Source organism: Rhabdothermincola sediminis (genome assembly GCF_014805525.1).
Taxonomy (GTDB): Bacteria; Actinomycetota; Acidimicrobiia; order Acidimicrobiales; family Acidimicrobilacustridaceae; genus Rhabdothermincola; species Rhabdothermincola sediminis.
This window is the reverse complement of the sequence record NZ_JACFSZ010000023.1, coordinates 1-40,995: the sequence shown is the minus strand read 5'-3', so window position 1 is coordinate 40,995 and position 40,995 is coordinate 1. Positions and strand designations below refer to the sequence as shown.

Annotated in this window: 40 protein-coding genes; 36 read left to right on the top strand and 4 right to left on the bottom strand. The window is 71.6% G+C overall.

The window, feature by feature from the left end; genetic code table 11:
* The first annotated feature begins 183 nt into the window (after window positions 1–183).
* Genes infB through HZF19_RS15300 form a run of 5 tightly spaced genes read left to right on the top strand, consistent with a single transcriptional unit; the run spans window position 184 to window position 4,649 of the window.
* Window positions 184–2,016 carry a translation initiation factor IF-2 gene (gene infB / locus HZF19_RS15320; RefSeq protein ID WP_235980252.1) on the top strand — a complete coding sequence of 611 codons (1,833 nt, stop codon included), beginning with the start codon at window positions 184–186 and terminating at the stop codon, window positions 2,014–2,016.
* 16 nt (window positions 2,017–2,032) lie between these two features.
* Complete coding sequence (locus HZF19_RS15315) at window positions 2,033–2,332, top strand: DUF503 domain-containing protein (RefSeq protein ID WP_208029674.1); 300 nt, start codon at window positions 2,033–2,035, stop codon at window positions 2,330–2,332.
* Window positions 2,329–2,742 carry a 30S ribosome-binding factor RbfA gene (rbfA, locus tag HZF19_RS15310; protein ID WP_208029673.1) on the top strand — a complete coding sequence of 138 codons (414 nt, stop codon included), beginning with the start codon at window positions 2,329–2,331 and terminating at the stop codon, window positions 2,740–2,742. Before HZF19_RS15315 ends, rbfA begins: the two co-directional genes overlap by 4 nt.
* 10 nt (window positions 2,743–2,752) lie before the next feature.
* Window positions 2,753–3,676: a tRNA pseudouridine(55) synthase TruB gene (gene truB / locus HZF19_RS15305; protein WP_208029672.1), complete on the top strand. Its 924-nt coding sequence runs from the start codon at window positions 2,753–2,755 to the stop codon at window positions 3,674–3,676.
* Between the two features lie 10 nt (window positions 3,677–3,686).
* Window positions 3,687–4,649 (top strand): bifunctional riboflavin kinase/FAD synthetase, encoded by a 963-nt coding sequence (locus tag HZF19_RS15300; RefSeq protein WP_208029671.1) that lies wholly within the window; start codon window positions 3,687–3,689, stop codon window positions 4,647–4,649.
* Window positions 4,650–4,686: 37 nt separating this feature from the next.
* Here HZF19_RS15300 and HZF19_RS15295 read toward each other — a convergent pair whose 3' ends face one another.
* Window positions 4,687–5,985, bottom strand: coding sequence for a sulfotransferase family protein (locus HZF19_RS15295; RefSeq protein ID WP_208029670.1), 1,299 nt, complete (start codon window positions 5,983–5,985; stop codon window positions 4,687–4,689).
* Between the two features lie 137 nt (window positions 5,986–6,122).
* Between HZF19_RS15295 and HZF19_RS15290 the strand changes: the two genes are divergently transcribed.
* From HZF19_RS15290 to dapB, 5 genes are all read left to right on the top strand, one after another.
* Window positions 6,123–7,208 carry an alpha/beta fold hydrolase gene (locus HZF19_RS15290; protein WP_208029669.1) on the top strand — a complete coding sequence of 362 codons (1,086 nt, stop codon included), beginning with the start codon at window positions 6,123–6,125 and terminating at the stop codon, window positions 7,206–7,208.
* Window positions 7,209–7,379: 171 nt separating this feature from the next.
* Window positions 7,380–7,658 carry a 30S ribosomal protein S15 gene (gene rpsO, locus HZF19_RS15285; protein ID WP_208029668.1) on the top strand — a complete coding sequence of 93 codons (279 nt, stop codon included), beginning with the start codon at window positions 7,380–7,382 and terminating at the stop codon, window positions 7,656–7,658.
* Window positions 7,659–7,874: 216 nt separating this feature from the next.
* The gene (locus tag HZF19_RS15280) at window positions 7,875–10,262 is read left to right on the top strand and encodes a polyribonucleotide nucleotidyltransferase (RefSeq protein WP_208029667.1); all 2,388 of its coding nucleotides are present in this window, start codon (window positions 7,875–7,877) and stop codon (window positions 10,260–10,262) included.
* Between the two features lie 80 nt (window positions 10,263–10,342).
* Window positions 10,343–11,560 carry a M16 family metallopeptidase gene (locus tag HZF19_RS15275; RefSeq protein ID WP_208029666.1) on the top strand — a complete coding sequence of 406 codons (1,218 nt, stop codon included), beginning with the start codon at window positions 10,343–10,345 and terminating at the stop codon, window positions 11,558–11,560.
* Window positions 11,561–11,619: 59 nt separating this feature from the next.
* Window positions 11,620–12,408, top strand: coding sequence for a 4-hydroxy-tetrahydrodipicolinate reductase (dapB, locus tag HZF19_RS15270; RefSeq protein WP_208029665.1), 789 nt, complete (start codon window positions 11,620–11,622; stop codon window positions 12,406–12,408).
* 8 nt (window positions 12,409–12,416) lie between these two features.
* Here the strand turns inward: dapB and HZF19_RS15265 are convergent, their stop codons facing one another.
* Both HZF19_RS15265 and HZF19_RS15260 read right to left on the bottom strand, forming a co-directional pair.
* Window positions 12,417–13,169 (bottom strand): SDR family NAD(P)-dependent oxidoreductase, encoded by a 753-nt coding sequence (locus HZF19_RS15265; protein WP_208029664.1) that lies wholly within the window; start codon window positions 13,167–13,169, stop codon window positions 12,417–12,419.
* Entirely contained in the window at window positions 13,166–13,996 is an 831-nt protein-coding gene (locus tag HZF19_RS15260) for a DedA family protein (protein ID WP_208029663.1), read from the bottom strand. The genes HZF19_RS15265 and HZF19_RS15260 overlap by 4 nt, the downstream gene beginning before the upstream one ends.
* A gap of 72 nt (window positions 13,997–14,068) precedes the next feature.
* On the opposite strand from HZF19_RS15260, the gene HZF19_RS15255 reads away from it, so the two are divergent.
* The 19 genes from HZF19_RS15255 to thpR all read left to right on the top strand — a co-directional run bounded on the left by HZF19_RS15255 (window position 14,069) and on the right by thpR (window position 32,756).
* Window positions 14,069–15,133: a 3-oxoacyl-[acyl-carrier-protein] synthase III C-terminal domain-containing protein gene (locus HZF19_RS15255; RefSeq protein ID WP_208029662.1), complete on the top strand. Its 1,065-nt coding sequence runs from the start codon at window positions 14,069–14,071 to the stop codon at window positions 15,131–15,133.
* A gap of 68 nt (window positions 15,134–15,201) precedes the next feature.
* On the top strand, window positions 15,202–16,002 hold the full coding sequence (locus tag HZF19_RS15250) for an SURF1 family cytochrome oxidase biogenesis protein (protein WP_208029661.1): 801 nt from the start codon (window positions 15,202–15,204) through the stop codon (window positions 16,000–16,002).
* Window positions 15,999–16,586, top strand: a complete 588-nt coding sequence (locus HZF19_RS15245; protein WP_208029660.1) for a TetR/AcrR family transcriptional regulator — start codon at window positions 15,999–16,001, stop codon at window positions 16,584–16,586. The genes HZF19_RS15250 and HZF19_RS15245 overlap by 4 nt, the downstream gene beginning before the upstream one ends.
* A 142-nt stretch (window positions 16,587–16,728) precedes the next feature.
* Window positions 16,729–17,427 (top strand): TetR/AcrR family transcriptional regulator, encoded by a 699-nt coding sequence (locus tag HZF19_RS15240; protein ID WP_235980248.1) that lies wholly within the window; start codon window positions 16,729–16,731, stop codon window positions 17,425–17,427.
* Complete coding sequence (locus HZF19_RS15235) at window positions 17,414–18,526, top strand: ferritin-like domain-containing protein (RefSeq protein ID WP_208029658.1); 1,113 nt, start codon at window positions 17,414–17,416, stop codon at window positions 18,524–18,526. Before HZF19_RS15240 ends, HZF19_RS15235 begins: the two co-directional genes overlap by 14 nt.
* A 90-nt stretch (window positions 18,527–18,616) precedes the next feature.
* The gene (locus HZF19_RS17305; protein ID WP_208029657.1) at window positions 18,617–19,495 is read left to right on the top strand and encodes an ATP-grasp domain-containing protein; all 879 of its coding nucleotides are present in this window, start codon (window positions 18,617–18,619) and stop codon (window positions 19,493–19,495) included.
* 52 nt (window positions 19,496–19,547) lie between these two features.
* On the top strand, window positions 19,548–20,183 hold the full coding sequence (locus HZF19_RS15225; RefSeq protein WP_208029656.1) for a helix-turn-helix domain-containing protein: 636 nt from the start codon (window positions 19,548–19,550) through the stop codon (window positions 20,181–20,183).
* Complete coding sequence (dapA, locus tag HZF19_RS15220) at window positions 20,180–21,079, top strand: 4-hydroxy-tetrahydrodipicolinate synthase (protein WP_307781251.1); 900 nt, start codon at window positions 20,180–20,182, stop codon at window positions 21,077–21,079. The genes HZF19_RS15225 and dapA overlap by 4 nt, the downstream gene beginning before the upstream one ends.
* A complete protein-coding gene (locus HZF19_RS15215) occupies window positions 21,072–22,736 on the top strand; it encodes a ribonuclease J (RefSeq protein WP_208029655.1) in 1,665 nt (554 codons plus the stop codon). Before dapA ends, HZF19_RS15215 begins: the two co-directional genes overlap by 8 nt.
* Window positions 22,737–22,757: 21 nt before the next feature.
* On the top strand, window positions 22,758–23,759 hold the full coding sequence (gene bioB, locus HZF19_RS15210) for a biotin synthase BioB (RefSeq protein ID WP_208029654.1): 1,002 nt from the start codon (window positions 22,758–22,760) through the stop codon (window positions 23,757–23,759).
* Between the two features lie 5 nt (window positions 23,760–23,764).
* The gene (bsaP, locus tag HZF19_RS15205) at window positions 23,765–23,944 is read left to right on the top strand and encodes a biotin synthase auxiliary protein BsaP (protein ID WP_208029653.1); all 180 of its coding nucleotides are present in this window, start codon (window positions 23,765–23,767) and stop codon (window positions 23,942–23,944) included.
* A 92-nt stretch (window positions 23,945–24,036) separates the two neighbouring features.
* Entirely contained in the window at window positions 24,037–26,511 is a 2,475-nt protein-coding gene (locus HZF19_RS15200) for an FtsK/SpoIIIE family DNA translocase (protein WP_208029652.1), read from the top strand.
* Between the two features lie 6 nt (window positions 26,512–26,517).
* The gene (locus HZF19_RS15195) at window positions 26,518–27,483 is read left to right on the top strand and encodes a calcium/sodium antiporter (RefSeq protein ID WP_208029651.1); all 966 of its coding nucleotides are present in this window, start codon (window positions 26,518–26,520) and stop codon (window positions 27,481–27,483) included.
* A 59-nt stretch (window positions 27,484–27,542) separates the two neighbouring features.
* Window positions 27,543–28,457, top strand: a complete 915-nt coding sequence (locus HZF19_RS15190; protein ID WP_208029650.1) for an SMP-30/gluconolactonase/LRE family protein — start codon at window positions 27,543–27,545, stop codon at window positions 28,455–28,457.
* Window positions 28,458–28,470: 13 nt separating this feature from the next.
* Window positions 28,471–29,007 carry an NUDIX hydrolase gene (locus tag HZF19_RS15185; protein ID WP_208029649.1) on the top strand — a complete coding sequence of 179 codons (537 nt, stop codon included), beginning with the start codon at window positions 28,471–28,473 and terminating at the stop codon, window positions 29,005–29,007.
* A 45-nt stretch (window positions 29,008–29,052) separates the two neighbouring features.
* Window positions 29,053–30,336 carry a 30S ribosomal protein S12 methylthiotransferase RimO gene (gene rimO, locus HZF19_RS15180; protein ID WP_208029648.1) on the top strand — a complete coding sequence of 428 codons (1,284 nt, stop codon included), beginning with the start codon at window positions 29,053–29,055 and terminating at the stop codon, window positions 30,334–30,336.
* Window positions 30,333–30,974, top strand: a complete 642-nt coding sequence (pgsA, locus tag HZF19_RS15175; RefSeq protein WP_208029647.1) for a CDP-diacylglycerol--glycerol-3-phosphate 3-phosphatidyltransferase — start codon at window positions 30,333–30,335, stop codon at window positions 30,972–30,974. Before rimO ends, pgsA begins: the two co-directional genes overlap by 4 nt.
* Window positions 30,975–30,993: 19 nt before the next feature.
* Window positions 30,994–32,229, top strand: coding sequence for a competence/damage-inducible protein A (locus HZF19_RS15170; protein ID WP_208029646.1), 1,236 nt, complete (start codon window positions 30,994–30,996; stop codon window positions 32,227–32,229).
* 26 nt (window positions 32,230–32,255) lie between these two features.
* Window positions 32,256–32,756: an RNA 2',3'-cyclic phosphodiesterase gene (thpR, locus tag HZF19_RS15165; RefSeq protein WP_208029645.1), complete on the top strand. Its 501-nt coding sequence runs from the start codon at window positions 32,256–32,258 to the stop codon at window positions 32,754–32,756.
* Between the two features lie 33 nt (window positions 32,757–32,789).
* Here the strand turns inward: thpR and msrB are convergent, their stop codons facing one another.
* Window positions 32,790–33,200 carry a peptide-methionine (R)-S-oxide reductase MsrB gene (gene msrB / locus HZF19_RS15160; RefSeq protein WP_208029644.1) on the bottom strand — a complete coding sequence of 137 codons (411 nt, stop codon included), beginning with the start codon at window positions 33,198–33,200 and terminating at the stop codon, window positions 32,790–32,792.
* Between the two features lie 258 nt (window positions 33,201–33,458).
* Between msrB and recA the strand changes: the two genes are divergently transcribed.
* From recA to HZF19_RS15125, 7 genes are all read left to right on the top strand, one after another.
* Entirely contained in the window at window positions 33,459–34,493 is a 1,035-nt protein-coding gene (gene recA, locus HZF19_RS15155) for a recombinase RecA (RefSeq protein ID WP_307781250.1), read from the top strand.
* Between the two features lie 163 nt (window positions 34,494–34,656).
* Window positions 34,657–36,039, top strand: coding sequence for a tRNA (N6-isopentenyl adenosine(37)-C2)-methylthiotransferase MiaB (gene miaB, locus HZF19_RS15150; RefSeq protein WP_208029643.1), 1,383 nt, complete (start codon window positions 34,657–34,659; stop codon window positions 36,037–36,039).
* Window positions 36,040–36,062: 23 nt separating this feature from the next.
* A complete protein-coding gene (gene miaA, locus HZF19_RS15145) occupies window positions 36,063–36,953 on the top strand; it encodes a tRNA (adenosine(37)-N6)-dimethylallyltransferase MiaA (RefSeq protein ID WP_307781249.1) in 891 nt (296 codons plus the stop codon).
* A 32-nt stretch (window positions 36,954–36,985) separates the two neighbouring features.
* Window positions 36,986–37,798 carry a diaminopimelate epimerase gene (dapF, locus tag HZF19_RS15140; protein ID WP_208029642.1) on the top strand — a complete coding sequence of 271 codons (813 nt, stop codon included), beginning with the start codon at window positions 36,986–36,988 and terminating at the stop codon, window positions 37,796–37,798.
* Window positions 37,791–39,152, top strand: a complete 1,362-nt coding sequence (hflX, locus tag HZF19_RS15135) for a GTPase HflX (RefSeq protein WP_208029641.1) — start codon at window positions 37,791–37,793, stop codon at window positions 39,150–39,152. The genes dapF and hflX overlap by 8 nt, the downstream gene beginning before the upstream one ends.
* Window positions 39,153–39,157: 5 nt before the next feature.
* The gene (locus HZF19_RS15130) at window positions 39,158–40,264 is read left to right on the top strand and encodes an aminotransferase class I/II-fold pyridoxal phosphate-dependent enzyme (protein ID WP_208029640.1); all 1,107 of its coding nucleotides are present in this window, start codon (window positions 39,158–39,160) and stop codon (window positions 40,262–40,264) included.
* 15 nt (window positions 40,265–40,279) lie between these two features.
* Window positions 40,280–40,995 (top strand): hypothetical protein (locus HZF19_RS15125; protein ID WP_208029639.1); only part of this gene is annotated, 716 nt, incomplete at its 3' end.

Here is a 40,995-nt window from a genome sequence, read left to right as displayed (position 1 = left end):
GGTCCCGGTGCGGGCATGGCCCGCCCTGGTGTGGGGGCCGGCCGTCCCGGTGGCCCACCCCCAGGTGGCGGTCCACCAGGTGGCCGTGGCGGGCCCGGCGGTGGCCGGCCCGGTGGCCCGGGCCAGCGTCGCCCGCAACGACGCAAGGGGCGCCGGCGCCGTTCGCGCGACGAGCTGCAGCCGATGGACATCCCCACCTACACGCCGAAGGAGGCTCCGGTCCCTGAAGGCGTCGTGGTGGTGGAGCGCGCCTCCACGCCCCAGGAGCTCGGCCCCAAGCTGAACCGCACCGCCGCGGACGTGGTCCGCTTCCTGATGCAACAGGGTGAGATGGTCACGGCCACCCAGTCGCTCTCCGACGACATGATCGAGCTCTTCGCCGCGGAGATCGGGGCGGAGATCCGCCTCGTGGATCCTGGCGAGGAGCAGGAGGTCGAGCTGCAGAAGCTGCTGCTCCTCGACGAGGAGGTCGATGAGGAGACCTACGAGTCCTGGCCGACCCGTCCGCCGGTGATCACCGTCATGGGTCACGTCGACCACGGCAAGACGAAGCTGCTCGACCGGATCCGCAACGCGAACGTGGTGGCCGGGGAGGCCGGCGGCATCACCCAGCACATCGGCGCCTACCAGACCGAGAAGGACGGTCGGCCCATCACCTTCATCGACACCCCGGGGCACGAGGCGTTCACGGCCATGCGAGCCCGTGGGGCCGAGGCCACCGACATCGTGGTGCTGGTGGTGGCGGCCGACGACGGGGTGATGCCCCAGACCATCGAGGCGCTCAACCACGCCAAGGCGGCCGGGGTGCCGATCGTGGTGGCGATCAACAAGATCGACCGTGAGAACGCCGACCCCAACCGGGTGATGCAGCAGCTGAGCGAGCAGGGCCTCGTGCCGGAGGAGTGGGGAGGCGACACCATCATGGTGCCGGTGTCCGCCCTGCAGGGCGAGGGCATCGACGACCTGCTCGAGAACCTCCTCGTGGTGGCCGAGCTGGAGGACCTGCGGGCTCCCGTCGAAGGCCGGGCCCGAGGGGTCGTGCTCGAGAGCAACCTCGACATCGGGCGGGGCCCGGTGGCTACGGTCCTCGTGCAGCGGGGCACCCTCAAGGTCGGCGACCCCGTCGTGGCCGGCGCGTCGTGGGGGCGCGTGCGGGCCCTGATCGACGATCGCGGCAACCAGGTCAGGGAGGCCGGCCCGTCGACACCGGTGCAGGTCCTCGGTCTCTCCGAGGTGGCCCAGGCCGGCGACTCGTTCGTGACCGCGCCGGACGAGAAGACCGCCAGCCGGGTGGCCGAGACCCGCGAGCACTGGCAGCGGTTGGCCACCCTGGGGCGCGAGGCGCACGCCATGTCCGGTGGCGCCAAGCTCGAGGACATCTTCAAGCAGATCCAGGCCGGCGAGACCGCCACGTTGAACCTGATCCTCAAAGCCGACGTGGTGGGCTCCCTGGAGGCACTCACCGAGGCGCTGCGCAAGCTCGAGCGCGACGACGTCAAGCTGTCGTTCGTGCACCGCGGCGTGGGGGGCATCACCCAGTACGACGTCCAGCTCGCCTCGGCGTCGAACGCCACCATCATCGGCTTCAACGTGCGGCCCGATCGCAAGGCCCGGGAGATGGCCGAGGTCGAGAACGTCGAGATCCGCACCTACGAGATCATCTACCAGGTGCTCGAGGACATCGAGAACGCCATGCTCGGCCTGCTCGCCCCCGAGTACGAGGAGGTGGTGACCGGTGAGGCGGAGGTCCGCGAGGTCTTCCGGGTGCCCCGGGTCGGCGCGGTGGCGGGCTGCTACGTCACCAACGGTGTGATCACCCGGGGATCGAAGGTCCGTTTCCTGCGTGAAGGCACAGTGATCTGGAAGGGCACCATCAGCTCGCTGCGACGCTTCAAGGACGACGTGCGCGAGGTCGCCGCGGGCTTCGAGTGCGGTGTGGGCCTGTCCGACTTCCAGGACCTCAAGCAGGGCGACATCATCGAGACCTACGAGGAACGGGAGATCCCGCGGGCCTGATGGCGCCATCGTCGAGGTGACCGCGTACGTGCTCGCCCTCACCGTGGAGCTGCACCTCCCGGAGAGCCGGTCCCTGAAGGACAAGCGCGCCAGCCTTCGGTCCATCGTCGACGGGGCCCGCCGGCGTTTCGGGGTGGCCGCGTCGGAGACCGGCCGGCAGGACGCCTGGCAGCGCGCGGAGCTGTGCTTCGTCGGGGTGGCCGGGTCGCCGGGGCACACCACCGAGGTGATCGACGCGGTGGAACGCTTCGTGTGGTCGTTCACCGAGGCGGAGGTCACCGCCACCGAGCGGCACTGGTTGGAGGTGGACCCGTGACCGGGCGAAGATGGTCCGGCGGCGGCCGGGGATTCCCGCGCACGGCGCGGGTCAACGAGCTACTGCGGGAGATCATCGCCGACGCGCTCGAGGCGATCGACGACGACCGCTTGGAGCTGCTGACCATCACCGGGGTGGAGGTCGACCGCGACCTGCGCCGCGCGGTCGTCTACTACGACTCGCTCCGGGGAGAGGAGGGCGATCCGGTGGTGCTCGAGGCGCTGGGTGCGCACCGGGTCCGGTTGCAGGCGAGCATCAACCGGCAGGCTCACCTGCGTCGCACCCCTGAGCTGTCCTTCCGGCCCGATCCTGCGGTCCGCTCGGGGGAGCGGATCGACGAGTTGCTGCGAGGCATCCACCGCGCCGGCGAGCCGGGCGAGCCGGGCGGGCAGGGCGACCACGAGCGCTGAGGACCGCCCGGTGGGACGAGGGGCGCGCTCGGGGCCTGATGGCTTGGTGGTGGTCGACAAGCCGCCAGGCTGGACCTCCCACGACGTCGTGGCGAAGTGCCGCAAGCTGCTCGGCACGCGCCGGGTCGGTCATTCGGGCACGCTGGACCCCGACGCCACAGGGGTGCTGCTCGTCGGGGTCGGTCGGGTCACCCGCCTGCTGCGATTCCTGACCGCGCTGCCGAAGTCCTACACCTGCGAGATCGTGCTCGGGGTCGAGACCTCCACCCTGGACGCTTCCGGCGAGGTGACCGCCACCCACGCGATGGCGGTCACGCCGGATGACGTGCGTGTGGCCGCGGAGGCGCTCACGGGTGAGATCCTGCAGGTGCCGCCGATGGTGTCGGCGGTGCAGGTCGGTGGGCGCCGGCTGCACGAGCTGGCCCGCGAGGGCCGGGAGGTGGAGCGAGCGCCGCGGCCGGTCACGGTGTGGCGCTTCGAGGTGACCCCGACCGGGGATCCGCTGGTGTACCAGGCATCGGTGACCTGCTCGTCGGGCACCTACGTGCGTAGCCTCGCCGCGGACCTCGGCGCGGCGCTCGGGGGCGGAGCCCACCTTCGCCACCTGCGGCGCACGGCCATCGGGTCCTTCACCGAGGCCGAGGCGTGGCCCGTCGAGCAGGTCGGGCCGGAGGTGCTGCTGGCGCCCGCCGCGGCGTTGCGCGACTACCCGCAGGTGCGGGTCGACGAGCGGGTGGCGGCGGAGGTGGGGGTGGGCAAGGTGCTCGACCGTAGCCGGCTGGGGGTGGGTGAGGGCGAAGGTCCGTGGGCGGTGCTCGACGCCGGCGGTGCGCTGCTCGCGGTCTACGAGCTCCACCGCGCGGGAACGGTGAAGCCGGCGGTGGTGGTGGCCCCGGCAGGCCGGGGATCGTCCGGCGGCCGGGCGCAGGGTTAGCCTCGCCACGATGCAGGTGCTGCGTGACATCGAGACCTGGCCCCGTCCGACCCGGGGCACGGCGGTCACGATCGGGGCATACGACGGTGTGCACCTCGGTCACCGCGCGGTCATCGCCAGTGTCCGTGACCTCGCTGCCGCGCACGGGCTCGCCACGGCGGTCGTCACCTTCGACCGACATCCGGCAGCGGTGGTGCGACCCGACTCCGCCCCACCGCTGCTCACGGATCTCGAGCAGAAGCTCGAGCTGCTCGCCACCACCGGTGTCGACTACACGCTCGTACTGCACTTCGACGACGCCCGCTCGAAGGAACCAGCCGAGGAGTTCGTCACCGAGGTGCTCGTCGGCAGCCTCAACGCGAGGGCGGTCGTGGTGGGCGAGGACTTCCACTTCGGTCACCGCCGCTCCGGCAACGTCGCCCTGCTGCGCGACATGGGTGCCAAGCTCGGTTTCGAGGTGCTCGGCATCGACCTGGTCGGCACCGACGGGCGCCCAGCCGCGGGCGAGGAACGGGTGTCCTCGACGGCCATCCGGAAGGCGCTCCGCCACGGTGACCTGGCGCGGGCCAACCGGCTCCTCGGCCGGTTCCACGAGGTGCGCGGCGCGGTCGTCGGCGGTGACAAGCGAGCCCGCGAGCTGGGCTTCCCCACCGCCAACATCGCCGTGCCGTCCGAGATTTGCCTGCCGGCCGACGGCATCTACGCCGGCTGGTACCTACGTCCCGACGGGCTCGCGCGCCCCGCTGCCCTCTCGCTGGGCCGGCGGCCCACGTTCTACGAGGACGCCGAGTCCTCGCTGCTCGAGGCCCACCTGCTCGACTTCGAGGGCGACCTCTACGGCGAGCCGGCTCGAGTGCGTTTCGTCGAGCGGCTGCGAGACGAGCGCAAGTTCGACTCGGTCGACGCGCTGGTCGAGCAGATGGAACGGGACTGCCGGCAGGCCCGCCGGATCCTCGGCGCCACCCCCCCCTGATCTGCCCGCTGGACCGCCGCGCAGATGATCCGGGTGCTCACTCGGTGGGGATGCCGAAGCGTTCGGTGTACGAGCGCGTCGCCGTTCGGCAGGCGCTGGGGTCCAGCGCGAAATCGGCGAGGTCGTAGAGGATCGATCCGTGGCGGTCACGCTGGTGGCTCGCCAGGTAGCGCTGGTGCGCTGCTCGGGCCCGGTCGTCGAGGGGCTGGTCGGCGACCGCGTAGATGCGCTCGATGGTCCCGAGGTCGTCGGCCATGAACTGGTCGAAGCGCACGTCGAGTGAGCGGTCCCGGGGCAGCACGTCGCGCTGGTCGACGCAGGCTCGCAGCATCCTCACCAGGCGGTCGGCCCAGTACCGGCCGATCGCCACCGGGTCGACCCGCTCGAGGTGCAGCCGCGCCGTGTAGGCGATCATCGTGGCCATCGACGCGGTGACCGATACCGGATCCCGGTGGGTCACGAGCACCGTGGCGTCCGGGAACACCTGCTCGATCACCTGGAACTGCTCGAGGTGCTGCGGGGACTTCAGCACCCACCGAACCGGGCGATCCTCCTCGCCTGGCGGTCGGGCGGGGCGGAGGAACTGCAGCGCCTGGAGCACGGTGCGCAGGTACTCGTAGTGGGGCACCTGGTCGTGGGCGAGGTAGTGCTCACGCCAGGACGGCATCGGCGCTGTGGTTTCGAAAAGCATGCTCGAGAAGTCCATGGCCAGGAGCTGGATCTCCTCGTGCACGTGGTCGGGGGTCATCTCATGCATCCGCTTGAAGTAGGGCAGGGCCAGATCGAGGAACGCCGTGCCCGCTTCCGCTCGGGCCAGGCGGGGGTCGGGTGCCCCCGCCGCCAGGGCCACGGCGTCCTCGGGGGTGGGGAACGGCTCGAGGCTCTCCCAGTACGGGAGCGATCGCAGCACCGGGTCGGTTGCCAGCAGGTTGTGCAGGTGGGTGGTGCCCGTGCGGGGGAGCCCGGCGATGATGATGGGCCGGTCGATCCGCTCCTCACGGATCTCGGGGTGCCGGGCGAGCAGGTCTTCGAGCAGCACCCGGTTCTTCAGGAGCTGCACGAGCTGCACGGAGGTGGTGACCCGCCCCATCCCCGACAGGCCCGCCTCCGACTCCAGGGCGTCCGCCAGCACCCGCAGGCGCTCCCGGAACGACGGCTCGCCGAAGTCCTCCAGGCCGGTCTCCGCCACCGCTTGCGCGCACAGCGTGGCGGGGTTGAGGTCGATGGTCGCGCCCAGTGGCGCGGTGGCCTCGATGATCGCCGCCGCCTCCGGCGGGAAGCGCGGATCGGCCAGATCGTCGAGGTGCACCGCTGCCGGCGGGCTCGGCGTATCCATCCGGCGGACGCTACCGCCCCTGAGCCAGCCGCGAGGGGCGCTCCTGGCACGCCGGGACGGGCCGTCGGGACCGTTCCGTGTCGTCGCCTCCCTACACTCCGAGGCCGATGGCCCTCCATCCACCATGGAGCCGGCAGGTGGGGCGAACATTGGACGCCGTGGCCCAGCCCTCCCCGCACGAGCCGTTGCCGGCGCCGAGCGATGCTCCCGCGCCGGCGGTGGCCGCCGTGCCGCGGTTGGCCCGCCACACCTTCACGCTCGCCGACGGCCACAAGGTCGGCCTGGCGGTCGCGGGTCGGGGGGTGCCGCTGGTGGTGGTGCACGGCTACACGGCCGAAGGGTTCCTCTACGCGCAAACCCTCCACCGGTTGGTGAGGAAGGGCTTCAAGGTGATCGCCATCGACATGGCCGGCCACGGCGGCACCCAGGGCCTGCCCGGTGGAGGCGCCCGCCTCGGCGACTACGCCCGCCTGATGGGCCGCTGCATCGACGAGCTCGGCATCCGCAAGGCGGTCACGGCCGGGCACTCGATGGGTGGGCGGGTGGTCGCCCAGCTCGCCGCGCTCGAGCCGGACCGCACCATCGCCACCTTGTTGATCGACGCCATCGTGGGCGATCAGTGGGACTGGATGGTGCGGTTCTTCCGGTTGGCGCCACCCCTGCTGGCGATGGAGGGGGCCGCACTGCTCGTGGACACCCTGGCCACCGTCCCGCTGGCCACGGACCCCGGCCAGGCCCGCAAGCTCGGTCGCCTGCTGACCCCCACACTGGTCGGGCACGCGCTCCAGCCGTGGCGCCTCATCGGCCCCGCGGCGTCGATCCTGCGCACCCGGGGCAGCGCCGGCCTGCTCGATGCCCTGGCCGCGAACGAGGTCCCGACCTTCGTCATCCACGGCGAGCTCGACCTGGTCGTGCCGGTGTGCACCGCCCGCTCGGCCGCGACCCGGGCCAACGGGCAGCTCGTCACGGTGAAGCGGGCTGCCCACTCCTGGTTGCTGCGCGACCCCGAGACCCTCCCGGCGATCGTCTCGCAGCTGCTCGAGGGGCGGCTCGGCGAGGCCATCCGGTCCCATCTCCAGACCGCGGGGGCCGAGACGGTGGAGGAGCTCGAGGAGCTGCTGTACGCGCCGGACGCGCCCATCCTGGCGCTCACCCCTGACCACACCTACAGCTCGGAGACGGCGTTGCACCGGCCACCCAAGTACGAGTGGACCATCCACTGACCACCGGCCCCGCCGGCCGTGGGTGGGCGGCCCGGCCGGCGCGGCTGCTAGCCTTGGTGATCGGCCCGTCGCGGGCCGCCGCTTCCGATCACGCCAGCACCGCCCGTCCCGGCGGAGGCAGCGGATCCCAGGAGGCCGGGTCCGACGCCCAACCACACGAGGTACCACCACATGTCCCGCAAGCCCACCAACCTGCCACCGAAGGCAGGCACGATCAGCGAGCATCGCCTCCACGACACCGACACGGGTTCCCCGGAGGTGCAGATCGCGTTGCTCACCGATCGCATCAACCATCTCACCGAGCACCTGAAGGTCCACAAGAAGGACCATCACAGCCGGCGAGGGCTGCTGATGCTGGTGGGCAGGCGCCGTCGGTTGCTCGACTACGTGAAGTCCAACGACGTCGAGCGCTACCGGGCGATCATCGCCAAGCTCGGGCTGCGGCGCTGACGGGACACGGCGACCCGTGCGGGTCGCCGTCGTCGCGTTCCCGGCCCGGACATCCCGGCGCCGGGAGGCACCACAACTTGATACACACCGGCGGTCACGCGTCCGTCAGTTGCCGGTGGTGAGGGGCGGGACGTCCGCCCCGCCCCTCACCACTGGGAACTGGCGCCGCCACCGCCTCCGATCCATGCGGGGCGAAGGCCCCGAGAAGGAGCAACCATGGCGGAAGCCATCAGCGTGTCGGGCTCCGTGACCGGCACGGCCAAGACGCTATCCCTCGAGACCGGCAAGCTGGCCGGCCAGGCCGACGGTGCCGTGACCGTCCAGCTGGGGGGCACGGTCATGCTCGTCACCGCGACCGCGGCGAAGACCGTCCGTCCCGGAGCGGACTTCTTCCCGCTCACGGTCGATGTCGAGGAGCGGATGTACGCGGCGGGCAAGATCCCCGGCTCGTTCTTCCGCCGGGAGGGCAAGGCCAGCGACCAGGCCATCCTCACCTGCCGCCTGACGGACCGCCCGCTGCGCCCGTGCTTCCCCGACGGGTTCCGCAACGAGGTGCACATCGTCGGCACGGTGCTGGCGGCTGATCTCGAGAACCCCCACGACGTGCTGATGATCAACGGGGCCTCCGCGGCGCTGTCGTTGTCGGGCATCCCCTTCGACGGACCCATCGGCGCGGTGCGCATCGCGTACTCCACCGAGGGAGAGTGGATCCCCCATCCCACCTACGCGGAGGGCGAGGCATCGACGTTCGAGATGGTGGTGGCCGGTCGGCTGCTCGACGACGGCGACGTGGCCATCATGATGGTGGAGGCCGGGGGCACCGAGGCGGCCTGGCCGGCGTACGAGTCGGGGGCGCCCAAGGTCGACGAGGAGGCCATCGCCGACGGGCTCGAGGCGTCGAAGCTGTGGATCCGTGAAGCGGTCGAGCTACAGCGCCAGCTGGTCGAGAAGGCGGGCGCAAAGCCGCCGATGGCCTACACGGTCGCGGTCGACTACACCCCCGAGGTGCTGGCCGCGGTGGAGGCCGCCGGCCGGGAGCGGGTGGCTCAGGTCATGACCATCGCCGACAAGCACGACCGCCAGGCCGCGGAGGACGAGCTGAAGGCCGCGCTGGTGGAGGAGCTGGCGCCGCGCTTCGAGGAGCTCGAGGACGCCGAGGCGCAGATCAAGGCCGCGATCCGGTCGCTCACCAAGCAGGTGGTCCGCAAGCGCATCGTGGAGGAAGGCGTCCGCATCGACGGACGGGGCCCGAAGGACATCCGACCCCTGTCGGCGGAGGTGGGCGTCCTGCCGTCGGTGCACGGCTCGGGCCTGTTCCAGCGGGGCGAGACCCAGGTGCTCAACGTGTGCACCCTGGGCATGCCCCGCATGGAGCAGATGCTCGACACCCTGGGGGTGGTCGACCGCAAGCGCTACATGCACCACTACAACTTCCCGCCGTACTCGACGGGCGAGACGGGCTTCATGCGGGGCCCGAAGCGGCGTGAGATCGGCCACGGCATGCTCGCCGAGCGGGCCCTGGTGCCGGTGCTCCCCTCGTCGTCGGAGTTCGGCTACACGATCCGCACCGTCTCCGACGTGCTGTCGTCGAACGGTTCGACGTCGATGGGTTCGGTGTGCGCCTCGACGCTGTCGATGATGGACGCCGGCGTTCCGATCAAGGCCCCTGTCGCGGGCATCGCCATGGGTCTGGTCTTCGCGGAGGGCACCTACACCACCCTCACCGACATCCTCGGGGCGGAGGACGCCTACGGCGACATGGACTTCAAGGTCGCCGGCACCGCGGACTTCGTGACCGCGCTGCAGCTCGACACCAAGATCGACGGCATCCCCGCCGACGTGCTCGCCCAGGCCCTGCAGCAGGCGAAGGAGGCCCGCCTCAGGATCCTGGACGTGATGGCGGAGGCGATCGCAGAGCCCCGGCCGGAGGTCGGCCCCACCGCGCCGAAGATCGTCAACTTCGAGATCCCGATCGACAAGATCGGCGAGGTCATCGGCCCGAAGGGCAAGGTCATCAACGCCATCCAGCAGGAGACCGGCGCGGACATCAGCGTCGACGACGACGGCACGGTGGGCATCGTGAGCATCGGCTCCACCGATGCCGGAGCGGTGGCCGAGGCCGAGCGGCAGATCCGGCTCATCCTCAACCCGCCCACGGCGGAGGTGGGCCAGACCTACACCGGCAAGGTGGTGAACATCACCAAGTTCGGCGCTTTCGTCAACATCCTGCCGGGGCGCGATGGGCTGCTCCACATCTCCAAGCTCGGGCAGGGCAAGCGCATCGACAAGGTCGAGGACGTGCTCGATCTCGGTGACGAGGTCGAGGTTCGGGTCGACGACGTCGACCCGAACGGCAAGGTCTCCCTGAGCCTGGCCTCCTCGCCGGCCCCGACGCAGCCGGCCGCGCGAGGCGACGAGCGCGGTGGTGGCGAGGGCCGGCCGGGCCCCGAGCGCGAGTACGTCTCCTTCGAGGACGCGTTCGACGAGGAGATCCGGGAGGAGTTCGGCGATCTCGGTCCCGAGCCGGCGAGCAGCAGCAGCGGTGGGGACCGGGGTGGCGAGCGCCGCGGCGGCCGCCGCCGCGGAGGCGGTCGGCGGCGCTGAGCGGGCGGGGTTCGGGCGGAGCCGCCCGGCGGGCGGCGACCGGATGCATCAAGACCGTCCTGCCCTCGGGGGTGCGGGTGGTGACGGAGCGGATGCCCGAGGCTCGCTCGGTGAGCGTCGGGGTGTGGGTCGACGTCGGCTCCCGTGACGAGCCCGACGAGCTGGCCGGCGCCTCCCACTTCCTCGAGCACCTGCTGTTCAAGGGCACCGAGTCGCGCTCGGCTCGGAGCATCGCCGTCGCGGTCGACGCCGTCGGAGGCGAACTGAACGCGTTCACCACCAGGGAGCACACGGCCTTCTACACCCGCCTGCCGGCGGGGCACCTCGGGTTCGGCCTGGAGCTGCTCACCGACGTGGTCGCCGCGCCCGCGTTCCGGCCGCACGAGGTCGAAGCGGAACGGGAGGTCATCCTCGACGAGATCCTGATGAGCGACGAGACGCCCGACGACGTGGCGGTGGTCAAGCTCAATGAGGCGCTCTTTCCCGGTCACCCGCTGGGCCGGGAGACGCTCGGCTCCCGGGAGACGGTGGCGTCGCTGTCGAGGGACGTGATCGCCGCGTTCCATGCTGAGCACTACCGCCCGTCGTGTCTCGTGGTGGCCGCGGCGGGCGACCTCCATCACGACGAGGTGGTCGAGGGGGTGTACGGCTTCTTCGAGGGCGTTCCGGGCGGCGCTGCTCCCGAGCGAACGCCGCCCGGTGAGCATCTGGTGCCCCTCAGCGTGGTGGAGCGACCGAGTGAGCAGGTCCACTACGCGCTCGGCTGGCGGGGGCCCGACCACGACGATCCCGACCGGTACGCGCTGTGGATCGCGAACCAGGTGCTGGGCGGTGGCATGTCGAGCCGCCTCTTCCAGGAGGTGCGTGAGGAGCGGGGTCTCGCGTACACGGTGTACACGTCCCCGGCCACGTACCGGGGTGCGGGCTCGATGACCCTCTACGCGGGGACGGCACCGGGGCGGCTGGGCGAGCTGGTGGAGGTCGTGGATGCGGTGCTCGACGACCTGGTGGCGCACGGCATCACCGCCGAGGAGCACGCGGTGGCGCTCGGGTGCATCGAAGGGTCGCTGCTGCTCGGATTGGAAGACAGCGCCAGCCGCATGGGTCGCCTCGGCGCCAGCGAGGTCACCCGGCGCGAGGTCATCCCGCTCGACGAGCAGCTCCTCCGGGTGCGAGCGGTGTCCACCGAGGACGTGAACCGGGTGCTGGCCGAGGTGCTCGGCGGCCCTCGCGCCGCGGTGGTCGTCGGTCCGCTGGGCGCGGACGACCCGGCCGTCACCCGGGCGGTGCGGACCTGACCGGTGGTGGTGCGCGCCCGCTTGGGGGAGGGGGACCCTCGTCGAAGTAGGGTGCTGCCATGGCACTTCGGGTCGGAGTGTTCGGGGCCGGTGGTCGCATGGGGAGCACGGTGTGTCGGGCGGTGGCCGACGACCCGGATCTTGAGCTCGTCGCCGCGGTCGATCCCTTGCATGTGGGCATCGACCTGCGCCAGGTCACCGGGCTCGATCTCCCCTTGCAGATCGCCGCGGGCCCGGAGGCTTTCGAGCAGGCGGGCGCCGAGGTGGCCGTCGATTTCACCCAGCTCGATGCCGCCCGCCGGAACCTGGCGTGGCTCGCGGCGCATGGGATCCACGCCGTGGTGGGAACCACGGGCTTCACCGATGGCGACTACGAGCGTCTGAGGGCCGCGTTCACGAAGAGCAACTGCGTGATCGCCCCGAACTTCGCGATCGGGGCCGTGCTGATGATGCGCTTCGCCGAGATGGCGAGCCCGTACTTCGAGTCCGCCGAGGTCATCGAGTGGCACCACGAGCAGAAGGTCGACGCGCCCTCGGGCACGGCCATGCTGACCGTCGAGCGGATGGCCAAGGCGTCCAGCGACTGGACTCCGGACCCCACGACCAACGAGGTCCTGCCCGGTGCACGCGGCGGCAAGGGCCCGGGCGACATCCCCGTGCACGCCTTGCGCATCAAGGGGATGGTCGCGCATCAGGAGGTCATCCTCGGCACCACCGGCCAGACGCTCACCATCCGGCACGACGCCTATGACCGGGCGTCGTTCATGCCTGGCGTGCTCCTGGCGATCAAGCTGGTATCCGATCGCCCGGGTCTGACCGTGGGGCTCGACGCTCTGCTCGACCTGTAGGCGCCGACTCAGCCTCGCCGGTGCACGGTACGGGCTCCCGCCTGGTCCCGGGCCAGGACGATCATCTGGTCGATGTTGACGTGGCTCGGGCGGGTCACGGCGAAGGCGATGCAGTCGGCCACGTCCTCCGGGGTGAGCGGGGTCATCCCCTCATAGACCCGGGACGCCCGCTCGGCATCGCCGCGGAAGCGCACCAGGCTGAACTCGGTCTCCACCATGCCGGGGTCGATCTCGGTGACCCGCACCGGCCGGCCGAGCAGCTCCTGGCGCAGCACGCCGACCACCGCCCGCACGCCGAACTTGGCCGCGTTGTAGCCCGCACCCCCGGGGTAAGGCTCGTGGGCGGCGATGGAGCCGACGACGACCACGTGGCCGTCACCGGAGGCGACGAGCGCTGGTAGCAGCGCCCGGGTCATGCGGGCGACGCCGAGCAGATTGGTGTCGAACATCTGCTGCCAGTCGGCGAGGTCCGCCTCCTCGACCGGTTCGAGCCCGATCGCGCCACCTGCGTTGTTCACCAGCACGTCGCAGCGGTCGAGCGTGGCGCAGAACGCCTCCACCGATGCGTCGTCGGTGACGTCGAGGGGATGGCTGCGGGCCCCGATCTGTGAGGCGAGCTGCTCGATGCGCTCCGCCCGGCGCGCGCCGAGGACCACCTCGAATCCCTCTCGGGCCAGTCGCTGCGCGGTCGCCGCGCCGATACCGGAGCTGGCGCCGGTGACCACCGCCAGGCGCGGTCGCGACGCCCGGGAGCCTGTCATGGCTCTCCAGGCGTGGCCCGGCCGGTCTCGCCCGAGTCGCCGTCGCCGCCCACGTCCTGCTCGAGATGGCGGAGCTGCTCGATCTCGGACGTGCCCTTGCGGGTCTCGTTCCACACGGAGAAGGCCACCGCGAGCACACTGATCACGATGAGCTGCAGCCGGTAGGTGCGGATGACATCGAGCACCCAGTTGATCGGTGCCTCGAACGCCTCACCGAGCAGCTTGATGAGCGCCAGGCGGGCGATCGTCCCGCCCACGTTGAGGGTCATGAAGACCGCCGGGCGCATGCGGGCCGCGCCGGCGAGCAGGCAGATGGGGTTGTTGGGGGCGATGGCCACCAGCGGGTACCCCCACGTGCCGAACGAGCGCTCGAGGCTGCGCATGAGCTGGCCGACGGTCACGGTCCGCTGCTCCATCCAGCGCACCGCGCTGTCGCCGTACCAGTAGCCGAGCAGGTAGAAGAGCGGGTCGGAGGCCAGGGCGCGCAGGGTGCCGACGGTGAAGTAGGCGACCGGGTTCAGGTCGTTGACCGTGAGCACCAGCCACCGGATCCGTGAGTTGAGGGCGATCAGCAGCAGCGGCCGGGTGTCGACGAGGCCGGGTCCGAGCGCGTCACCGACCCAGGAGGCGATGACCATGATGATCAGGATGACGACGACCGCCGCCAGCGCCCGGCGGCTGGGGGCGCCCCGGTGCTCGCTCTCGCCGACGCGACCGGGCATGGCATCCGCCGGGTCGGCATCGGGGGCGCCCGGCGGGTGGGTGCCGGTTTCCGAGGGTCCGGCTCCCGAGGGCTCGGCTTCCGAGGGCTCGGGCGCGCTCGTCATAGGCGCCGCCACCCTAGCCGCCGGCTGTCCGGTGGACTCCGGTCGGGTTCGGGCCTCCTAGGCTGACCGCCGATGGCTGCGATGCTCGCATCGGTGCGCTCCGCGCTCGCGCCCCGCGTCTCGCAGCAGGACGTGGCGGCGCTCGCCGTCGAGCTGCATCCGGAGCTGCCACCGGATCGCATCCGGTCGGTGTTCGCCAACACGGGTATCGATCATCGCCATCTGGTGCGACCCGTCGAGTGGTACGGGTCCGAGCACGGGCTGGCCGAGCGCGCCGAGCTCGCCTGCGATCAGGGGCTCGAGCTCGGCGCTCGGGCGGCCCGGGCGGCACTCGACGGTGCCGGGGTGTCGCCGGAGTCGGTCGACTCCCTGGTGTTCGTGACCACCACCGCGGTGCGCTCTCCGGCGCTGGATGCCTCGCTCGCGCCCGCGCTGGGGCTTCGCGACCGCGTGCGGCGGCTCCCGCTGTTCGGGTCGGCGTCACTCGGGGGCTGCTCGGGCCTGGCACTGGCGGCCGATCTCGTCGCCGCCGGTGACCGCTGCGTGCTGGTGGTCGTCGCGGAGCTGAACTCGTTGATGTTCGTGCCCCGCACCGAGCCCCCGTCGATGCAGGCCGTGGTCAGCATGGCCTTGTTCTCGGACGGCGCGGCGGCGGCGGTGGTGCGCGCCGGCTCGCCCGGTGGTGTGGAGGGTGGAGGCCTCGAGCTGGTCGGCCGCTCCTCCACACTGGTGCCGGACTCGCTCGGGGTGATGGGTTTCGACATGGCCGCCACGGGTCTGCGCTGGAGGCTCGCGCCGGACGTACCCGCGCTGGCCGAGGCCCGGGTGGCCGAGAGCGTCGAGCGGGCCCTGGCTGATCGGGGCTGGCGGCTCGCCGACCTCGAGCACCTGCTGGTCCATCCCGGGGGGACCAAGGTCCTCGACGCGGTCGAGGACGCCCTCGGCCTGCCGGCCGGCCGGCTGGGGTGGTCGCGGCGCATCCTGGCCGAGCACGGGAACCTCAGCGCGGTGACGGTGCTCGTGATGCTGGAGGCGGTTCTGCAGGCGGGGCCGGCGCCAGGGCCCGGCCTGCTCACCGCGATGGGCCCCGGCTTCGGCTTCGAGCACGTCTTGTTCGAGGCCGGGCCGCGGTGGTGAGCGGGCGGCACCGCCCGCGGGCCCGGACCAGGATCGGTCGCCGCGGGCGGGATGCCTAGCCTTGGGCCGTGCCCGAGCCACGTCCCGACTACCGCTTCGCGCGGAGGCCCTGGTGGATCCTGTCCCACCTGTTCGCCGCCGGGATGGTCGTGCTGATGGTGAACCTCGGCTTCTGGCAGCTGCGCCGGCTTGACGAGCGTCGCACCCACAACGCGCTGATCGAGTCCCGCCAGGATCTTCCCCCGGCGCCGCTGGGCGAGCTGCTACCCGCCGGGCCGGCCTCGTCGCCCGAGGAGGTGGCGGAGGTCGCCTACCGGATGGTGGTCCTGCGAGGGCGGTACGCGCTCGACGAGCAGGTGCTGGTGCGGAACCGCACCAGTGAGGGTTTGCCGGGGTACTGGGTCGTGACCCCGCTCGTCCTCGACGATGGCACGGCCGTGGCGGTCAACCGGGGGTGGGTGCCGTTCGCGTCCACCGATCCCGAGGGGCCCTGGCCGCAGTACGACCCCCCGGCCGCCTCGGTGACCGTGACGGGCATGGTGCAAGAACCGCAGGTGCGGGCGGGCGGGCTGGTGGGCGGCCCGGTCGATGCACCGGAAGGCCGGCTGTGGACCCTCTCCCGGGTCGACGTCGGGCGGCTCGCCCAGCAGGTCGCCCAGCCCATGTGGCCGCTGTACGTCAACCTGGCCAGCCAGGAGCCGGCCCAGGGTGAGCTGCCGCAGCCCGTGCCCCCGCCCGATCTGTCGGAGGGGCCGCACCTGGGCTATGCCGGTCAGTGGTTCGTCTTCGCCGGGTTGACGGTCATCGTCTACCCCTTGTTGTTGCGGCGGGTGGCTCGCCATCGAGGCCGGGAGGCGGTGGAGGCGTGAGGAGCGGCGGCGCGGCGGTCGGCAAGGAGCGCACCCGGACACGGATCCTGGCTGCGACGCTCACCTGCATCGAACGTTGGGGCCTGGCGAAGACCTCCCTGGAGGACGTCGCCAGGGAGGCCGGGCTCTCCCGGGCCACGCTGTACCGCTACTTCCCGGGAGGGCGCGAGCATCTGGTCCACGACACGGTCACCTGGGAGGTGGGCCGGTTCTTCGCCCGGCTCGAGCACCATGTCTCTGCCGCGCCGGACCTGGCAGCGAAGCTCGAGGAGGGCTTGATCTTCGGTCACCGGGCGATCCATGAGCACGCCTTGCTGCAGCGGATCCTGCGCACCGAGCCCGAGGCCCTGCTGGAGGAGCTGTCCCAGACCGTGCCGCTCATCGAGGCCGCCATGCGGGCCTACCTGCTGGCCCTGCTCCGGGGCGAGCGTCTCCGCCCCGGTGTCGACCCGGGGGAGGCGGCGGACTACCTGACCCGGATGTTCCTCTCCTACGTCGGGAGCCAGGGTCAGTGGGACCTGACCGATCGGGCTCAGGTCGAGCTGCTGGTGCGGTCCCAGTTCGTCGGCGGCCTGCTCCCCTGAACCTTTGCCTTCTGGCATGTCAAACGCGTGCCGGAGCACGCGTTTGACATGCCAGAACGCGCAGTCGGAGGGCGGTCGGAGGGCGAGCAGGCCGGAGTGAGTGGCGAGCTGAGACCGAAGTCACAGACGACGGCTCTTGGCGATGAGACAAGATCAGCCTTATTGTCTCATCAGATGGTCGTCTTCGACAGGGGGAACAGGGGGAGATGAGGGGGTGCCGGCGGTGACCAGTCCAGCCGAGCCCCGGCCAGACCGACTTGACGCGCGGATCGTGGCGGGAGCCCTGCGCTGCGTATCCCGCGCGGGTGTGCGGCGCACCACGCTTGACGACATCGCCCACGAGGCAGGTTGCAGCCGAGCCACGATCTACCGGCTTTTCCCCGGCGGTCGCGAGGTGTTGCTCCTGGCGGTCCTGGATGCCGAGGTGCAGCGCCTGCTCCGGGCCATGCAGGGCAGGCTGGATGGGGCCGGGACCTTGGAGGAGGCGCTCGTGCAGGCGATCGGGGGCACCGCCGAGGCGCTGCGGGACCACGACGCGCTCCAGTACCTCCTGGCCAATGAGCCGGGTGTCGTGCTGCCCCATCTCAGCTTCGACGGCCTCGATCCACTCCTCGAGCGAGCGGTCGCCTTCCTCGCACCCCATCTCCGCCGCTTCCTCCCCGAGGACCGCGCCGGGCGGGCCGCCGAATGGGCGGCCCGGCTGGTGGTGGCGTACGCCGCCGACCCCGAAGCACCCATCGATCTCACCGATGAGGCCGACGTCCGTCGGCTGGTCTCGACCTTCGTCCTACCCGGGCTCACCCCCGTTCACGAACAGGAGCAGACGCATGTCCAGCACTGAGGAGATCATCGGCCGGTCCGAGGTGAACGACCTCGAGGCGATCCTCGCCATCACCAACACCGACGTCGACGCGCTCGTCCACACGGTCAAGGACAGCGCGGATGCCATCTTCACCTGGGACTACGAGAAGGGGGCCCGGCCCGCGCTCAACAAGCTCTACGAGAAGGCGAAGAACGCGCAGTGGAACGGGGAGACCGACCTGCCCTGGGACACCGACGTGGACCAGGAGAAGGTGGTGCTCGCCAATGCGGCGGCCAACGGTCAGAGCGAGATGGACCTCACCGGGACCTGCTTCGAGCACTGGGGCGACAAGGAATGGCTGCAGCTCGGCATCGAGTCCCAGAACTGGACGCTCAGCCAGTTCATGCACGGTGAGCAAGGCGCGCTGATCTGCACCGCCAAGATCGTGGAGACCGTGCCCTGGATCGATGCCAAGTACTACGCCTCGACCCAGGTGATGGACGAGGCCCGCCACGTGGAGGTCTTCGCCAAGTACCTCGAGGACAAGCTCTCCGGGCACTACCCGATCAACGCCCACCTGCGGATGCTGCTCGACGACATCATCGAGGACCCCCGCTGGGACATGACCTACCTGGGTATGCAGATCATGGTCGAGGGCCTGGCGCTGGCCGCGTTCGGGTTCATGCACAACCTCACCACCGAGCCGCTGCTCAAGCAGTTGCTGCGGTACGTGATGAGCGACGAGGCCCGCCACGTGGCCTTCGGGGTGCTCTCGCTCAAGGAGTACTACGCGGAGCTCGACGCCAAGGAGATCCGCGAGCGTCAGGAGTTCGCGTTCGAGGCCGCGGTGCGGATGCGGGACCGGTTCCTCCAGCAGGAGGTGTGGGATCGCATGGGCGTGCCGGTCAAGGAAGCCGTGTCGTTGGTGATGGCCACGCCGGAGCAGCAGGTCTTCCAGGCGATGCTGTTCTCGAAGATCGTGCCGAACTGCAAGAAGCTGGGGCTCCTCGACGCCGCGGACGGGTGGCTGCGCAAGAAGTTCACCGAGCTGGGCGTGATCATGTTCGAGGACTGGGCCGACACCGGCGAGGAGTACGACCAGTTCGCGCTCGGTCAGGACGTCCCCGCCGTCTCCTGAGCGAGTCGGCTCCCCGAGCTGACGGGCGAGGACCACGATCGGGGCAGGGGAGCAGGGGCGCGAGAAGAGGTGCAATAGGATCCGGGGCTCGTGAGCGAGCCCCGGATCGCGTTCGTGACCGCCCCGGCGCTGCCGCACGAGGACGAGGACCGGCCGCTGATCGACTCGGGCCTCGCCGATCGAGCCGTACGCGGCGAGTGGGTGGCATGGGACTCGGCCACCGTCGATTGGCGGGACTACGACCTGGTGGTGATCCGTTCCACGTGGGACTACCACCGCCGGCTCGACCGCTTCCTCGAGTGGTGCACACGGGTCGAGCGTGACACCACGCTGTGCAACCCCGGCCGGGCCGTGCGGTGGAACGCCCACAAGCGCTACCTGCTGGATCTCGAGCGCTGCGGTGTGCCGGTGGTGCCGACCGTGCTGGTCGAGTCCGGCGAAGCGGAGGGTCTCGGCATGATCCTCGACGCCCGGGGCTGGGACGACGTGGTGCTCAAGCCCGCGGTGTCCGCCGGCTCGTTCGGCACCACCCGCCATCGCCTCGACGATCCGGATGGTGAGCGGGCTCTGGCCGTGTTGACCGCGCAGGGCGACGCGCTCGTCCAGCCCTTCCTGGACGGGGTGGAATCGCGGGGGGAGACGTCGCTGGTGGTCGTCGCCGGCACGATCACCCACGCGGTGTCGAAGGTCCCCTCACCGGGTGAGTTCCGCGTCCAGCCGCAGTTCGGGGGCGGCGAGCAGCTGGTGGAGGCCACCATGGCGGAGCGCGAGCTCGCGGCCCGAGCCCTCGAGGCTGCCAGCTCGATCGTCGGGCCGGTGCTGTACGCGCGGGTCGACTGCGTCACGGTCGACGGTGAGCCGCTGCTCATGGAGCTGGAGCTCATCGAGCCCGCGCTGTACCTGCCCCTGGGCCCACCCGCTGCCGCGGCCCGGTTCGTCGACGCGGTGGTCGAGCTCGCCACCCGATGAACCGCACCCGCCCCCGACGGCTGGGGTGAGGCGCGCTGGTAGGGTGCCGAGGATGCCCGCCGAGTCACCTGCCGACCTGCTCGTGCTGCTCGGGCTGCGGTTGAAGGGTTTCGCCGAGCCCGCCACGCTGGCCGAGGCCGTGGGGCTCACGGTGGCCACGGTCGAGAAGCACCTCGAGGTGTTCGAGGCCGAGTCGCTGGTGCGCCATCGCCAGGGGAGGGTGAGTGGTTGGACCTTGACCGCCGCCGGCCGGGCAGAGGGTGAGCGGCTCCTCGCCGCCGAGCTCGACGAGACCGACACCCGCGAGCCCGTGGCCAGCGCCTATCGCTCGTTCCTCCGGCACAACCCCGCGCTCCTCGAGCTGTGCACCCGCTGGCAGGTGCGCGAGACCGGCGACGTCACGGTGGTGAACGACCACACCGATCGCGGCTACGACCAGGCGCTGGTGGACGAGCTGGTGTCGCTCGACGCGGCCGTCGGCCCGGTGTGCGATCGCCTGGCGGGCGCGCTCCAGCGCTTCTCCGGGTACCGTCCCCGGTTCACGAACGCGCTCGACCGGGTGCGCGGCGGTGAGCTCGACTGGTTCACCAAGCCGACGATCGACTCGTACCACACCGTGTGGTTCGAGCTGCACGAGCACCTGCTGGCCACGCTCGGCATCGAGCGGGGCAGCGAGACCAGGGAGTGAGGGCACCAGAGACGATGGCTCGCTTCGGACGTGTGCTGACCGCGATGGTGACGCCGTTCGGCGCCGACGGCCGGGTCGACCTCGACGGCGCGGCTGCGCTGGCCCGATGGCTGGTCGAGCAGGGCAACGACGGGCTGGTGGTCACCGGCACGACCGGTGAGGCCAGCGTGCTCACCGACGATGAGCAGGTCGAGGTGTGGCGAGCGGTGCGGGCCGCGGTGGACGTCCCGCTGCTGGCCGGGAGCGGCACCAACGACACCAGGCACGCGGCGGAGCTGACCGCCAGAGCCGATGGCGCGGGCCTCGACGGGGTGCTGGTGGTGACGCCCTATTACAACCGGCCCTCGCAGGCGGGGATCGAAGCCCACTTCCGCCGGGTCGCGGCTGCCACCCGCTTGCCGGTCCTCCTCTACGACATCCCGGTGCGCACCGGGCGCAAGATCTCCCACGATGTGCTGGTCCGCCTGGCCCGGGAGGTTCCAAACGTTGTGGGGGTGAAGGACGCGGCCGGCGACCCCGCAGCCTCGGCGCGCCTGCTGGCCGAGGCACCCGATGGCTTCGAGCTCTACAGCGGTGACGATTCGCTGACCCTGCCCCTGCTGGCGGTCGGTGCGGTCGGCGTCATCGGTGTGTGCACCCACTGGGCGGCGGCGCCGATGGGGGAGATGATCGCGGCGTTCGAGCGCGGCGAGCTGGCCGAGGCCCGGCGGATCAACGCCCGGCTCCTCGAGAGCTACGACTTCGAGACCGGAGACGCCGCGCCCAACCCCATCCCCGCCAAGGCCATGCTCCGGGCGCTCGGCCAGCCGGCAGGCCAGTGCCGTCTCCCCATGGGCGATGCGCCGGCCGGTCTGGAGGACCGGGCGCTCGAGGTCTGGAAGAACCTGCATGGCTGAGCCGGTCCGGATCACCTTCCTCGGGGGCCTGGGAGAGATCGGCCGCAACTGCGCCTGTATCGAGGTCGAGGGCTCGATCATGCTGCTCGACTGCGGGCTGATGTTCCCGGATCTCGACATGTTGGGTGTCGACCTGGTCCTGCCCGACTTCACCTACCTGCGCGAGAACGCGGAGCGCATCGTGGGTGCCATCGCCACGCACGGGCACGAGGACCACGTCGGTGGGTTCTCGTTCCTGCTGCGCGAGCTGTCCTTCCCGATCTACGGCTCCGCGCTCACGTTGGGCTTGGCGAGCAACCGCATCGAGGAGGCGGGACTGCTCGACCGCACCGAGCTGATCGCGGTGCGCGACGGTGAGCGTCGCACCATCGGGCCCTTCGACGTGGAGTTCATCCCGGTCACGCACTCGGTGCCACACGGCTTCGCCACGGCGTTCCACACCCCACAGGGGGTCATCCTGCACTCGGGCGATTTCAAGCTCGACCTGAACCCGGTCGATGGCCGCCTCACGGACCTGGCTCGCATCGGCGCCATCGCTGATCGTGACGGGATACGCCTGTTGCTGTCCGATTCGACCAACGCGGACGAGCATGGCCACAGCTCGTCGGAGTCGAGCGTGGGCCAGGTGCTCTACGACCTGTTCCACCAGTACGAGGGGCGCCGCATCATCACCACGTGCTTCGCGTCGCACATCCACCGGGTGCAGCAGATCGCGGATGCGGCCATCGCGTTCGGGCGCACGATCGCCACGATGGGCCTGTCGATGAAGCGCAACGTCAGCCTGGCACGGGCGATGGGGTTGCTGCGCATACCCGACCATGCGTTGCGAGACATCGAGGAGGTCGCCGATCTCGATCCCGCGCAGGTCTGCGTCATCAGCACTGGCTCCCAGGGTGAGCCGATGTCGGCGCTGGCGCTGCTGGCGGCCAGCGAGAACCGCTGGTTGCAACTCGGCCCCGGCGATGTGGCGATCATGAGCTCGCACCCGATCCCCGGCAACGAGGCCAACGTCAGCAAGGTGATCGACGGATTGGTCCGGCTGGGCGCCGATGTCGTGCACTCGGGCATCGCCGACGTGCACGCCACCGGGCACGCCAAGCAGGAGGAGCTCAAGACCCTGCTGTCGATCACCCGGCCGGAGTGGTTCGTGCCGGTGCACGGCGAGTACCGCCATCTCGTCGCTCACGCCCGGCTCGCGACGGGCATGGGGTTCCGATCGGAGCAGGTCATGGTGTGCGAGGACGGGGACCGCCTCACGCTGCACGACGGCGGCCTCGAGGTGCAGCGGGGTGCGGCGCCGGCCGGGTACCTCTACGTCGACGGGATCATCGGTGACGTGAGCGCGGGGGTGCTGCGTGACCGCCGGGTGCTGGCGGAGGAGGGCGTGGTGGTGGTCATCGTCGCGGTGGACGTCACCACGGGGGCGATCGTGACCGGTCCGGAGGTGATCACCCGGGGCTGGGTGCACGCGCCCGAGGCAGAGGACCTGCTCGACCAGTGCGCGCAACAGGTCCGTGACGCGGTGAAGGACGCCTTCAACAAGGACGCCACCGACATCGAGAGCCTGCAGCGCCAGGTGCGGCGGGCCGCGGGGCGGTTCGTGAACGAGCAGACCCGCCGGCGGCCCATGATCGTCCCGGTGGTGATGGAGGTCTAGCCGGCGTTACCCTCGGCGGCCATGTCCTCCCGCGCCCTCATCGCCGATGCCGAGGCCACGCTGCTCGACCGCAAGGAGCAGCTCAGCTTGGAGGAGCTGGCGGCGCTGGCCGCGCTCCCGAGCTCATCGGTGCCGTCGCTCGCCGCCCTGGCGCATGAGGTGCGTCTCGCCTGGTGCGGCCCCGAGGTCGAGGTCGAGGGCATCCTGTCGGCGAAGACCGGCGGCTGCCCCGAGGACTGCCACTTCTGCAGCCAGTCGGCCCGTTTCGAGACGCAGGTGCTCGCCACCCCGTTCCTCGACACCGACCAGGTGCTTCGGGCCGCCGAGGAGACCGCCCGGCTGGGTGCGTCGGAGTTCTGCATCGTGCTGGCGGTCCGTGGCCCGGACGAGCGCACGATGCAGCGGCTGCTGGAGCTCGTACCGATGGTGCGCGACCGGGTGGGCATCAACGTGGCCGTGAGCGCCGGCATCCTCACCGACGAGCAGGCCCGCCGCCTGTCCGAGGGTGGGGTGCACCGCTACAACCACAACCTCGAGACCGCCCGGTCCTTCTTCCCGCAGGTGGTCACCACCCACACCTGGGACGAGCGCTTCGAGACCTGCCGGCTGGTGCGCCGGCACGGCATGGAGCTGTGCTGCGGCGTGCTGCTGGGGATGGGGGAGTCGGTCGAGCAGCGCATCGAGCTCATCGGCCAGCTCCGGCAGGTGGAGCCGGACGAGGTGCCGATCAACTTCTTGAACCCCCGGCCGGGCACCCCGTTCGGGGATCGCCCGCTGGTCGAGCCGCTGGAGGCCATCCGGTGGATCGCGCTGTTCCGCCTGGGCCTGCCCGGTGCCATCCTGCGCTACGCCGGCGGCCGGGAGGTGACCCTGCGCGAGCTGCAGGCCCTGGGCATGACCGCCGGCATCAACGCACTGATCGTGGGCAACTACCTCACCACCCTCGGGCGTTCCCCGGAGGAGGACCTGCAGATGCTCGACGACCTGCGCATGCCGATCGGGGTCCTGTCGAAGGTGCTCTAGGGCCGATGGACCCCTGGTGCCGGTGGTGTGGCGCCCGCGCCGGGGCGTGTGACCAGGCGGCCTGCCGGCGGGCGCTCGACCCCCCTCGCCATTGCCCGTCGTGCGGCCGGCGCCTGCGGGTGGTGGTCATCCCGACCGGCTTCGAGGCCACCTGCCGGGAGCACGGTCCGCTCCCACCCGCCTGAGCCCCACCCGCGAGGGCCCGACAGAGCCGGGCGCTGGCGTCGCGCACGATCCGCCAGTGGCTGATGTTGCTGCTGTTAGCGTTGAGGCCACTGTGGCCACGAAGCAACGCAGCACGACGTCCTCGTCGCGCCCGAGGTCGACGCCACCGGCACGCACCGGCCGAGGCGCGAAGGGCTCGACGTCCGGCAACGGTCGCCAGGGACGCCAGGCGAAGGGCCGGTCCGGATCCGGCAGGTCCCGGTCGGGGAGGGCCGGCCTGGCGGCGGCGATCCGGGAAGCCTTCGACGGCCACGGCCACGACGTCTGGGGGGTGGTGTGCATCGCCGCCGGCATCGTCGCCGCGCTCGGGGTCTTCGCCGATGCCGCCGGCCCGGTGGGCGAGGCGGTCGCCGACATGCTCGGCTCCCTGGTCGGCCGCCTGGCGTGGCTGGTCCCGATCGCACTGGTCGCCCTCGGCGCGACCCTCGTGCGGGGCCCCCGCGAGGGCGAGCGCACCCGACTCCCGGTCCGGCCGATCATCGGCGCGGTGCTCCTCGCGGTCGCGGGCTCGGGGCTGCTCCATCTCGCCGGGGGCCGCCCGCCGCTCGACGCCCCCACCGCCGAGCTGACCCGTGCCGGTGGCTACGCGGGCGCTCTCACCGGCGGTCCCCTGGGCGAGCTGCTCGGGGTGTGGGGGTCGGGCTTCGTGCTCGGCGCCATCGCGGTGATCGGGCTGGTGCTGCTGACCGGCACGCCGGTGCGCGCCGCGTGGGCGCGGGTCGCGGCGGTGTCGGCAGCGGTGGGGCGCGCCGCGCGGGACCGGTCGCGCACCCTGTTCCACCTCGGCGACGGGGACCACACCATCGATCTGCGCGAGCAACGATCCGGAGGCGAACCGGACGAGGGTCGACCGGAGAGCCGGCTCCCGGCAGCGGAGGATGCCCCCACCGTGATCGTGGCCGGGGAGGACCCACCGCCCGATGCCGACCTCGCGGAGGACGAGCCGGTGGAACTCGAGCCCGCCGCCGAGCACCCCCTGCACGTTCCCGGGGCCGACGACGTGCCGGGTGAGGTGGAGCAGCTCGCCATCGACCTCGGCCCCGCTGCTCGGCCGCCGACCTGGAAGCTGCCGCCGGCCAAGCTCCTCGACCGCTCCGAGACCCAGGAGGTCGACCGGGCGTTCGTGGAGGAACAGGGCCGGACCCTGGAGAACGCGCTGGCCGAGCACGGGGTACAGACCCGCCTGGTGGGCATGGTCGTGGGCCCGACGGTGACCCGCTACGAGCTCGAGCTCGCCCCGGGCGTCAAGGTCGCCAAGGTGACCAGCCTGCACCGCGACATCGCCTACGCCATGGCCTCGCCCGACGTGCGGATCCTCGCCCCGATCCCCGGGCGCCAAGCCATCGGGGTGGAGGTACCGAACGCCAGGCGGCAGGTGGTGGCGCTGGGCGACATCCTGCAGTCGGAGGAAGCGAAGCGGGCCAAGCACCCCCTGGAGGTGGCGATCGGCCGTGACATCAACGGGCGGGCGATCCTGGCCAACCTGGCGACCATGCCCCACATCCTCATCGCCGGGGCGACCGGGGCGGGCAAGTCGTCGTGCATCAACTCCCTGATCACCTCGGTGCTGATGCGCTCGACACCGGACCAGGTGCGGATGATCCTCGTCGACCCCAAGCGGGTGGAGCTGGGCCAGTACAACCGCCTCCCGCACCTGCTGACGGGCGTGGTGACCAACCCGAAGAAAGCTGCCAACGCGCTGGCGTGGGCGGTGAGGGAGATGGAGCGGCGATACGACCTGCTCTCGGAGGTCGGTTTCCGCGACATCAACGGGTACAACGCGGCCTACGACCGCGGGGACCTCGTCGACGACGCGCCCGGTGCCCCGCAGTACGAGCGCCTGCCGTACATCCTGGTGGTGGTCGACGAGCTCAACGACCTCATGATGGTGGCGGCCCGCGACGTGGAGGAGTCGATCTGCCGCATCGCCCAGATGGCCCGCGCGGTCGGTATCCACCTGGTCATCGCCACCCAGCGGCCGTCGGTCAACGTCATCACCGGTGTCATCAAGGCCAACATCCCGGCGCGGCTGGCGTTCGCGGTGTCCAGCCTGGCCGACAGCCGGGTGATCCTCGACCAGGGTGGCGCTGAACGGCTGGTCGGCAGGGGCGACATGCTGCTGCTCGGGCCGTCGTCGAGCGTTCCCCAGCGGATCCAGGGCGCGTGGGTGACGGAGAAGGAGGTCCGCAACGTCGTCGCCCACTGGCGTCGGCAGTCCCCCGAGGTCGTCTACGTCGAAGGGGTCGAAGGTCCCGACGACGCGGAGCCCGGCTCCGGTGGCGGTGGCGCCGGTGGTGACGACGACGACGATCTGCTGCTCCAGGCGATGGAGCTCGTGGTCCGCTCCCAGCTCGGCTCGACCTCGATGCTGCAGCGCAAGCTCCGTGTGGGGTTCGCGCGCGCCGGACGCCTCATGGACCTGCTCGAGCAGCGTGGCGTGGTCGGCCCCTCGGAGGGCTCGAAGGCCCGCGCCGTGCTCATGACCCCCGAGGAGCTCGACGAGGTCCTGGCCGCCCAGAGCGGCTGACCGCCCGTGGTCCTCGCGGTCGCGTCCGTTCTCGCCGGTCTGGTCCTGCTCACGCAGGCCGCCGACCACTTCGTGCTGGGGTCGGCTCGCCTGGCCCGCCTGCTGCAGCTCTCGCCGGTGATCGTGGGCGTGGTGGTGATGGGCTTCGGGACCAGCGCCCCGGAGCTGTTCGTGTCGGGCCTGGCGGCCGTCGAGGGCAACGTCGACCTGGGGGTCGGCAACATCCTCGGCTCGAACGTCGCGAACCTCGCGCTCGTGCTCGGGTGCGCGGCGCTCGTGCGCCGGGTGGGCGTCACCTCACGGGTCTTGCGCCGCGAGGTCCCGCTCAGCGCGGCCGCTACGGTCGGGTTCGCGGTGATGGTGATGGCTGGTCGCCTCTACCGGATCGAGGGCGCCGTGCTGCTCGCCGGCTTCGCCGGGGCGGTGTGGCTGCTGGTTCGTGCCGCGTTGCGCAACCGGGAGGACGAGCGACGCCTCGTCGTCGAGGTGCAGGAAGAGACCGACCACGAGCGTGTCTCGCCTCGCCGGCGGGCGCGGGAGCTGCTGCGGGTGGTGCTGGGGCTCGCCGGCGTGCTGGTGGGGGCGCAGTTCCTGGTGAGCGGGGCCTCCGACGTGGCGGAGCGGCTCGGCATCTCCCAGGGGATCGTGGGTGTGACGCTGGTGGCGGTGGGAACCTCGTTGCCGGAGCTGGTGACCGCGATCGCCTCGTCACGCCACGGCCACGACGACCTGATCGTGGGGAACGTCCTCGGCTCCAACCTCGTCAACAGCCTCGCCGTGGGAGCTGTGGTGGCGCTGGCCGGCGCCGGCGCACTCGCCGATCCCGGGGTCGCCCGGCGGGCTGCGGTGGCGTCGATCGTCGTGGTCGCCGTGTCGTGGGTGGTGATGGGCCGGCGGCTGCTGGTGGACCGGGTCGAGGGAGGGGTGCTGCTCGGGCTCTACGCCGCCATGGTCCCGCTCCTGGTGCTCTGACTCGTGGGCTGATCCCCTGGCGGTGAGCGCGGGGAGCTCCCGCGTGCTAGGAACCGGCCATGAGCGAGCTGGTGGAGCTGGCATCGGGGCTGAGGTTCCCGGAGGGTCCGGTGGCCATGCCCGACGGCAGCGTGCTGCTGGTCGAGATCGCCCGGGGCACGCTGAGCCGGGTGCGTCCCGGCGGAACGATCGAGGTGGTGGCCGACTGCGGTGGAGGCCCGAACGGCGCGGCCATCGGACCCGACGGGGCCGTGTACCTCTGCAACAACGGGGGGTTCTTCGACTGGAACGAGGTGGAAGGCATCGGGTTGGTCCCGTCCCCGGGCTCGGCCCACGCGGGCGGTTCGATCCAGCGGGTCGATCCCACCACCGGTGAGGTGCGTGTGGTCTACACCGCCTGCGGCGATGACCCGCTCATCGCACCCAACGACCTCGTGTTCGACGTGCACGGCGGCTTCTGGTTCACCGACCACGGCGTCACCGGTGACTCGACCCAGGCCGCCGTGCTCTACGCCCACCCGGACGGCTCCCGCATCGAGGGGGTCGTGCACGGGCTCGAGAGCCCCAACGGCATCGGCCTGTCGCCCGATGGGTCGCGCCTGTACGTCGCCGAGACCCACCACGGCCGCCTCTGGGCCTGGGAGGTCACGGGCCCCGGTCGGGTGGCGACGTCGCCCTCGTCGCCGGGCAGGCACGGTGGCGAACTGCTCCACGACGCCCCGGAGGGCCAGCTGTTCGACTCGCTGGCCGTCGACGGCGACGGGTGGGTCTGCGTGGCGACCATCGTCAACGGCGGCATCACCTGCGTGTCGCCCGACGGTTCGACCATCGAACACGTGCCGGTCCCCGACACGATCGTGACCAACATCTGCTTCGGAGGTATCGGAGGCCGCACCGCGTTCATCACCGCGTCGGGCACCGGCAAGCTGTTCTCCTGCGAGTGGCCTCGCCCGGGCCTACCCCTCGCGTTCTGAACCAGCCACACCGATGCGCTGGACGGTCCACGGCGAGCGCACCCTCTACCGCAGCGACTGGTTGCGCCTGACGCTCGTCGATGTCGAGGTGCCGGGGATCCGGCGCTTCGAGCACCACGTGGTGCGATCCACCGCACCAGCCGTCGGGGTCATCGTGCACGACCCCGACCGCGGGGTGCTGCTGCTCTGGCGGCACCGCTTCATCACCGACACCTGGGGCTGGGAGATCCCCGCCGGGCGCGTCGACGCCGGTGAGAGCCTGGAGCAGGCCGCGGCCCGCGAGGCGCTGGAGGAGACCGGTTGGCGGCCCGGCCCGCTCGAGCGGCTGGCCAGCTGGTTCCCGACCAACGGGTTGTCCGACCAGTCGTTCACCGCGTACCTGGCGAGCGGCGCGGTGCACGTCGGCGAGCCGACCGATCCCTCGGAGGCCGAGCGGGTGGAGTGGGTCCCGGTGGATCGGGTGGTCGAGCTGCTGGCGCAGGGGGCGGTGACCGACGGGCTGTCGCTCACCGGGCTGGCCACCGCACTCGCCCTCGGTCGGTTGCGCTGACACCGCTCCGGCGGGCGGCAGGTGGCGCTCCGGTACGATCGGGGGATGGCGCGGACCTTCTGGGTGGAGACCCTGGGCTGTCCCAAGAACCAGGTGGACTCCGACAAGCTGGCCGGCACGCTGCTGGCGGAGGGCATGGCCGCCGCGCCGGCACCGGAGGACGCCGACCTGGTGGTGGTCAACACCTGTGCCTTCGTGGAGGAGGCCCGGGCCGAGTCGATCGAGACGATCCTCGCGCTGGGCGACGCCCGGCGGCCGGGCGCGCAGCTGGTGGTCACCGGCTGCCTGGCGGAGCGCTACGGCCAGGAGCTCGCGGCCGAGCTGCCGGAGGCCGACGCGGTCGTCGGCTTCGGGGTGCCGGTCACCATCGGCACGAAGCCCGCGACACCTTCGTTGGACCTGTTGAACCTTCCCCGCCCGCCGGCGGCGGCTCCCTGGGCGTACGTGAAGGTCGCCGAGGGATGCGACCGCAGCTGCGGCTTCTGCGCCATCCCCAGCTTCCGTGGCCGGCAGCGGTCGCGGACCCTCGACGAGGTGCTGGCCGAGATCGACGCGCTCGAGGTCCGTGAGGTCGTGCTGGTCGCCCAGGACCTCGCCAGCTACGGTCGCGACCAGGGCCGGGGCCGCAAGCAGCTCGTGCCGCTCGTGCGTGAGGCGGCCCGGCGGGTCGACTGGGTGCGGCTGCTCTACCTGTATCCCGCCGAGCTGTCCGACGAGCTGATCGACACGATCGTGGCCACCGGCGTGCCCTACTTCGATCTCTCCCTCCAGCACGTGTCGGCGCCCTTGCTGCGGCGCATGCGCCGCTGGGGTGACGCCCGCCGCTTTCTCGAGCGCATCGATCGCATCCGCCGGTCGGAGCCCGCGGCCGCGCTGCGCACCAACTTCATCGTGGGGTATCCGGGGGAGACGGAGGCCGATCACGACGCGCTGCTCGCGTTCGTCGAGCAGGCGCAGCTCGATTGGTGCGGGTTCTTCGCCTTCTCCCGCGAGGAGGGCACCTACGCGGTCGGGCTCGACGGCGAGGTCCCGGCGTCGCTGGTGGCGGAGCGGCTGGCCGAGCTGCGCGAGCTGCAGGACGCCATCATGGCGACCAAACGCGACGAGTTGCTCGGCAGCCGTGTCGAGGTGTTGGTGGAGGCACCGGGGCGGGCCCGCAGCTACCGGGAGGCACCCGAGATCGACGGCGTCATCGCCGTGCCCTCGCACCTCCCCGTCGGCGTCTTCGCCGAGGTCGAGATCACCGGCGCGGCAGGTCCCGATCTCGAGGCGGTGCCGGTCGGGGCGCCGGCTCCTGCCGGTGTGGCGGGCGGTGGGGCGGGGCCATGAGCGACGTGGAGCCGGGCGAGGGCCGGGCGAGCGCCCCGGCACCCCCGCACGCATCCGTCTACGGACCCTCGGCGCTGGCCACGCCGGCGAACTTCGTGACCGTCGTGCGGCTGCTCGCCGCACCGGCCTTGTTCGCCATGATCGCCGACACCGTGGCCACCTGGCCCAACTTCGTCTTCTGGACCGTGCTCGCCGCCACCGACTTCGTCGACGGGTTGATGGCCCGCCGCTACGGCACCACCCGCAGCGGCGCCTTCCTCGATCCGCTGGCCGACAAGGTGCTGGTGCTCGGGGCCATGTTCGCCCTGGTCGCCGCGGACGCCTTCCCGCTGGTGCCGGTGGTGGTGATCGCGGCCCGCGAGCTCGCGATCTCGCTGTTCCGGGTGCAGCTCGCCCGCCACGGGCTGGCGGTGCCCGCTCGCCCGAGCGCGAAGGCCAAGACGTTCCTGCAGGCGCTGGCCGTCGGCGCGGCCCTGATGCCCTGGTTGGTGCCCTACCGCTGGATCGCCAACTCGCTGCTGTGGGCCGCGGTGTTCTTCGCCCTGGTCAGCGGGGGCCAGTACCTGCTCGACGGCCGGCGGGCAGCCACGACCATGTCCCGCGATCCCGGTGGCCCCCACTACCCGCCCGGCGGCTGAGCGGCGGGAGCGTCGAGCGATGCGCTGTGAGGTCGTTGCGGTCGGCACGGAGCTGTTGCTCGGCCAGATCGTGGACACGAACTCGGCCTGGATCGGTGAGCAGCTCGCCGTCGCGGGCATCGACTCGCACTTCCAGACCAAGGTGGGCGACAACCGGGAGCGGATCGGGCAGGCGTTGCGCATCGCGCTGGATCGCTCCGACGCGGTGATCGTGTGCGGCGGCCTCGGGCCGACCCCCGACGACATCACCCGCGACGTCATCGCGGAGGTGATGGGGGTCGAGTTGCAGCTCGACCCCGAGGTGGAGGAGCGCATCAGGGCGATGTTCGGCGCTCGCGGTCGCGAGATGCCCGCCAACAACCTCCGCCAGGCATTGGTGCCGGTCGGGGCGACCGTGATGGCACAGCAGCCCGGCACCGCCCCCGGACTGATCTGCCCAGTGGGCGACAAGGTGATCTACGCCGTGCCCGGCGTCCCCTACGAGATGCAGGCGATGGTGGCGGGCGCGGTGATCCCCGACCTGCGGCGACGGGCCGGCGAGCAGGCGGTGATCCGCAGCCGCGTGTTGCGTACCTGGGGCCAGTCCGAGTCGGGTCTGGCGGAGATGCTCGCCGGACGCATCGAGGAGCTCGATCGGTCGGGTCGGTGCACGCTGGCGTTCCTCGCCAGCGGCATCGAGGGCATCAAGATCCGGGCCACGGCCAAGGCGGCCACCCTCGACGAGGCCGACGCCATCCTCGACGCGGAGGTCGAGCTGCTCGAGCAGCTCCTCGGTGATCTGGTATTCAGCACCCACGACGAGTCCATGGAGGAGGTCGTCGTGGCCATGCTGCGAGACCGGGGACTCACCCTCGCCGCCGCCGAGTCGGTCACCGGCGGGCTGGTGTCCGCCCGGGTGACCGCGGTGCCCGGCGCCAGCGAGGTGTTCCGGGGTGGGGTGGTCTCTTACGCCAGCGAGGTGAAGTTCGACGTGCTGGGGGTGCGCCGGGGCCCGGTGGTGAGCGACGAGGCGGCGGTCGAGATGGCGGAGGGAGCCTGCCGGTTGCTGGGCGCGGACTGCGCGGTGGCGGTCACCGGGGTGGCCGGACCGGCCGAGCAGGAGGGTCTGCCGGTCGGCACCGTGTTCATGGCGGTGACCGTGGAGGGCGACACCCGCTCGACCATGGTGCGCCTGCCCGGCGATCGGGAACGGGTCCGCCAGTTCGCCGCCATCTCGGTGCTGGACATGCTCCGGCGAGCGTTGCGGGGCCGCTAGGACGCCGAGACGCCGGGAGGCTCCGTATGGCCAGGCTGTTCATCGCCGTGCAGCCGACCGAGGAGGTGCTCGACGCGCTGGCCGCGCTCCCTCGACCGGACGATCCCGGGGTGCGTTGGACCCGCCGCGAGCACTGGCACGTGACCCTGCGGTTCCTGGGGGAGGCCGACCCGGAGGAGGCCGCCGAGGCGTTGGCCGGTCTCGATCAGCCCGAGACGGAGGCGTTGCTGGGCCCGGCGGTGAGCCGGGTGGGCCGCTTCGTGGTGGCCATCCCGGTGCAGGGCCTCGACGAGCTGGCGGCGGCGGTGCGGGCGCTCACCGCGGGGATCGGGGAGCCCCCCGATCCCCGGCCCTTCACCGGCCACCTGACCCTGGCCCGACTGGGTCGGCGCGCCGCCTGCGGGCTGGCCGGGGCCCCATTCTCGGCTCGGTTCCCGGTGCGGGAGGTCGAGCTGCTGCGAAGCACGCTCACCGCCGAGGGCCCGATCCACGAGGTGATCGCCCGCCGGCCGTTGCGGCCCCGCTGAGGGCGCGAGGCCCGCCCGGGCGGGGCGTCACGGTCACGGGGAGCTGGCGCGGTCCGCTCCGGTTGGGTCGGTGTCGCGGTCGAGGCGCAGCGCGCAGGAGTTCATGCAGAAGCGCTGGCCGGTGGGTCGGGGGCCGTCGTCGAACACGTGCCCCAGGTGGGCCCCGCAGGAGGCGCAGATCACCTCGGTGCGCACCATGCCATGGCTGGTGTCGAGACGGGTGTCGACGGCCCCTTCGATGGGCTGCCAGAAGCTCGGCCACCCGGTGCCGGAGTCGTATTTGGTGTCGGAGGTGTACAGAGGGGCGTCGCAGACCACGCAGCGGTAGACGCCGTCGTCGTGGCAGTCCCAGTACTCGCCGGTGAAGGCCCGTTCGGTGCCGCCCTCCTGGGTGACGTGGTACTGCTCGGGGGTGAGCCGTCGGCGCAGGTCGGTGTCGTCCATGTCGCTCCTCTGGGTCTGGCCGGTTTCGGTCGAGGGGTCGTCGGTGGCGGTCAGGGAAACACCTCCTCCGCCCGGGTCGTTCCCTGGTCGTGGGTCCCGGCGGGGAATGCTTGATCGAACGGCTGTTCGCAATTACGTTGGCGTCATTCCTGTCAGACCCCCCGGGTAGGGTCGCACACAGATCGCTGCGTACGCCGGGCGACCGGGCCGATCCGCAGCCACCCAGCACGCATCGTCAGAGCAGCAAAGGGGAGCACGGTGGAGCGAGAGAAGGCCCTCGAGATGGCCCTGGGTCAGATCGAGAAGCAGTTCGGCAAAGGGTCGGTCATGAAGATGGGCGAGAAGGGCGCCATGGCGGTCGAGACCATCCCGACCGGCGCCTTGGCCCTCGACCTGGCACTCGGCGTCGGGGGGCTCCCCCGGGGCCGGATCGTCGAGATCTACGGCCCGGAGTCGTCGGGCAAGTCCACCCTCGCCATGCACGTCGTGGCCGAGGCGCAGCGCAACGGCGGCATCTGCGCGTACATCGACGCCGAGCACGCCATGGACCCGGTCTACGCCCGGGCCATCGGCGTCGACGTCGACGAGTTGCTCATCTCCCAGCCCGACACCGGTGAGCAGGCCTTGGAGATCGCCGACATGCTCATCCGTTCCGGGGCGCTCGACGTGGTGGTCATCGACTCGGTGGCCGCCCTCACCCCCCGGGCCGAGATCGAGGGTGAGATGGGCGACTCCCACGTCGGGTTGCAGGCGCGGCTGATGTCGCAGGCGTTGCGCAAGCTCACCGCCAACCTCAACAAGTCGAACACCATCTGCATCTTCATCAACCAGCTCCGGGAGAAGATCGGTGTGATGTTCGGGTCACCCGAGACCACCCCGGGTGGGCGGGCGCTCAAGTTCTATGCGTCGGTCCGGCTCGACATCCGCCGCATCGAGTCCATCAAGGACGGGGTCGAGGTGATCGGTAACCGCACCCGGGTCAAGGTGGTGAAGAACAAGGTTGCCCCCCCGTTCCGGCAGTGCGAGTTCGACATCATGTACGGCAAGGGCATCAGCCGTGAAGGGTCGCTGCTCGACGTCGGGGTCGATCAGGGCATCGTCAAGAAGTCGGGGGCCTGGTTCACCTACGAGGGGGAGCAGCTCGGGCAAGGGCGCGAGAACGCCAAGCAGTTCCTGGCGGAGAACCCCGAGATCATGATGGAGATCTCCGACCGGGTGCTCAGCGCGGTGGGCATCGGCGCCGCGGACGAGATGACCGAGGCCGACGACATCCCCATCACTCTCGACGACTGAGTCCCACCAGTCGCCAGCGAGCCGTCCCCGGGACGGTCGCCACTGCCTCCCCCTCGGCGTGGTGGCGGCCGTTCCGGTGCGGGCGGCACCGTCATCGGGATCGGGCCCCGCGGAGGTCGGTGCTGTCTCGCCGGTCGAGGTGGCGCCTCCTAACCTGGACCGGGTGGATCGCCGGTACTTCATCCGCACCTACGGGTGCCAGATGAACGAGCACGACTCGGAGCGGATCGCGGGTCTCCTCGAGGGCGAGGGTCTCGTGGCGGCCAGCTCCGCCGACGAGGCCGACGTGGTCGTGCTCAACACCTGCTGCATCCGGGAGAACGCCGACAACAAGCTCTACGGTGCCCTCGGGCACCTCAAGGCGGCCAAAGCCGCCCGGCCCGAGCTCGAGATCGTTGTCGCTGGCTGCCTCGCCCAGAAGGACCGCGAGCTCATCCGCCAGCGAGCCAGCCACGTCGACGTGGTCGTGGGAACCCACAACGTGCACCGCACCGGCGAGCTGCTCGAGCGCGCCCGCCGGGAGGGGCCGGTGGTGGAGATCTGGGACGAGGCCCTCGACGAGGCGGAGGCCTTCCCGTCCGCGCTCCCCGTGAAGCGGGAGGTCGACTACGCGGCGTGGGTCACCATCCAGGTGGGCTGCGACAACCGCTGCGCGTTCTGCATCGTGCCCGCGGTACGGGGGCGGGAGATCAGCCGCCCCATGGACGAGCTGGTGGCGGAGGTCGAGCGGCTGGCGTCCGAAGGGGTGGTCGAGGTGACCCTGCTCGGCCAGAACGTCAACTCCTATGGTCGCGATCTCACCAAGCGCCGGCCGCTGTTCGCCGAGTTGCTCGCCGCGGTGGCGCGGGTGGAGGGCATCGAGCGGGTCCGCTTCACCAGCCCCCACCCGAAGGACCTTCGGCCCGAGACCATCGAGGCGATGGCCACCCACCCCGCCGTCTGTCCCCACCTGCACCTGCCCCTACAGTCGGGCAGCGACCGGGTGCTGGCGGCGATGCACCGGGGCTACACGGCCGAGCGGTACCTCAGCCGGCTGGAGGCCGCGCGCGCCGCGGTGGCCGATCTCGCGGTCACCACCGACCTGATCGTCGGGTTCCCCGGGGAGACCGACCAGGATTTCGAGCGCACGCTCGAGGTGGTGGCCGCCGCGGGCTACGACAGCGCGTACACCTTCGTGTTCTCGCCTCGCCCCGGCACGGAGGCCGCTGCGCTCACCGATCGGTTCGTGCCCCCGGAGGTCGTGGCCGAACGGTTCGAGCGGCTGCGAGTCGTCGTCGAGCGTTCCGCGTTGGCCCGGCATCGGGACCGCATCGGCCGCGAGGAACTGGTACTGGTCGAAGGTCCCAGCAAGAAGGACCCGTCGCTGCGTACCGGGCGCACGGGGCAGAACAAGCTGGTCCATTTCCGCAGCGCCGAGCACCTGCGGCCGGGCACCTTCGCCCGGGTGCGGGTCACGGATGCCAGCGCACACTTCCTGCGTGGCGACCTGCTGGCGGTGACCGCGGCGCCCCGCCATCGCCGGCGCATCCCGGTGGTGGCCGGCTGAGCGGCGCCGCGCCGGCCCGCCACGTGGCGTTGGTCGGTCCCACCGCCTCGGGCAAGTCGGCGGTGGCGCTCGCGCTGGCCCGCCGGTATCCGGAGCTGGAGTTGGTGTCGGTCGACTCGATGCAGGTGTACCGAGGCATGGACATCGGCACCGCCAAGCCGACGCCGGCCGAGCGGGCCGAGGTGCCCCATCACCTCATCGACCTGGTGGACCCCTGGCAGGAGTTCACGGTGGCTGAGTTCCAGCGGGCGTTCCAAGAGACGCTGGCGACCATCGAGGCCCGGGGTCACCGGGCCCTGCTCGTCGGGGGAACCGGTCTCTACCTGCGAGCGGTGGTCGACCGCCTGGAGATCCCCGGCCGGTTCCCGCAGGTGCGGGCGGAGCTGGAGGCCGAGGCCGACACGAGTCGTCTCCATCGACGCCTGGCCGAGCTCGATCCGCCCGCCGCGGCGCGGATGGAGCCGTCGAACCGCCGGCGGGTGCTGCGCGCACTGGAGGTCACCCTCGGCAGCGGTCGCCCCTTCTCCTCCTACGGGCCCGGCCTCGACACCTACCCGCCCTCGCCGTACTGCCTGATCGGGCTGCGGGTCCCTCGGGAGGAACTCGACGAACGCATCGCGGCGCGGTACCGCCAGCAGCTCGACGCCGGGTTCCTGGAGGAGGTCCGCGGCCTCGCCACCGACCCGCGGGGGATGTCGCGCACCGCCCGTCAGGCGCTCGGGTACAAGGAGCTGCTCGAGCACCTCGAAGGCCACGGCACCCTCGACGAGGCGCTGGAGCGGGCCATCACCCGCACCCGACGCTTCGCCCGCCGCCAGCTCCGCTGGTTCCGCCGCGACCCCCGCCTCGTCTGGATCGACGCCTCCTCCGGGCACAATCCGGTGGGCGAGCTCGCCCACCTGCTGGGAGACTGAGCCGCCTGCCCACTCACCGATCGAGGAGACTCGTGCAGCTCACCAAGCACCACGGACTGGCCAACGACTTCCTCGTCGTGCTCGACGAGGCGAACGGCGGCGCGGTCGAGGTCGACGGCGAGCTGGCACGCCGTCTCTGCCACCGGCGCACCGGCATCGGCGCCGACGGGCTGATCCGCGGTGCCATCCCGACCGGCGAGGACCGCGACGCGGGCGTCGATCTCGTCATGCACCTGTACAACGCGGACGGCAGCCGGGCGGAGATGAGCGGCAACGGCATCCGATGCCTGGCCCAGGCCTTCACCCGCCTGCGGGGATGCGACCAGGCGACGGTGGTGGTGCGCACCGACGGGGGTGTCCGTGAGGTGGCGGTCCGAGCCGGCACCTCCACCGAGTCGGTGGCCACGGTGGGGATGGGCCGGGCGCAGGACGGCCCGCCGGTGCCCGGCCCGCTGGCCGAGGAGCTCGACGGGCGGTATCGCACGCTCGATCTCGGCAACCCACACCTGGTGGTCGAGGTGCCTGACCCGGCCAGCGTCGACCTGGCGACCGAGGGGGCCTGGCTCGAGCAGCAGTTCCCCGGCGGGGTCAACGTCGAGTTCATCGCCCCGGGCGTCGGCGACGATCAGGTGACGATGGTGGTGTGGGAACGCGGCGTAGGGATCACCGAGGCGTGCGGCACCGGGGCCTGCGCGGCCGCCGTGGCCGCGCACGGATGGGGTCTGGTCGGCACCCCGGTGCAGGTCCGGATGCCCGGCGGCACGGCGGAGGTCGACATAGGTGACGAGATCCGACTCACGGGCCCGGCGGTGTTCGTGGCGGTCATCGAGGTCGACGGTGGCTGATCGGTCGCGCCGCGCTCGGCCGGCCGAGGGCGCCGCGCGCCACCGGGACGGCAGTCACCGCGGTGCGTTCGGCGAGTACGGCGGCGAGTCGACCGGTCTCATCGAGCGGGCCTTCCGGGAACGCATCGTGCTGGTGGGCGTGACCCTCCCGCCCCACACCGGCGAGGACACCGAGCGCTCCCTCGACGAGCTGGCGCTGCTGGTCGACACCGCGGGAGCCGATGCGGTCGACCGGGTGATCCAGCAGCGCGGGGCGCCCGATCCGGCCACCTACATCGGCAAGGGCAAGTTGGCCGAGCTGCGGGAGCGCTGCGAGGAGCTCGACGCGGACACGGTGGTGTTCGACGACGAGCTCACCCCGGCCCAGCAACGCAACCTGGAGAAGGAGCTGGGCCGCACCGCGCTCGACCGCACCGCGGTGATCCTCGACATCTTCGCCCAGAACGCCCACAGCCAGGAGGGCAAGGCGCAGGTCGAGCTGGCCCAACTCCGATACCGGCTGCCGCGCCTGCGGGGGAAGGGCCGGGCGCTCAGCCAGCAGGCGGCGGGCATCGGCACCCGGGGTCCCGGCGAGACCCAGCTCGAGGTCGACCGCCGGCGCCTGGAGCGGCGGATGCACAAGCTCGAAGCCGACCTGCGCCGCATCGACCGGACCCGCCGTACCCAGGCCAAGGCCCGCCAACGGTCGAGCCTGCACCTGGTGGCCATCGTCGGCTACACGAACGCCGGCAAGTCCACGTTGCTCAACCGGCTCACCGATGCCGGGGTGCTGGTCGAGGACCGGCTCTTCGCCACCCTCGACGCCACCACCCGCCGGCTGCACCTCCCCGGCGGTGAGACCGTCCTGCTGACCGACACCGTGGGGTTCATCACCAAGCTGCCCCACCAGCTCGTGCAGGCCTTCCGGTCCACTCTCGATGTGGTGGTGGACGCTGACCTGCTGGTCCACGTGGTCGACGCCTCGGCCCCGGATCCGGAGGCCAACATCCGCGCGGTGGAGCAGGTGCTGGCCGAGATCGGTGCGGGCTCGATCCTGCAGCTGATGGCCTGCAACAAGGCCGACGTCGCGCCGGGTGCGGCCAGCGCGCTGGTGGCGGCCCACTCCGGGGCGGTGGCGATCTCCGCTCGCACCGGCGAGGGCATCGACGCGCTGCTCCGGGCGATCGGCGACCGCCTCCGGGCCTTGACCACCATCCACGAGCTGGTCGTGCCCTACGACCGAGGTGACGTGCTGGCGTCGCTGCACCGGGAAGGGGAGGTGCTGGTGGAGACCGCGGGTGAGGGAGGGGTGCGGGTCCGGGCCCGCCTCGACGAAGCCTCCGCCACCCGCTGGCACGAGTTCGTAGTGGAATAGGGCCCATGGGCTTCACCCCGCCCCCGTATCCCTACGATCGGCTGGCCGAGCTGCGCCGGTCGGCCGATGCCCACGACGGGGGCTGCGTCGACCTGTCCGTTGGCACGCCCACGGATCCGCCGGCGGCCGTGGTGGTCCGCGCGCTGGCCGAGTCGGGTGCTGAGCGCGGTTACCCACCGTCGGTCGGCACCCCCGCTTACCGTGACGCGGCCGCCGGCTGGCTGCGCCGCCGGCTGGGCGTGGACCTCGACCCCGCTCACCTCGCGGCGTGTGTGGGCACCAAGGAGCTGGTGGCGGGGGTGCCGCACTGGCTGCGCCTGCGTTCACCCGATCGGGACACCGTGCTGTACCCCGAAGTGAGCTACCCGACCTACGAGATGGGGGCACTGCTGGCCGGGGCCCGGGCAGTGCCCGTCCGGGTCGACGAGCGGTTCCGCCTCGACCTGTCCTCCGTCGACCCCGCGGACGCGGCTCGGGCGCTGTGCCTCTGGGTCAACACGCCGGGCAACCCGGCGGGTGGGCTGGACGACCTCGGCGCGGTCGCCGCCTGGGGGCGGGCACAGGGGGTGCCGGTGTTCAGCGACGAGTGCTACGTCGAGTTCACCTGGGACGGCCCGCCCCGCACCATCCTGGAGCACGGTCTCGACGGGGTGGTCGCGGTGCACTCCCTGTCGAAGCGGTCGAACCTGGCCGGGGCCCGAGCGGGTTTTTATGCCGGTGACCCCGAGCTGGTGGGGTACCTGGCCGAGCTGCGCAAGCACGCGGGATTCATGGTGCCGGGGCCTGTACAGGCCGCGGCGGTCGCCGCCTGGGACGACGACCGCCACGTGGACGAGCAGCGGGACCGATACCGGCGGCGCCTCGAGCTGTTCGCCGGGATCCTGGCGGCGGTCAGCATCGACGTGCCCCTGCCGGCGGGAGGGTTCTACCTCTGGGCCCCTGCCCCCAGCGGCGATGCCTGGGGCCTCGCCCGGCGCCTGGCCACGGAGGGTGGGGCGCTGGTCAGCCCGGGGGATTTCTACGGTGCGGCCGGCGCGGGCCACGTGCGGGTGGCGGTGGTGCAGCCGGAGGAGCGGCTCCGGCTGGTGGGCCGGCGGCTCGGCTGCGGGTGAGCGGGAAGACCGACCATGGACCCGTTCCCGCCGCAGCCGCCACCCCTGGAAGGTGCCGGTCCGCTCGGGCCCCGCAAGGTGTCGCCGGCGGGCTACTGGATCGGCGGGGCGGTCATCGCGGTGGGGGTGGCCATCGCCGTGGTGTGGTTCGTAGCCACGGTCGTGGGCCTGGTGAACCCCACCGACGACTTCCACCGGGTCGACGTGCCCTCGAGGGCGGGCGTGGTGCTCGACGAAGGGGACTGGGTGGTCTACGTCGAGAGCGACTCGCTGTACGTGGTGGTGGAGCCCGAGGTCGTGATTCGCGACCCGGGCGGCCGGGTGGTGCCCCTCGAGCGTCCCTCAGCGAGCCAGACGTACACCGCGGGTGGCCGGCACGGGCGGTCGATGGCCGAGTTCCGGGCCCGGGTCGCCGGCCGCTACACCGTCGAGACCTACGGCGAGTCGGGAGCCAGCAGCCGGGCCGGCGGCCACCGGGTGGCCATCGGCCGTCCCGTCTTCGAGGTCGGATCCGTCGTGGGGATCGTGGGAGCGATGGGCGTCGGGCTGGTGTCCACCGTGGTCGGGGTGGTCGTGATCGTGGTGACCGCGGTGCGCCGGTCGCGGGCCAGGTGGGCGGCTGCCCCGGCTCTCGCCCCCTACCAGCCGTACGGCCCGCCCGGGGCCTCCGGGTGGTACCCGCCCACGCCGCTCCTCGGTGATCCGTCGGCCGGGTCCCGGCCACTCATGCC

What these genes read in the sequence shown, in the direction of transcription:
- infB (WP_235980252.1), top strand. Translation starts at nt 184, where the DNA reads ATGGACATCCCCACCTACACGCCGAAGGAGGCTCCGGTCCCTGAAGGC.
- HZF19_RS15300 (WP_208029671.1), top strand. Translation starts at nt 3,687, where the DNA reads ATGCAGGTGCTGCGTGACATCGAGACCTGGCCCCGTCCGACCCGGGGC.
- HZF19_RS15295 (WP_208029670.1), bottom strand. Translation starts at nt 5,985, where the DNA reads ATGGATACGCCGAGCCCGCCGGCAGCGGTGCACCTCGACGATCTGGCC.
- rpsO (WP_208029668.1), top strand. Translation starts at nt 7,380, where the DNA reads ATGTCCCGCAAGCCCACCAACCTGCCACCGAAGGCAGGCACGATCAGC.
- HZF19_RS15280 (WP_208029667.1), top strand. Translation starts at nt 7,875, where the DNA reads ATGGCGGAAGCCATCAGCGTGTCGGGCTCCGTGACCGGCACGGCCAAG.
- dapB (WP_208029665.1), top strand. Translation starts at nt 11,620, where the DNA reads ATGGCACTTCGGGTCGGAGTGTTCGGGGCCGGTGGTCGCATGGGGAGC.
- HZF19_RS15265 (WP_208029664.1), bottom strand. Translation starts at nt 13,169, where the DNA reads ATGACAGGCTCCCGGGCGTCGCGACCGCGCCTGGCGGTGGTCACCGGC.
- HZF19_RS15260 (WP_208029663.1), bottom strand. Translation starts at nt 13,996, where the DNA reads ATGACGAGCGCGCCCGAGCCCTCGGAAGCCGAGCCCTCGGGAGCCGGA.
- HZF19_RS15255 (WP_208029662.1), top strand. Translation starts at nt 14,069, where the DNA reads ATGGCTGCGATGCTCGCATCGGTGCGCTCCGCGCTCGCGCCCCGCGTC.
- HZF19_RS15240 (WP_235980248.1), top strand. Translation starts at nt 16,729, where the DNA reads ATGAGACAAGATCAGCCTTATTGTCTCATCAGATGGTCGTCTTCGACA.
- HZF19_RS15235 (WP_208029658.1), top strand. Translation starts at nt 17,414, where the DNA reads ATGTCCAGCACTGAGGAGATCATCGGCCGGTCCGAGGTGAACGACCTC.
- HZF19_RS15225 (WP_208029656.1), top strand. Translation starts at nt 19,548, where the DNA reads ATGCCCGCCGAGTCACCTGCCGACCTGCTCGTGCTGCTCGGGCTGCGG.
- HZF19_RS15215 (WP_208029655.1), top strand. Translation starts at nt 21,072, where the DNA reads ATGGCTGAGCCGGTCCGGATCACCTTCCTCGGGGGCCTGGGAGAGATC.
- bioB (WP_208029654.1), top strand. Translation starts at nt 22,758, where the DNA reads ATGTCCTCCCGCGCCCTCATCGCCGATGCCGAGGCCACGCTGCTCGAC.
- bsaP (WP_208029653.1), top strand. Translation starts at nt 23,765, where the DNA reads ATGGACCCCTGGTGCCGGTGGTGTGGCGCCCGCGCCGGGGCGTGTGAC.
- HZF19_RS15190 (WP_208029650.1), top strand. Translation starts at nt 27,543, where the DNA reads ATGAGCGAGCTGGTGGAGCTGGCATCGGGGCTGAGGTTCCCGGAGGGT.
- HZF19_RS15185 (WP_208029649.1), top strand. Translation starts at nt 28,471, where the DNA reads ATGCGCTGGACGGTCCACGGCGAGCGCACCCTCTACCGCAGCGACTGG.
- rimO (WP_208029648.1), top strand. Translation starts at nt 29,053, where the DNA reads ATGGCGCGGACCTTCTGGGTGGAGACCCTGGGCTGTCCCAAGAACCAG.
- pgsA (WP_208029647.1), top strand. Translation starts at nt 30,333, where the DNA reads ATGAGCGACGTGGAGCCGGGCGAGGGCCGGGCGAGCGCCCCGGCACCC.
- HZF19_RS15170 (WP_208029646.1), top strand. Translation starts at nt 30,994, where the DNA reads ATGCGCTGTGAGGTCGTTGCGGTCGGCACGGAGCTGTTGCTCGGCCAG.
- thpR (WP_208029645.1), top strand. Translation starts at nt 32,256, where the DNA reads ATGGCCAGGCTGTTCATCGCCGTGCAGCCGACCGAGGAGGTGCTCGAC.
- msrB (WP_208029644.1), bottom strand. Translation starts at nt 33,200, where the DNA reads ATGGACGACACCGACCTGCGCCGACGGCTCACCCCCGAGCAGTACCAC.
- HZF19_RS15130 (WP_208029640.1), top strand. Translation starts at nt 39,158, where the DNA reads ATGGGCTTCACCCCGCCCCCGTATCCCTACGATCGGCTGGCCGAGCTG.